Origin of the sequence: Burkholderia alba (genome assembly GCF_034721475.1) — a bacterium.
In the GTDB taxonomy this organism is placed as follows: Bacteria; Pseudomonadota; Gammaproteobacteria; order Burkholderiales; family Burkholderiaceae; genus Burkholderia; species Burkholderia alba.
This window is the reverse complement of record NZ_JAWJWL010000013.1, coordinates 114,462-172,132: the sequence shown is the minus strand read 5'-3', so window position 1 is coordinate 172,132 and position 57,671 is coordinate 114,462. Positions and strand designations below refer to the sequence as shown.

Annotated in this window: 49 protein-coding genes, 1 tRNA gene and 1 pseudogene (2 of these 51 cut by a window edge); 15 read left to right on the top strand and 36 right to left on the bottom strand. The window is 66.4% G+C overall.

The features are described from left to right. The 10 genes and pseudogenes from rplT to RZR99_RS16865 form a co-directional block, all read right to left on the bottom strand. Positions 1–322, bottom strand: the 5' portion of a protein-coding gene (rplT, locus tag RZR99_RS16910) for a 50S ribosomal protein L20 (RefSeq protein ID WP_004192938.1). 38 nt of this gene lie to the left of the window's left edge; 322 of the gene's 360 nt are visible here — the first part of the coding sequence; the start codon lies at positions 320–322; the stop codon falls past the left edge of the window. Between the two features lie 29 nt (positions 323–351). Next, complete coding sequence (rpmI, locus tag RZR99_RS16905) at positions 352–549, bottom strand: 50S ribosomal protein L35 (RefSeq protein ID WP_004191477.1); 198 nt, start codon at positions 547–549, stop codon at positions 352–354. Positions 550–743: 194 nt separating this feature from the next. After that, on the bottom strand, positions 744–1,268 hold the full coding sequence (gene infC, locus RZR99_RS16900; RefSeq protein WP_323120946.1) for a translation initiation factor IF-3: 525 nt from the start codon (positions 1,266–1,268) through the stop codon (positions 744–746). A 49-nt stretch (positions 1,269–1,317) separates the two neighbouring features. Continuing rightward, on the bottom strand, positions 1,318–3,225 hold the full coding sequence (gene thrS, locus RZR99_RS16895; protein WP_323120912.1) for a threonine--tRNA ligase: 1,908 nt from the start codon (positions 3,223–3,225) through the stop codon (positions 1,318–1,320). A gap of 251 nt (positions 3,226–3,476) precedes the next feature. Then, positions 3,477–3,553: transfer RNA gene (locus tag RZR99_RS16890), tRNA-Val, on the bottom strand. A gap of 100 nt (positions 3,554–3,653) precedes the next feature. Next, a complete protein-coding gene (locus tag RZR99_RS16885; protein WP_407655463.1) occupies positions 3,654–5,900 on the bottom strand; it encodes a RelA/SpoT family protein in 2,247 nt (748 codons plus the stop codon). Positions 5,901–5,939: 39 nt separating this feature from the next. Continuing rightward, entirely contained in the window at positions 5,940–6,293 is a 354-nt protein-coding gene (locus RZR99_RS16880; protein ID WP_323120911.1) for a RidA family protein, read from the bottom strand. A gap of 75 nt (positions 6,294–6,368) precedes the next feature. Next, positions 6,369–7,277: pseudogene (locus RZR99_RS16875) on the bottom strand (alpha/beta fold hydrolase); the annotation flags it as partial. A 598-nt stretch (positions 7,278–7,875) separates the two neighbouring features. Continuing rightward, positions 7,876–8,517, bottom strand: coding sequence for a CoA transferase subunit B (locus RZR99_RS16870; RefSeq protein WP_323120910.1), 642 nt, complete (start codon positions 8,515–8,517; stop codon positions 7,876–7,878). A 1-nt stretch (position 8,518) separates the two neighbouring features. Next, positions 8,519–9,223: a CoA transferase subunit A gene (locus RZR99_RS16865; RefSeq protein ID WP_323120909.1), complete on the bottom strand. Its 705-nt coding sequence runs from the start codon at positions 9,221–9,223 to the stop codon at positions 8,519–8,521. Positions 9,224–9,468: 245 nt separating this feature from the next. On the opposite strand from RZR99_RS16865, the gene RZR99_RS16860 reads away from it, so the two are divergent. Beyond that, positions 9,469–10,014, top strand: a complete 546-nt coding sequence (locus tag RZR99_RS16860; protein WP_323120908.1) for a LuxR C-terminal-related transcriptional regulator — start codon at positions 9,469–9,471, stop codon at positions 10,012–10,014. A gap of 108 nt (positions 10,015–10,122) precedes the next feature. Here the strand turns inward: RZR99_RS16860 and RZR99_RS16855 are convergent, their stop codons facing one another. Together RZR99_RS16855 and RZR99_RS16850 are read right to left on the bottom strand one after the other, a co-directional pair. Then, positions 10,123–10,554: an acyl-CoA thioesterase gene (locus RZR99_RS16855; RefSeq protein ID WP_323120907.1), complete on the bottom strand. Its 432-nt coding sequence runs from the start codon at positions 10,552–10,554 to the stop codon at positions 10,123–10,125. A 29-nt stretch (positions 10,555–10,583) separates the two neighbouring features. Further along, positions 10,584–11,360 (bottom strand): SDR family oxidoreductase, encoded by a 777-nt coding sequence (locus RZR99_RS16850; RefSeq protein WP_323120906.1) that lies wholly within the window; start codon positions 11,358–11,360, stop codon positions 10,584–10,586. Positions 11,361–11,467: 107 nt separating this feature from the next. Between RZR99_RS16850 and RZR99_RS16845 the strand changes: the two genes are divergently transcribed. Further along, positions 11,468–13,213 carry an electron transfer flavoprotein-ubiquinone oxidoreductase gene (locus tag RZR99_RS16845; RefSeq protein WP_407655462.1) on the top strand — a complete coding sequence of 582 codons (1,746 nt, stop codon included), beginning with the start codon at positions 11,468–11,470 and terminating at the stop codon, positions 13,211–13,213. 256 nt (positions 13,214–13,469) lie between these two features. Here RZR99_RS16845 and RZR99_RS16840 read toward each other — a convergent pair whose 3' ends face one another. The 4 genes from RZR99_RS16840 to RZR99_RS16825 form a co-directional block, all read right to left on the bottom strand. Beyond that, positions 13,470–14,927: a glycosyltransferase family 9 protein gene (locus tag RZR99_RS16840; RefSeq protein ID WP_323120904.1), complete on the bottom strand. Its 1,458-nt coding sequence runs from the start codon at positions 14,925–14,927 to the stop codon at positions 13,470–13,472. Between the two features lie 27 nt (positions 14,928–14,954). Next, complete coding sequence (gene aroC, locus RZR99_RS16835) at positions 14,955–16,055, bottom strand: chorismate synthase (protein WP_323120903.1); 1,101 nt, start codon at positions 16,053–16,055, stop codon at positions 14,955–14,957. 192 nt (positions 16,056–16,247) lie between these two features. Then, a complete protein-coding gene (locus tag RZR99_RS16830) occupies positions 16,248–18,182 on the bottom strand; it encodes an MFS transporter (RefSeq protein ID WP_323120902.1) in 1,935 nt (644 codons plus the stop codon). A 162-nt stretch (positions 18,183–18,344) separates the two neighbouring features. Next, a complete protein-coding gene (locus RZR99_RS16825; protein WP_323120901.1) occupies positions 18,345–18,809 on the bottom strand; it encodes a CBS domain-containing protein in 465 nt (154 codons plus the stop codon). Between the two features lie 154 nt (positions 18,810–18,963). Here RZR99_RS16825 and RZR99_RS16820 point away from each other — a divergent pair, with 154 nt between their 5' ends. Then, positions 18,964–19,284, top strand: coding sequence for an Mpo1-like protein (locus RZR99_RS16820; RefSeq protein WP_323120900.1), 321 nt, complete (start codon positions 18,964–18,966; stop codon positions 19,282–19,284). 18 nt (positions 19,285–19,302) lie between these two features. Here RZR99_RS16820 and RZR99_RS16815 read toward each other — a convergent pair whose 3' ends face one another. Beyond that, complete coding sequence (locus RZR99_RS16815; RefSeq protein WP_323120899.1) at positions 19,303–20,613, bottom strand: YihY family inner membrane protein; 1,311 nt, start codon at positions 20,611–20,613, stop codon at positions 19,303–19,305. Between the two features lie 87 nt (positions 20,614–20,700). Between RZR99_RS16815 and wrbA the strand changes: the two genes are divergently transcribed. From wrbA to RZR99_RS16795, 4 genes are read left to right on the top strand one after another with little or no spacing between them, the layout of a single operon-like run. Beyond that, positions 20,701–21,297: an NAD(P)H:quinone oxidoreductase gene (gene wrbA / locus RZR99_RS16810; protein WP_323120898.1), complete on the top strand. Its 597-nt coding sequence runs from the start codon at positions 20,701–20,703 to the stop codon at positions 21,295–21,297. Beyond that, positions 21,294–21,689: a DUF2069 domain-containing protein gene (locus RZR99_RS16805; protein WP_323120897.1), complete on the top strand. Its 396-nt coding sequence runs from the start codon at positions 21,294–21,296 to the stop codon at positions 21,687–21,689. The genes wrbA and RZR99_RS16805 overlap by 4 nt, the downstream gene beginning before the upstream one ends. Before the next feature lie 22 nt (positions 21,690–21,711). After that, entirely contained in the window at positions 21,712–23,130 is a 1,419-nt protein-coding gene (locus RZR99_RS16800) for an FAD-binding oxidoreductase (protein ID WP_323120896.1), read from the top strand. A gap of 31 nt (positions 23,131–23,161) precedes the next feature. Continuing rightward, a complete protein-coding gene (locus RZR99_RS16795) occupies positions 23,162–23,995 on the top strand; it encodes a metallophosphoesterase (protein ID WP_323120895.1) in 834 nt (277 codons plus the stop codon). Positions 23,996–24,010: 15 nt separating this feature from the next. Here the strand turns inward: RZR99_RS16795 and RZR99_RS16790 are convergent, their stop codons facing one another. Together RZR99_RS16790 and RZR99_RS16785 are read right to left on the bottom strand one after the other, a co-directional pair. After that, complete coding sequence (locus RZR99_RS16790) at positions 24,011–24,163, bottom strand: hypothetical protein (RefSeq protein WP_323120894.1); 153 nt, start codon at positions 24,161–24,163, stop codon at positions 24,011–24,013. Positions 24,164–24,292: 129 nt separating this feature from the next. Then, positions 24,293–25,234 (bottom strand): LysR family transcriptional regulator, encoded by a 942-nt coding sequence (locus RZR99_RS16785; RefSeq protein ID WP_323120893.1) that lies wholly within the window; start codon positions 25,232–25,234, stop codon positions 24,293–24,295. A gap of 158 nt (positions 25,235–25,392) precedes the next feature. On the opposite strand from RZR99_RS16785, the gene RZR99_RS16780 reads away from it, so the two are divergent. The 4 genes from RZR99_RS16780 to RZR99_RS16765 are packed head-to-tail and all read left to right on the top strand — an operon-like array spanning position 25,393 to position 30,225. Next, positions 25,393–26,907: an efflux transporter outer membrane subunit gene (locus tag RZR99_RS16780; RefSeq protein WP_407655461.1), complete on the top strand. Its 1,515-nt coding sequence runs from the start codon at positions 25,393–25,395 to the stop codon at positions 26,905–26,907. 12 nt (positions 26,908–26,919) lie between these two features. Then, entirely contained in the window at positions 26,920–29,127 is a 2,208-nt protein-coding gene (locus RZR99_RS16775) for an FUSC family protein (RefSeq protein ID WP_407655460.1), read from the top strand. Beyond that, on the top strand, positions 29,124–29,327 hold the full coding sequence (locus tag RZR99_RS16770; protein WP_323120892.1) for a DUF1656 domain-containing protein: 204 nt from the start codon (positions 29,124–29,126) through the stop codon (positions 29,325–29,327). Before RZR99_RS16775 ends, RZR99_RS16770 begins: the two co-directional genes overlap by 4 nt. Positions 29,328–29,340: 13 nt before the next feature. Beyond that, positions 29,341–30,225 (top strand): HlyD family secretion protein, encoded by an 885-nt coding sequence (locus RZR99_RS16765; protein WP_323120891.1) that lies wholly within the window; start codon positions 29,341–29,343, stop codon positions 30,223–30,225. Between the two features lie 28 nt (positions 30,226–30,253). Here the strand turns inward: RZR99_RS16765 and RZR99_RS16760 are convergent, their stop codons facing one another. Continuing rightward, positions 30,254–31,276: an EpsG family protein gene (locus RZR99_RS16760; RefSeq protein WP_323120890.1), complete on the bottom strand. Its 1,023-nt coding sequence runs from the start codon at positions 31,274–31,276 to the stop codon at positions 30,254–30,256. 433 nt (positions 31,277–31,709) lie between these two features. Continuing rightward, positions 31,710–33,419 carry a methyl-accepting chemotaxis protein gene (locus tag RZR99_RS16755; RefSeq protein ID WP_323120889.1) on the bottom strand — a complete coding sequence of 570 codons (1,710 nt, stop codon included), beginning with the start codon at positions 33,417–33,419 and terminating at the stop codon, positions 31,710–31,712. 438 nt (positions 33,420–33,857) lie between these two features. On the opposite strand from RZR99_RS16755, the gene RZR99_RS16750 reads away from it, so the two are divergent. Next, positions 33,858–35,105, top strand: coding sequence for an MFS transporter (locus RZR99_RS16750; protein WP_323120888.1), 1,248 nt, complete (start codon positions 33,858–33,860; stop codon positions 35,103–35,105). A gap of 64 nt (positions 35,106–35,169) precedes the next feature. Here the strand turns inward: RZR99_RS16750 and RZR99_RS16745 are convergent, their stop codons facing one another. Beyond that, positions 35,170–35,958: a 5'-methylthioadenosine/adenosylhomocysteine nucleosidase gene (locus RZR99_RS16745; protein WP_323120887.1), complete on the bottom strand. Its 789-nt coding sequence runs from the start codon at positions 35,956–35,958 to the stop codon at positions 35,170–35,172. After that, positions 35,955–38,315 (bottom strand): UvrD-helicase domain-containing protein, encoded by a 2,361-nt coding sequence (locus RZR99_RS16740; RefSeq protein WP_323120886.1) that lies wholly within the window; start codon positions 38,313–38,315, stop codon positions 35,955–35,957. The genes RZR99_RS16745 and RZR99_RS16740 overlap by 4 nt, the downstream gene beginning before the upstream one ends. 180 nt (positions 38,316–38,495) lie before the next feature. Here RZR99_RS16740 and RZR99_RS16735 point away from each other — a divergent pair, with 180 nt between their 5' ends. Continuing rightward, positions 38,496–41,363, top strand: a complete 2,868-nt coding sequence (locus tag RZR99_RS16735) for a valine--tRNA ligase (protein ID WP_323120885.1) — start codon at positions 38,496–38,498, stop codon at positions 41,361–41,363. Positions 41,364–41,453: 90 nt separating this feature from the next. After that, positions 41,454–42,335: a UTP--glucose-1-phosphate uridylyltransferase GalU gene (galU, locus tag RZR99_RS16730; protein ID WP_323120884.1), complete on the top strand. Its 882-nt coding sequence runs from the start codon at positions 41,454–41,456 to the stop codon at positions 42,333–42,335. A 37-nt stretch (positions 42,336–42,372) separates the two neighbouring features. Here the strand turns inward: galU and RZR99_RS16725 are convergent, their stop codons facing one another. From RZR99_RS16725 to RZR99_RS16665, 13 genes are all read right to left on the bottom strand, one after another. Continuing rightward, positions 42,373–42,990: a DUF4136 domain-containing protein gene (locus RZR99_RS16725; protein WP_323120883.1), complete on the bottom strand. Its 618-nt coding sequence runs from the start codon at positions 42,988–42,990 to the stop codon at positions 42,373–42,375. 52 nt (positions 42,991–43,042) lie between these two features. After that, positions 43,043–45,451 (bottom strand): CHASE2 domain-containing protein, encoded by a 2,409-nt coding sequence (locus RZR99_RS16720; protein WP_323120882.1) that lies wholly within the window; start codon positions 45,449–45,451, stop codon positions 43,043–43,045. A gap of 10 nt (positions 45,452–45,461) precedes the next feature. After that, positions 45,462–46,808: a FecR domain-containing protein gene (locus RZR99_RS16715; RefSeq protein WP_323120881.1), complete on the bottom strand. Its 1,347-nt coding sequence runs from the start codon at positions 46,806–46,808 to the stop codon at positions 45,462–45,464. 14 nt (positions 46,809–46,822) lie between these two features. Continuing rightward, complete coding sequence (locus RZR99_RS16710; protein WP_323120880.1) at positions 46,823–47,527, bottom strand: response regulator transcription factor; 705 nt, start codon at positions 47,525–47,527, stop codon at positions 46,823–46,825. Positions 47,528–47,839: 312 nt separating this feature from the next. After that, positions 47,840–48,220 (bottom strand): hypothetical protein, encoded by a 381-nt coding sequence (locus tag RZR99_RS16705; RefSeq protein WP_323120879.1) that lies wholly within the window; start codon positions 48,218–48,220, stop codon positions 47,840–47,842. A gap of 248 nt (positions 48,221–48,468) precedes the next feature. Then, on the bottom strand, positions 48,469–49,473 hold the full coding sequence (locus RZR99_RS16700) for a fimbrial protein (protein ID WP_323120878.1): 1,005 nt from the start codon (positions 49,471–49,473) through the stop codon (positions 48,469–48,471). 13 nt (positions 49,474–49,486) lie between these two features. Continuing rightward, entirely contained in the window at positions 49,487–52,081 is a 2,595-nt protein-coding gene (locus RZR99_RS16695; RefSeq protein WP_323120877.1) for a fimbria/pilus outer membrane usher protein, read from the bottom strand. A gap of 205 nt (positions 52,082–52,286) precedes the next feature. Next, on the bottom strand, positions 52,287–53,045 hold the full coding sequence (locus RZR99_RS16690; RefSeq protein WP_323120876.1) for a fimbrial biogenesis chaperone: 759 nt from the start codon (positions 53,043–53,045) through the stop codon (positions 52,287–52,289). Between the two features lie 108 nt (positions 53,046–53,153). Beyond that, on the bottom strand, positions 53,154–53,696 hold the full coding sequence (locus RZR99_RS16685) for a fimbrial protein (RefSeq protein WP_323120875.1): 543 nt from the start codon (positions 53,694–53,696) through the stop codon (positions 53,154–53,156). Positions 53,697–54,004: 308 nt separating this feature from the next. Further along, positions 54,005–54,232, bottom strand: coding sequence for a sulfurtransferase TusA family protein (locus RZR99_RS16680; RefSeq protein ID WP_323120874.1), 228 nt, complete (start codon positions 54,230–54,232; stop codon positions 54,005–54,007). Positions 54,233–54,374: 142 nt separating this feature from the next. Continuing rightward, positions 54,375–55,412 (bottom strand): Gfo/Idh/MocA family oxidoreductase, encoded by a 1,038-nt coding sequence (locus RZR99_RS16675; protein WP_323120873.1) that lies wholly within the window; start codon positions 55,410–55,412, stop codon positions 54,375–54,377. A 14-nt stretch (positions 55,413–55,426) separates the two neighbouring features. Further along, on the bottom strand, positions 55,427–56,446 hold the full coding sequence (gene iolG, locus RZR99_RS16670) for an inositol 2-dehydrogenase (protein WP_323120872.1): 1,020 nt from the start codon (positions 56,444–56,446) through the stop codon (positions 55,427–55,429). Continuing rightward, on the bottom strand, positions 56,439–57,320 hold the full coding sequence (locus RZR99_RS16665; RefSeq protein WP_323120871.1) for a MurR/RpiR family transcriptional regulator: 882 nt from the start codon (positions 57,318–57,320) through the stop codon (positions 56,439–56,441). The genes iolG and RZR99_RS16665 overlap by 8 nt, the downstream gene beginning before the upstream one ends. Positions 57,321–57,564: 244 nt before the next feature. Here RZR99_RS16665 and RZR99_RS16660 point away from each other — a divergent pair, with 244 nt between their 5' ends. Further along, positions 57,565–57,671, top strand: partial view of a sugar ABC transporter substrate-binding protein gene (locus RZR99_RS16660; RefSeq protein ID WP_323120870.1) — the 5' end (the start) only. The gene runs 943 nt beyond the window's last position; the window shows 107 of its 1,050 coding nt (coding positions 1–107); it begins with the start codon at positions 57,565–57,567; the stop codon falls past the right edge of the window.

Below are 57,671 nucleotides of genomic sequence, written 5' to 3'. Positions count from 1 at the left end.
CAGCAAAAGCAGCCTTGTCGAACACCGCCATATCAGCCAGCACCTTACGGTCGAGTTCGATCGACGCCTTCTTCAGGCCGTTGATGAACACGCTGTAGGTCATGTCGTGCTGACGCACGGCCGCATTGATACGCGTGATCCACAGTGCGCGGAACACACGCTTCTTGTTGCGGCGATCGCGGTACGCGTACTGACCAGCGCGCATCACCGCCTGCTTGGCGATGCGGTAGACGTTATTGCGGCGGCCGCGATAACCCTTGGCCAGGTTGATGATCTTCTTGTGACGGGCCCGTGCGGTTACCCCACGTTTGACTCGAGGCATGTTTCTCTCCTATGAGTATCGGTTGAGGGTTAAGCGAACGGGAGCATCGCGCGGACGGAGTTCAGATCGGAATCATGAACTGCCGTGGCGCCGCGCAGGTGACGCTTGTTCTTGGTGGTTTTCTTGGTCAGGATGTGACGCTTGAAGGCTTGACCGCGCTTGACGGTACCGCCCGGACGCACCACGAAGCGCTTTGCAGCACTCTTCTTGGTCTTCATCTTAGGCATGACGAACAACTCCAGTTTATTAGATGGACGTGGGTGTGCGGTTGGCTTGCGCCCTGAACCCGCCCTTCGAAACCCAAATCCACTTGTGTACAGCGCACCGCTCGCGCAGCCGCTGTTGTTTCAGGCGCGCCGCCCTGACCGGGCCGCGCGCCGAACCGCTTCATCGAACCGGCACGCCATCGCGCGCCAGCCCGTTACTTCTTTTTCTTCGGCGAAAGCACCATGATCATCTGGCGCCCTTCCATCTTCGGCATCTGTTCGACCTGGCCGACTTCGTCGAGATCGGTGCGCAGACGCTCAAGCATCCGCATGCCGATTTCCTGGTGAGCCATTTCGCGGCCGCGGAAACGCAACGTGATCTTCGTCTTATCGCCTTCTTCAAGGAAGCGCACCAGGTTGCGGAGCTTGACGTTGTAATCGCCGTCATCGGTACCCGGGCGGAACTTCACTTCCTTCACCTGGATGACCTTTTGCTTCAGCTTCGCTTCGTGCTGCTTCTTGGCTTCCTGGTACTTGAACTTGCCGTAATCCATCAGACGGCAAACCGGCGGCACCGCTTGCGGCGCGATTTCCACCAGGTCAACATCCAGCTCTTCCGATTTACGGAAAGCATCAGCGAGTTTTACGATACCGAGCGCTTCATTCTCGATCCCGACCAGACGCACTTCCGGTGCAGTGATTTCACCGTTGATGCGATGCGACGACTTATCAGTAGCGATGTTACGTTTCCTCTAAAAATTAAAAAAACGAGCCGCGCTGCCAGGGCGGTTACTTGAACGTCCGCAGATCCTCATGCAGACGCTCAACGAAGGCTTCGATCGGCATTACGCCCAGATCGACGCCGCCACGGGCACGCACGGCTACCGTTTGCGCATCACGCTCCTTATCGCCCACGACGAGCAGATATGGCACTTTTTCAAGCGTGTGCTCGCGTATTTTATAGCTAATTTTCTCGTTACGCAAATCCGCCGTCACTCTAACCCCTTGTTTTTGCAACGTTTGGGCTAGCGACTGCGCATATTCGGCCTGACTTTCGGCAATATTCAGCACCGCCGCCTGGATCGGCGCAAGCCAGACGGGCATTGCGCCGGCATGGTGCTCGATCAGAATTCCGAGGAAACGCTCCATTGATCCGACGATTGCCCGGTGCAGCATCACCGGCCGGCGACGGCTGTTGTCCTCCGCCACATATTCGGCGCCGAGACGCTCCGGAAGCACCATGTCGAGCTGCAACGTACCGCACTGCCACGAACGGCCAAGCGCATCCTTGATGTGGTACTCGATCTTCGGGCCGTAGAACGCGCCCTCTCCCGGCAATTCTTCCCACGTCAGGCCGCAGGCCGTCAGCGCGTCGCGCAGCCCCTGCTCGGCGCGATCCCAGGTTTCGTCCGTGCCGGCTCGCTGGTCGGGGCGCAGCGACAGCTTGATGTCGATGTGATCGAAGCCGAAATCCTTGTAGACGCTCATCGCGAGCGTATTGAACGCGATCGATTCGGCGATGAACTGGTCTTCGGTACAGAAAATGTGTGCATCGTCCTGCACGAAACCGCGTACGCGCATCAGCCCATGCAGCGCGCCCGACGATTCGTTGCGGTGGCACGAACCGAATTCCGCGTAGCGCAGCGGCAAGTCGCGGTACGAGCGCAAACCATGATTGAACACCTGCACATGACCCGGGCAGTTCATCGGCTTGATCGCGTAGTCGCGCTTTTCCGACTCCGTCGTGAACATGTTCTCGCGGTAGTTCTGCCAGTGGCCGGACGCCTCCCACAGCGAGCGATCCATGATCATCGGCGTCTTGATCTCGAGATAGCCGGCATCGCTCACGCGGCGGCGCATGTACTGCTCCACCTGCTGCCACAACGCCCAACCCTTCGGATGCCAGAACACCATGCCGGGCGATTCGTCCTGCATGTGGAACAGATCGAGCTGCTTGCCGAGCTTGCGGTGGTCGCGCTTCTCCGCCTCCTCGAGCATGTGCAGATACGCGTCCTGGTCTTCCTTCTTCGTCCAGGCCGTGCCGTAAATCCGCTGCAACTGTTCGTTCTTCGAATCGCCGCGCCAGTAGGCGCCCGCGACCTTCATCAGCTTGAAGACCTTCAACTTGCCGGTCGACGGCACGTGCGGGCCACGGCACAGATCGGTGAAACCGCCGTGCGAATACAGTTTGATATCGTCGCTCGACGGAATCGAATCGATGATTTCAGCCTTGTACTTCTCGCCGATGCTGCGGAAATAGTCGGCGGCCTCTTCGCGTGACACCACGCGGCGCGTGACCGGCTCATCCTTTTTCGCAAGCTCCTGCATGCGCTTCTCGATCTTTTCGAGATCTTCCGGTGTAAACGGACGGTGATAAGAGAAGTCGTAATAGAAGCCGTTGTCGATCACGGGGCCGATCGTCACCTGCGCATCCGGATACAGCTCCTTGACCGCATAAGCCAGCAAGTGGGCAGCCGAGTGGCGGATGATGTCCAGACCGTCGGCATCCTTTTCCGTGACGATCGCGAGCGATGCGTCGCGATCGATCAATGCGGAGGTATCGACCAACTCGCCATCGAGCTTGCCGCCGAGCGCGGCCTTCGCAAGACCAGGACCGATCGAGGCCGCCACTTCGGCAACTGTCACCGGATGCTCGTATTGTCGAACTGAGCCGTCAGGCAAGCGTATCGAAACCATAGCAATCTCCGAGATGCCGTCGGTGAACGGCAGACAAACAACGCGCTAAAAAGACGGCAAAAAAAATGCGGCCCCGCTTTCGAGGGGCCGCATTTCGATACTTCACAAACTACAGGACGAAAAGGTTCCTCGACTAGCGTCGCTCCGAAATTGTTTCGGTCAACGTTCGCAGCGTCATAACCGTATCGCCTTTGCGTAGAAATTTTCTACTGCCGCTTCAGCCCGAAAAACCGAACTGGAGCCGATGTCGTTGGTAGGCTCGATTGGATTCGAACCAACGACCCCCACCATGTCAAGGTGGTGCTCTAACCAACTGAGCTACGAGCCTGTCGAGAGGTGAAATTATATGGAGCTCTTTAATTCTTGGCAAGTGCTTTGGTGCAAATTCTTCAAAAAACTTCGCATCCTCTTGCCGAGCCCCTGCTCCGTCAGGTCTTGCGCGTCGCCCGCACCACGCCCGCGACCTCGCCGAGCAACGCGCAGGCGCGCTGCACCTGCGAGGAGTTCGACACCTCCACGGTAAATTGCATGAATGCCGCATTGCGGCGGCTCTGGGTCTTCACCCCGACCACGTTCATCTTCTCGCGAGCGAACACTTCGGAAATATCGCGCAGCAACCCCTGACGATCGCTCGCCTCGATCATCAGATCGATCGGGTACACCGACACCCCCCGGCCGCCCATCACGTCGGCCGACCAGGTGGTCTGCAGCACGCGCTCGGGCGCGCGCTCGGCCATCCGCACGAACGTCGCGCAATCGCTGCGATGGATCGACATGCCCTTGCCGCGCGTGACGAACCCGCTGATCGGATCGGGCGGTGCGGGACGGCAACAGCGCGCGAGCTGCGTGAGCAACGCATCGACGCCGACCACCAGCACGCCCGTCGACGCACCGTGCGCGACGCTCGCGCCGCTGCTGCGCTTCTCGAACTGCTCGGGCGACTCCGTTTCGGGTTCGGGCGGCGGCACATCGGACAGCGCATGCTCGACGTTGCGCAGGCTGAACTCCTCCTTGCCCACCACGGAGAACAACTCGTCGGGCGCCTTGAAACCCAGTTTCGCCGCCAGATGATCGAGGTTCACCGAGGTCTTGCCCTCGCGCTGCAAGGTCTTCTCGACAAGCGCCCGCCCGCGCGCGATATTTTCCTGATGCTCGATGAGGTTGAACCACGCGCGCACCTTTTGTCGCGCGCGCGGGCTATGCAGGTAGCCGAGCTGCGGATTCAGCCAGTCGCGAGACGGACCGCCCTCCCTCACCGACACGATCTCGACCGTCTGTCCGTTTTGCAGCGGCGTATTGAGCGGCACCATCGCGCCGTCCACGCGCGCGCCGCGGCAGCGGTGCCCCAGTTCGCTGTGCAGGTAGTACGCGAAATCGACGGGAGTCGCGCCCTGCGGCAGCGCGATCACGCGCGCCTGCGGAGTCAGCACGTAAATATGGTCGTCGTCGAGCGAGGTCTCGCGCAATTGCGCCCAGGCCTCCCGTCCCCCCATCGCGTCGGGCGAACCGCCTTCCTCGACCTCGCCTTTCCACGCGAGCAACTGGCGCAGCCACGCGATCTTCTCGTCGTACTTGTCGCTCGCGGCGAACTGGCCGCCGTAGCCGCGCGTGCCCGCCTCCTTGTAGCGCCAGTGCGCGGCGACGCCGTATTCCGCGAAGCGGTGCATTTCCTGAGTGCGGATCTGCACCTCGAACGCACGGCCGTCGTCGCCGATCACGACCGTGTGCAGCGACTTGTAGCCGTTCGGCTTCGGCCGCGAAATGTAGTCGTCGAATTCTCTCGGGACCGGCTGCCACAGGTGATGCACGATGCCCAGCACCGTATAGCAATCCTTGATGTCGGGCACGATCACGCGAAACGCGCGCACGTCGTACAGCTCGGAAAAATCGAGTTCCTTGCCGCGCATCTTGCGCCAGATGCTGTAGATGTGTTTCGGCCGGCCGCTGACCTCGGCGTGGATGCTCGCCGCGGCAAGCTCCTGCTGCAATCGTTCGATCGCCTGCATGACATACGCTTCGCGCTCGATGCGCTTTTCGTCGAGCAGCTTCGCGATACGCTTGTAGGTTTCCGGATTCTCGAAGCGAAACGCCAGATCCTCCAGTTCCCACTTCAGTTGCCAGATGCCGAGACGGTTCGCGAGCGGCGCGTAGATGTCGAGCGTCTCGCGGGCGACGTCGGCCGACGGCGCGATCTTCGCCGCCGCGTAATAGCGCAGCGACTGCAGCCGCGACGCGAGCCGGATCAGCACGACCCGGATATCCTGCGCGAATGCGAGCAGCATCTTGCGCAGCGCCTCGATCTGCGCGCGCCTTGCGGCCTGCGCATCGCGGCCCGTTTCCGACATCGCGTTCTGCGCGGCCCGCATGCTGGCCGTGCCGAGCCTCAGGAGCTTGCGCACATCGGCGACGAGCCGCGCGACTTCGTCGCCGAAGCGGGCGGCGATCACGCCCTCCGGATCGTCCAGGTGCGGCGTCAACGCGAACAGCGCGGCGGCCTGCACCGCCGGCGGATCGACGTTGAGCGTGCGCATGATCGAGGCCGTGCCCGCCGCGTGATCGGCGAGCCGTTCGCCCGACGACAGCCGCACCTCGCCCGCGTGCTCGCGTACGAACGCGAGCACGTCGTCGAAAGACGGTGTTGCGGCCCCCGCCGCAGGCGCGTGATCGGACATCATCGCGCCGAATTACGTGAAGCTGTCATGACAACCCGCTGCTCAGCTCCGTTGCGCCGCCACGACGACCACTTCGACCAGGCATTCCGGGTTCGCGAGCTTCGCTTCGACCGTGGCGCGCGGCGGCGTCGCGCCCTGTGCGACCCATGCGTCCCACTCGACGTTCATGCCCTGGAAATGCACCATGTCGGCGATGAAAATCTGCACCGACAGCAGATGCGACTTGTCGCTGTTCGCTTCCGCGAGCAAGCGGTCGATGTGGCCCAGCACTTCACGCGTCTGGCCCGAGATGTCCTGCTTCGTGTCTTCTGCGATCTGGCCGGCCAGATACACGGTGCCGTTGTGGATCGCGATTTCGGAAAGACGGGGACCGACGTGGTGACGAGTAACTGCCATGGAAATTCCCGGATAAGAAAATGGATCGGAGCACGACGCGACAGTTGCCGAAGCCCTGCCGCGCCGAACTGCATATTATGACGCGTGCGACGGCGCTCCGATGAAAAAACGGCGGGCGATCGCGATCTCGCCGGCGCTCAGGAAGGCCGGCGCATGACCCGCGCCGGCAATCTCGACGCTCGTGACCGCCTTGCCGCGCGCGATCATTTCGCCGACCGTCTCCCGCGACAACAAATCCGATTCCGCGCCGCGCACAACGAGCAGCGGTCCCGCGAACGCCTCCAGCGAACGCCATAGAATCGCTTCGCCAAGTGCATTCATTTCCGGCGTGACAGCCTTCACCGGCTCGGCAATGCGCGGATCGTAGCGGACGGCCCACGACCCGTCGTCGTCCCGGCGCAACAGCGGCCGGTTGATTTCGCGCCATTCGTCGGGTGTCAGCGGACCGAACGACAGCGCGAGCGACGCCAGATGGTCGACCCCCTCCTGTTCGGTCGCGAAGCGCATGTTGACCCCCAGATAGTCGCCGATTCGCGCCAGCGCCGCCGGCTCGATGTGCGGACCGATATCGTTGACGATCATCTTGCCGATCGGCGAGCCCGGCAACCCGCCGAGCGCCAATCCGATCAGGCCGCCCATCGACGTGCCGAACCAGTCGACGGTCTCCACATCGAGCCGTGCAACGAGCGTCACCATGTCGGCTACGTACTGAGCCACGCCGTAGCGCTGCGGATCCGCAAGCCAGTCCGACTGCCCGCGCCCCGCCACATCCGGACATACCACCCGGTAGACGTCCGACAGCGCAGCCGCCAGCCGGTCGAAATCCCGGCCCGAGCGGGTCAGCCCATGCACGCAGACGAGCACGCGCGGATTCTCCGGATCGCCCCATTCCGTATACGCGACGCGATGCAGGCCAGTCGGGCTCGCACACTGGACGCGGCGCGCGCAGGGCGATTCGGAAACTGATGCGGTCGACGACATCGGGATACCCTCGAAAAAGAGAAGCAGGATTCAGACGCGGACCCATCGATGACGGTCCGCGGGTGCGGCCTGGACGATCGATTGTAGTCCGCTTCGTGAAAAGAAGACGAATGCGGCCGTCGTTCCATTTCGCACCGCGGAGCGCACGATTCGCCCACCGCGACATGCGCAGCCGGGCCACCCCTCTCTATCGACGGCAAGAGTCAATTCATCGATTGGCGCGGGTCCATTACATCACTCATCGTGTCTGCCGCCAAAGGGCAAGGGGGTAAAACGCGTGATCATTTCCCCACGACGGACCCACGCCGTTCGCCGACGCTCGCCCATCGGCGATCGCGCAGCGCCGCCGCCGCGCCTGCCGCAATATCGGCGGCCGGGGCGGGCCGCGCGCTGCCGCCGACTCCGCCGCGGGCGATACACGCCGCGCCAGGCCCGGACGCACCGTCCTCCGTCGATCCAGCGCAGTCGGCGACATCGCCCGCCGCTAGGAATGCCTCTCCCTCCGACGCAGAATGAAAAACGCCCCGCATTCTCCCGAATGCGGGGCGTTCTGCCGCCCTTCCGTTGCCGGTCGCGCAACGCGCAACCGGGGACCGGCCTGTTACGAGACCGCGCTGACGTCGAGCGGCGCGCCTGTCTTGGCCTTGATTTCGTCGACCGTCACGCCGTCGGCCAATTCGATCAGCTTCAGTCCGGCCGGCGTCACCTCGATCACGCCGAGATCCGTGATGATCAGATCGACCACGCCGACGCCCGTCAGCGGCAGGTTGCAGGCCTCCAGGATCTTGTGCTGATCGCCTTTCGCGACATGCTCCATCAGCACCACGACGCGTTTTACGCCCGCCACCAGATCCATCGCACCGCCCATCCCCTTGATCATCTTGCCGGGGATCATCCAGTTCGCGAGGTCGCCGCTCTTGCTGACCTGCATCGCGCCGAGAATCGCCAGGTTGATGTGGCCGCCGCGGATCATCGCGAACGAGTCCGCCGACGAGAAGATCGACGAACCGGGCAAAGTGGTCACGGTCTGCTTGCCCGCGTTGATCAGGTCGGCATCCACTTCCTCCTCGGTCGGCGACGGGCCGATGCCGAGCAGCCCGTTCTCCGATTGCAGCCAGACCTCGACGTCGGCGGGCACATGGTTGGCCACCAGGGTCGGCAGCCCGATACCCAGGTTGACGTAGAAGCCGTCCTGCAATTCCCGCGCCGCGCGCGCGGCCATTTGGTCACGATTCCAAGCCATGTCACTCTCCTTTCGCGCGGACGATGCGTTGTTCGATACGTTTTTCCGGCGTCGCATTCAGCACCAGCCGCTGCACGAAGATACCGGGCGTATGGATGTGGTCCGGGTCGAACGCGCCGTTCTCGACGATCTCCTCGACCTCCGCGACCGTGATCTTGCCCGCCATCGCGCACATCGGATTGAAGTTGCGCGCGGTGCGCCGATAGATCAGGTTGCCGGACTTGTCCGCCTTCCACGCCTTGACGAGCGCGACGTCGGCCGTCAGCGACGGCTCCAGCACGTACTGGCGATCGCCGAACTGGCGGGTTTCCTTGCCTTCCGCGATCACCGTGCCGTAGCCCGTGTTGGTGAAGAACGCCGGAATACCCGCGCCGCCCGCGCGCAGCTTTTCGGCCAGCGTCCCCTGGGGCGTGAATTCGAGCTCGAGCTCGCCCGCCAGATACTGACGCTCGAACTCCTTGTTCTCGCCGACGTACGACGAGATCATCTTCTTGATCTGCCGCGTTTCCAGCAAGAGCCCGAGGCCGAATCCGTCGACGCCCGCGTTGTTGCTGATGCAGGTGATGCCCTTCACCGCCGAATCGCGCAACGCCGCGATCAGCGCTTCGGGGATTCCGCACAGGCCGAAACCGCCGACCGCGAAGGTCTGTCCGTCACGGACGATGCCCTCGAGCGCGGCGGCCGCGCTTGGATAGACTTTGTTCATCTGTATGTCCCTTCCTCTATGGAAACCAGCCAAACCGGTTCGCGCGGTGCGTGCCGGGCGAACCCGCCGCACCATTCTAAGCACCCGCGGCAAAAGCTGCCGCGACGACGCATTCTGTCTCGCGACCCACGCCGCGACTGCCTGAAAGGGTACGATGCAGGCGGGATCCGGCACAATACGCAAAAGTACATAAGCGTTTGCCGCCATCGGCGTCGGGCGCTTTTTCCTGCCTGCCCGCCCAAGCCATGCCCGCTCTCGACTACCAGACCGCCTTCCACCTCGCGCCGATCGGCCTCGTGCTGTCGCGCGACCGGATCATCGAAGACTGCAACGACGAACTGGCCGCCATCTTCCGCTGCGCGCGCACCGATCTGATCGGCCAGTCGTTCCAGGCGCTGTATCCGTCGCCCGATGAATTCGAACGGATCGGCGAGCGGATCTCGCCCGTGATGATCGCGCAAGGCAGCTACGCGGACGACCGCATCATGAAGCGTACCGGCGGCGAGCTGTTCTGGTGCCACGTGACGGGCCGCGCGCTCGATCGCACCGCGCCGCTCGCGGCGGGCGTCTGGACCTTCGAGGATCTGAGCGCGACCCGCCGGGTCGCGGTGGCGCTGACGCCGCGCGAGCGCGAAATCGCCGCCCAACTGGCAACCGGCAAGACCAGCAAGCAGATCGGGAGAGTGCTCGACATCAGCTCGCGGACCGTCGACATCTATCGCGCGCGACTGATACGCAAGTACGGGACGGGCAATACGGCCGAGCTGCTGCAGCGCCTGCTCGGACATTGAGCGGCATGGACGCCGCGGCGTGAAGGAAAAAGCGGCGGGACAGGGGTGCCCGCCGCATAGGATCGGGAACCGAATCGCGGCGTTCGCGGACCGGCGCCCGGGGATCCGTCAGGAAGTCTGACGCTGCAACGCGGCTTCGATCGTGTTGCGCAGCAACTCCGGCAGCGGCACCGATTTGCCCAGCGCGTAATCCACCCACACGCAGCGGGCGTTGCCGCGCGCGTACACATGCTGCGGATCGTCGGCGCGGGTCAGCTCGAAACCGGTGTCGAAGCTGCTGCGGCCGGGCTTCGCCGCCGACATCTTCGCGATGACGTCGCCGGGGTAGTGCAACTGCTTCAGGAACTCCATCGACGCGTTGACGAGGACAGGCCCCTGCCCTTCGCCGTTGCCGCCGGCAATGCCGACCTGCTCGAACCACGAGATCCGCACCTGCTCCATATAGCGGAAGTACACGGTGTTGTTCACGTGGCCGAATGCGTCCATGTCGCCCCAGCGGATCGGCATCGACATTTCAAAAACAGGGGTGTAATCGTTCATCGGATTCTTCTTGCGAAAATCAGGCTGCTTCAGGCAATCCCGAAGCCATCGTCGGCTGAAATGATCGAGCCGTTGATGAACTGCGACTCGTCGGCCGCGAGCAGCAACAGCAGGCCGTCGAGATCCTGCGGTTTGCCGACGCGCCGGCGCGGCAGTATCGACTGCAGCTTCTGGCCCTGCTCGGTTTCCCACAGGTAATGATTGATCTCGGTATCGATATAGCCGGGGCAGATCGCGTTGACGTTGATCCCGTGGCGGCCCCATTCAAGCGCCATCACGCGGGTCATATGCACGACGGCGGCCTTGCTCATCGCGTAAAGGCCGATCTGCGACAATGCCCGCAGCCCCGCTACCGACGCGATGTTGATGATCCGGTACGAGGGCTTGCCGTTGCCCTTGCCGCGCATCATCATCCGTTTCGCCACTTCCTGCGCGACGAAAAACGCGCCGCGGGTGTTGGTGTCGAACACGGAGTCGAAATCGGCGGGCGTCACGTCGACCAGCTTCTGCATCGTCGACACGCCCGAGTTGTTGACCAGGATGTCGATCGTGCCCGCTTCGGTTTCCGCATGGGCGACGGCCGCCCGGATGCTCTGGGAATCGGTGACATCGAGCGACACCACGTGCGCCGCGCCGCCCGCGGCCTCGATTTCCGCACGCAATTCCTTCAGCCGCTCGACGCGCCGGCTCGCCAGCACCACCTTCGCCCCCGCCTGCGACAGCACCTGCGCAAAGCGCTGGCCCAGCCCGCTGGACGCGCCGGTAATCATCGCCACTTTGCCTTCCAGATTGATCGAACGACCCATTACGGTTCCTTCCTTCAATGACGTGACGCCGTGCCGCACGCATCGCGGACGCACGCGCGCACCTTATCACAAAAATAGAACGATCGTGCTAATCTAACCGCATTCTGTTGCGGCGAGCGTTTTGTTTCGCCGACAATACGCTCCCGAATAAAAGCATTCTAACGGTTAGAGGAACGTCCATGACCCCCGCAAGCCTCATCGAGCAATACGGTCCGCGCGAATCGATGGAATATGACGTCGTGATCGTGGGCGGCGGCCCCGCCGGCCTGTCCGCAGCCATTCGGCTCAAACAGCTCGCCGCCGAAAAAAGCGTGGAAATCGGCGTGTGCGTGCTCGAAAAAGGTTCGGAGATCGGCGCGCATATCCTGTCGGGCGCGGTGATGGACCCGCGGGCGATCACCGAACTGTTCCCCGACTGGAAGGAAAAAGGCGCGCCGCTCACGGTCGACGTGACCGAAGATCGCTTCCTGTTTCTATCCGAGAAAGGCGCGACGCAGGTACCGAACTGGGCGCTGCCGGACAATTTCAAGAACCACGGCAACTACGTGATCAGCCTCGGCAACGTCACGCGCTGGCTCGGCCAGCAGGCCGAAGCGCTCGGCGTCGAGATCTTCCCGGGCTTTCCGGCGGCCGAGGTCCTCTACAACGACGACGGCTCGGTCAAGGGCGTCGCGACCGGCAACATGGGGATCGGCAAGGACGGCGAGCCGACCGAGAACTTCCAGCTCGGCATGGAACTGCACGCGAAGTACACGCTGTTCTGCGAAGGTGCGCGCGGCAACCTCGGCCGCCAGCTGATGGACAAGTTCAAGCTGAACGCGAACTGCGATCCGCAGGCATACGGCATCGGCATCAAGGAACTGTGGGAAATCGATCCCGCCAAGCACAAGCCCGGCCTGGTGATGCACACCGCCGGCTGGCCACTCGCGTCCGATACCTACGGCGGTTCGTTTCTGTATCACATGGACAACAACCAGGTCGTCGTCGGTTTCGTGGTCGGCCTCGGCTATACGAATCCCTATCTGTCGCCGTTCGAGGAATTCCAGCGCTACAAAACCCACCCGGCGATCCGCGCGATCCTCGACGGCGGCAAGCGCGTGTCGTACGGCGCGCGGGCGATCACGGCGGGCGGTCTGCTGTCGCTGCCGAAAACGGTGTTTCCGGGCGGCGCGCTGGTCGGCGACGATGCGGGCTTCCTGAACGCGTCGCGAATCAAGGGCAGCCATGCGGCCATCAAGACCGGCATGCTGGCCGCCGACGCCGCGTTCGACGCCGTGCAGGCCGGCCGCCAGGCCGACGAGCTGACGGCCTACCCCGACGCGTTCAAGACCTCCTGGCTGTATGGCGAGCTGTATCGTTCGCGCAATTTCAAGCAATGGATGAGCAAGGGGCTCTATCTCGGCACCCTGATGGTCGGGCTCGAACAGAAGGTGATGGGCGGCAACGTGCCGTGGACCCTGCACCACAAGCACGCCGACCACGAAATGCTGAAGCCGGCGTCGCAGTGCCAGCCGATCGAGTATCCGAAGCCGGACGGCAAGCTGACGTTCGACCGGCTGTCGTCGGTATTCATCTCGAATACCAACCACGAGGAGAACCAGCCGGCCCATCTGACGCTGAAAGATCCGACCGTGCCCGTCAACGTCAACCTGCACACCTATGCCGGCCCGGAAGCGCGCTTCTGCCCGGCCGCCGTGTACGAGTTCGTGAAGGCTGACGACGGTGCCGAGCGTCTCGTCATCAATGCGCAGAATTGCGTGCACTGCAAGACCTGCGACATCAAGGATCCGACGCAGAACATCGTGTGGGTCACGCCGGAAGGCGGCGGCGGGCCGAACTATCCGAACATGTGACGCGCGCGTCACGCTCATCCGGCCTGCCGGCGGGCGCCGCATCGGACGGCGCCCGTTTTTCACGGGCCGCGCGCGACGAGACTCACGAAGCGGCCCGCGCCTCCCGGCGCGCGCGCCCCGTTAAAAACGGGCGCCGTCCGCGGCGGCGCCCGCCGGCAGGCCGGATGAGCGTGACGCGCGCGTCACGCTCATCCGGCCTGCCGGCGGGCGCCGCAACGGACGGCGCCCGTTGTTCACCGGCCGCGCGCGACGAGACTCACGAAGCGGCCAGCGACTCCAGTCGCGCGCGCACCTTGGCAATCACCGGCGCCCACTCGCCAACCCGCGGCTGACGATAGAGCTCGATCGAGTCGTACCAGGGCGCCCGGCCCTCGCCGGCGCACCAGAACCAGGCGGACACGCGGTCGATCATCAGGCAGGTGGGCACGCCGAGCGCGCCGGCCAGATGGGCCGGACCGCTGTCGATCGTGACCACCAGATCGAGCTGCTGGGCGAGCGCCGCGACATCGTCGAAGTCCGCGGCGAACTGCGGCGTCGGGTCGTCGATCGCGATGCCTTGCGCGCGCCACGCGTCGACCACCGCGCCGCGCCCCGGCGACAGCGCGAAATAGGCGATACCCGGTACCGTCAGCAGTGCGCCGAACTCTCCGGGCGGAATCGAACGCCGCGCGTCGCGAAGGTGATTCGGATTGCCGTTCCAGACCAGTCCGACCTTGCGTCGGCCCTTCGCATGCGCTTCGATCCAGTCTCGCCAGCCCGCAACCGCGGCCGGGTCGGCACGAAGATAAGCGCGCCCCCAACCGCCGGGGCCGTCGACGCCGAGCCGCATCGGCACGCTCATCAATCCGCAGTGAAAATCCGGCGGGGTGACGAGCCCCGTCTCGAGCGTCACGCCGTCGGGCAACGCCCGCTCGATCAGGCCGCGCAGCGGGCCGTCATACCCGACGATCAGCCTGCCGCCCTCGGCCGCTGCACGGCCGGCGAGCCCAGGCAGGAAGCGGACTGCCCACAGACAATCGCCGTGCCCTTGCTCGCCGAGCACGAGAAGCGTCTTGCCAGTCAGGGATTCGCCGCGCCAGTCCGCGCTGACGGCGGCCAACGCCGCGCGGGCGGGAGACGCATTGGCCGGCAGGTCGAGGCGCGCCTCGTAGTGAGGCCAGCCACGCGCATAGTCGCCCTCGCGCAATGCCAGTTCGGCCAGATCGAAGCGGGCATACGGATTCGCTTCGCCAAGCGCCAGCACCCCGCCCAGCAACGCTTTCGCTTCGCCGAACCGCGCCTGCTCCTTCACGCAGAGCGCAAGCTTGTGCAGCAGTACCGGGTTGTCCGGCACGATGGCGATCGCCTCGCGCAGCACGCGCTCGGCCGCGTCGGACGCGCCGCGCGCATCCAGCGCCGCCGCGCGCCACATCAGTGCGTTCGCGTCACGCGGCTCGTCCGCCAGCAGACGCGACGACGCGTCGTCGACAAGCGGCCACGCGCGCAGATTGAACGCGGTCTGCGCAATCGCGGACAGCAGATGCGGGGAATCCAGGGAAGGGTCGAGCCGATACGCGGCAATCAGCGCATCCAGCGCCGGGCGTAAATCGTCGGGTGAGGCCGTGGCCAGCATCGCGCGTCCGAACGCGAGCCAATCGGCGGCCGTGGCGTCCGGCCGGGCCGTCCGCTCGCGCAGGACGTCGAGGGGATTACCGGATGCGGGTGGGGATTTCATCCGCGCCGGTCGCCGGCCAGGCCGCGATCAGGGGGCGCTCGCAGCGATCTTCGGGGTCGTGGTCGACACGTCGCCGCATTGCGCACGGTGCCGCAACGCATGATCGATCAGGACCAGCGCGAGCACCGACTCCGCGATCGGCGTCGCACGAATCCCGACGCACGGATCATGGCGCCCGAAGGTCTCGACGACAGCCGGCTCGCCCGCCTTCGTGATCGAGCGGCGCGGCGTGCGAATGCTCGAGGTCGGCTTGATCGCGATCGACACGGTGAGATCCTGCCCCGTCGAAATCCCGCCCAGCACGCCGCCGGCATGATTGCCGACGAACCCGTCGGGCGTCAGTTCGTCGCCGTGCACCGAACCGCGCTGCGCGATGCTTGCGAAGCCCGCGCCGATCTCGACGCCCTTCACCGCATTGATGCCCATCATCGCGTGCGCGATATCGGCGTCGAGGCGGTCGAACAGCGGCTCGCCCCAGCCCGCCGGCACGCCGGACGCGACGACGTTGATCCGCGCGCCGATCGAGTCGCCGTCCTTGCGCAGCGCGTCCATGTAATCCTCGAGCGTCGGCACGATGTCGGCGTTCGGCGCGAAGAACGGATTCTCACGCACATGCGACCAGTCGACGAACGGCACGTCGATTTCACCGAGCGCGCTCATGTAGCCGCGCACTTCCACGCCGAAGCGCTCGCGCAGCCACTTCTTCGCCACCGCGCCCGCGCCGACGAGCGGTGCCGTCAGGCGCGCCGACGAACGGCCGCCGCCGCGATAGTCTCGAATACCGTACTTTTGCCAGTAGGTGTAATCGGCGTGGCCGGGGCGGAAAGTCTCGGCGATGTTGCCGTAGTCCTTGCTGCGCTGGTCGGTATTGCGGATCAGCAGCGCGATCGGCGCGCCGGTGGTCGTGCCTTCGAACACGCCGGACAGGATTTCGACCTGATCGGCTTCCTGGCGCTGCGTAACGTGGCGGGACGTGCCGGGCTTGCGACGATCGAGTTCGAGCTGGATGTCGGCTTCCGTCAGCGTCATTCCCGGCGGACAGCCGTCGATCACGCAGCCGATCGCGGGACCGTGCGATTCGCCGAAGGTCGTGACAGTGAAAAGCGTACCGAGGGTATTGCCGGACATGGGCGCCGTCCAAAGAGAAAGTCGGGAAAACGATATTATGCCAGCGGCCTCGCGCGGCGCGGGAACGGGCTGGGCGAGAGCCGGGCACGTGGATGCGGCTCGGACGGGCTGTGTACCCGCCCCGACCGGCCGCCGCGAGACGTCGCCGCCCCTCGCCGCGACAATCCGCAGGATATCGACCGGTCGCGCCGGCTACTTGCGCGCGCCGCGCAATTCGGCGACCGCCGCCTGCAGCACTTCCGGCGTGGCCGCCGCAGACGGCATCGGCTCGCCGACCGCGAGGGTCAGCCGGCTCATCACGCCCTTCCGGGCCGGCCTCGGCCAGCGCGCATCCTGATGCCGCGAGAACACGCTCCCCCACAGCCCCCGCAGCGCCATCGGCACGACGGGGACGTTCGCGCGATCCAGGATCTCGGACACGCCGTGGTGGAACGGATTGAGATCGCCCGTCTTCGTCAGCTTGCCCTCCGGGAAGATGCACACCAGTTCGCCGTCGTTGAGCGCCGCTTCGCACGCGTCATACGCGCGCTCGAGCATCGCGGCATCCTCGTGGCGCGGCGCGATCGGGATCGCCTTCGCGTGTCGGAACACCCAACTGGCGAAGGGTTTCGCGAAGATGCGGTGGTCCATCACGAAGCGGATCGGCCGCGGACTCGCCGCCGCGATCACCAGCGCGTCGACATAGCTGACGTGATTGCAGACCAGCACCGCGCCGCCCTCCTCGGGAATGCGCTCGGCATGGACGAGACGGATCCGGTAGAAGGTATGCACGAGCGCCCACGCGACGAAGCGCAGCAGGAATTCGGGCACCAGCAGATAGATATACGACGCGACCGCGACGTTGAGCAGCGCCGTCACGAGGAAGATGCCCGGGATGCCGACGCCCGCCTTCGTGAGCAGCATCGCCATCCCCGCGGACACGATCATGAACAGCGCGTTGAGGATGTTGTTCGCGGCGATGATCCGCGCGCGATGCGTCGGCGCGCTGCGGCTCTGGATCAGCGCATACAACGGCACGCTGTAGAAGCCGCCGAACATCGCGAGCAGGAACAGGTCGGCAAGAATCCGCCAGTGCGCCGCGTGGCTCAGGAATTCGCCGATATTCAGCAGATGGGTCTGCGCCGGCAGCGCATGGCTCGCGAAATACAGCTCGATCGCGAACACGCTGATGCCGATCGACCCGAGCGGGACGAGCCCGATCTCGACCCGCCGGCGCGACAACCTTTCGCACAGTAGCGAGCCGAGCCCGATGCCGAACGAGAACGTCGCGAGCAGCACCGTGACGACGTCCGGATTCGCGGACAGCACGTCCTTCGCGAAACTGAAAAACGACGTCAGGAAGGTCGCACCGACGAACCAGAGCCACGAGATGCCCAGCAGGCTCAGGAACACGGTACGGTTCTCGCCGGCAAGCCGCAGGTTGCGCCAGGTCTCGGAGAACGGGTTCCAGTTGATGACGAGATCCGGCTGCGGAGCGGGCGTCGCCGGCACCTTCGACGAGACCAGCCGCCCGATCAGCGCGATCCCGACGCAGCACACCGCCAGCAGCACCTCGCCGCGCCCGGCGATGCCGGCCGCCGCGCCGCCGATGAGCGTGCCGATCAGGATCGCGACGAAGGTGCCCATCTCGACGAGACCGTTGCCGCCCACCAGTTCGCGGTCGTCGAGATGCTGCGGCAGATACGAGTACTTGACCGGCCCGAACAGCGTGGAATGCATCCCCATCATGAACGTGCACAGATAGAGCAGCGGCGCGCTGTGCGTCACGAAGCCCGCCGCGCCGATCAGCATCAGGGCGATTTCGAAAGTCTTGACGAAACGCGTCAGGCGCGCCTTGTCGTATTTGTCGGCGATCTGCCCCGACGTTGCCGAGAAAAGCACGAACGGCAGGATGAAGATCGCGGAAATCAGGAACGCGGCGGTTTTCGCATCGACGCCGCTGAAGCGGGCCGTCTGATAGGTGACCAGCGACGTGAAGCCGATCTTGAAGACGTTGTCGTTCAGCGCGCCGAAGAACTGCGTGAGGAAGAACGGCGCGAAGCGGCGCTCGCGCAGCAAATCGAATTGCGACGTGTGCGGACGGCGCGCGCCGCGCTCCCCGGTGGAAACGGAAGTTTGATCGCTCATGCGCAAGAACGCCCGCGCCCCGCTGCGACGCGATCGCGCACGTTACTCAGTGAAACAACGGAGTGGTGGAACCCGCCGGCTTCGCGGCGGGGCATCGGCGAGCGCACGCGCAGGCATGCGCTCGAAGACCCGCTGCCTGCACGGCACGCGGGCACGTCGGACTCAGGTCGCCAGCGGCTTGTGCGCCTCGCCTTCGGGCTCCGGCCAGTCGCGGATATACGCTTTCAGCATGCGGTTCTCGAAGCTCTGCGCCTCGACCACCGTCTTGGCGACGTCATAGAACGAAATCACGCCCATCAGCACCCGCTGGTCGAGCACCGGCATGTAGCGCGCGTGCCGTTCGAGCATCATCCGGCGTACTTCGTTGACGTCGGTTTCCGGCGTGCAGGTGAGCGGCTCGTCCATGACCTTGCGAACCTGCGCCTCGCCGATGCTGCCGCCGTTTTCCTTCAGACGCAGGATGATTTCGCGGAAGGTGAGCATGCCGACGAGATCGCCGTACTCCATCACCACCAGCGAACCGATATCGTGCTCCGCCATCGCATCGACTGCTTCGCGCAGCGGTGTATCGGGCGTCACGGTAAAAAGCGTATTGCCCTTGACTTTGAGAATGTCGCTGACGCGCATCGTTGTCCCCTAGTGCATTCATGCATAACTGGCTTTCGATCCTAGCGGAAAGCCTGTTAAAAGGAAAGCGCACGCGCCGCGCCGGTTGCGGCCGCGCGCGGGACGCCGCACAATGGAATCATGAGCGCCCGGCACGCCGCTCGAGGAGACCGTCATGGCACACCCCGTCCCCACGGATCATTTCGCGAGTTTCACGCAGTTCTACCCGTTCTACCTGGATGAACACCGCAACATCGTGTCCCGGCGGCTGCATTTCATCGGCTCCCTCGGCGTGATCGGCTGCGTCGCGATGGCGATCGCGACGGGCGACTGGCTGTGGCTGCCGGCCGCCGTCGTCTGCGGCTACGGCTTCGCCTGGGTCGGACACTTCTTTTTCGAAAAGAACCGCCCCGCCACGTTCCGCCACCCGATCTACAGCCTGATGGGCGACTGGGTGATGTTCAAGGACATCTGCGTCGGCAAGATCTCGATCTAGCCGACCCGGCCGCGCCCGTCAGGCCGGCCTCGGCGGCAGCGCGGCGTCGGCCGGCGCCGCCGCGGCCGCGCCTCGGTTCGCGGCGGTGCGGCGTGCGAGCAGCGCCGCGAGCGGCACTTCCAGCTTCTCGCTCGCCAGCGCATCCAGCAGTGACGCACGATCGATCTGCGTTTTGCTGCGCTGCAACTGGTAGACCAATTCCCCCCGGTCGACGACCATCACGTCGAACAGGTCGGCCACCGTCAGTTCGTCCGGATTCGCCAGCATCACGAAGCGCGGCGCGGCATCCCGCTCGTTTTGCAGCCGCGCGACCCATTCCCGTTCCTCCATCGTCGCGAGCAGGCGCTGCGCCGTCTCCATGTCGCAGCGCACCATCAACGCGAGCCGGGCCGCGGTATGGCCGGCCCGGCCCGCCTCACGGGCCTCGGACAGGCGCGACAGCAGTTCCAGCGAATCGAGCAGATCGCTGCCCGGATACTGGATCCGGTGGAACTGGCCGATCCGGATCGCCGGCAGCGCCGACGCGATCATCGCGCCGGCCAGCGCGATGAACCAGCTCAAGTACATCCACAGCAGAAACATCGGCACCGCGGCGAAGGCACCGTACACGGCGGTATAGGTCGGGATGCGCCGCACGTAATAGCCGAAGCCGCGCTTCGCCAGCTCGAACGCGATCGCCGCGCAAATGCCGCCCACCACCGCGTCGCGCCACGCGACCGTGCAGTTCGGCAGATACACGTACAGCAGCGTGAACGCGAGCACGGTCAGCGGCAGCGACGCGGCCGTCAGCAGCCATTCGAAGATCGGCGGCGTGGTCGACGACCCCGCAAACGCCAGCGACTGCGTGAACAGATACGAGGAAATCGACAGGCTCACCCCGAACAGCAGCGGCCCGAGCGTGATCAACGCCCAATATGCGAGCACCCGCTGCGCGAACGGGCGCGGCTTGCGCACCCGCCAGATCACGTTGAACGCCGACTCGACCGTCATCATCGTCATCACCGCCGTGACGACGAGCACGATGATCCCCGCCGTCGTCAGCCCCTTGGCCTTCGATGCGAACTGGTTCAGGTACTTGAAGATCTGGTTGTTGAACTGCACGGGCATCAGGTGATCGGCGAGGAAGCCCTGCAGCGAGTTCTGGAACGACGAGAAGATCGGGAACGCGGTAAACAGCGCGAACGCGACCGTGACGAGCGGCACGAGCGCCAGCATCGTCGTAAACGTGAGACTGCCCGCGACCTGCGGAATGCGGTCTTCCGCGCTGCGCTTCGCGGCGAAACGCGCCAGGCGCTTGATGGTGTCGAGGTCGACGCTCAACTTCGGCAACGGCTTTCTCCTTCTGCTTGCACGACATGCGCCGCCACGCTCGGCAACGGCTTCAGCCCCTATAATAGCCGCTCACTCAAGAGGCCTATGAAAGACATCCTGGTGCTTTATTACAGCCGTCACGGCGCCACGCGCGAACTCGCGCTCGCGATCGCGGCGGGCATCGACGGCGTACCCGGCATGCAGGCACGCATCCGCACCGTGCCGCCCGTGTCCACCGTCTGCGAAGCGACGCAGCCCGAGATCCCCGCCGACGGCCCGCCGTACGCGGAGTTGCGCGATCTCGAGGAATGCGCGGGCGTCGCGCTCGGCTCGCCCACCCGGTTCGGCAACATGGCCGCATCGCTCAAGTATTTCCTCGACGGCACCACGCCGCAATGGCTGTCCGGCGCGCTCGCCGGCAAGCCGGCCTGCGTGTTCACGTCAACGGGCAGCCTGCACGGCGGGCAGGAATCGACGCTGCTGTCGATGATGCTGCCCCTTCTTCACCACGGCATGCTGATCGTCGGCATTCCGTATACCGAAAGCACGCTGACCACCACCCGCACGGGCGGCACCCCCTACGGCGCGTCGCACTTCTCCCGCGCCGACCAGGAAGGCATTTCGGCCGACGAAAAGACGCTTGCCGCCGCGCTCGGCGAGCGCCTCGCGCGCACCGCGCTGAAACTGGGCACCGTCTCGTGAGCGCCGCGCCCTCGCCCCTTCCGCCGAATGCCCGTCCCGGCTTCGCGCTCGCCGCGGCCGCGCTGCTCGCCGCGCTGATCGCGCTGTCGGTCGCGTGGGAGGTCTGGCTCGCGCCGCTGCGCCCGGGCGGCTCCGCGCTGATGCTGAAGGCGGTGCCGCTCGCGCTCGCGCTGCCCGGCGTATGGCGGCGCAGCGTCTATACGCTGCAGTGGGCATCGATGCTGATTCTGGTTTATCTTGCCGAAGGCATCGTACGCGGCATGACGGACCGCGGTTTGTCGGCGACGCTCGGCTGGCTGGAAACCGCGCTCGCCGCCGCCTTCTTCGCCGCCGCGCTCGCCTACGTCGCCCCTTTCAAGCGCGCGGCAAAGCGCAGCCGCCCCCGTTCCTGACCTTCTCGCCCCGCAGAACGCCATGACCTCCTCCGCCTTTCTGGACGCCTGCCGCCAGGCAATCGGTACCGACCACGTGCTGACCGATCCGCACGACACCGCCCCCTTCCTCACCGACTGGCGCCGCCGCTACCAGGGCTCCGCATGCGCGGTGCTGCGCCCCGCCGGCGCCGACGAGGTCGCGGCGCTAGTCAAGGCCGCTGTCGCGCACCGCGTGGCGCTCGTGCCCCAGGGCGGCAACACGGGGCTCGCGGGCGGCGCGACGCCCGACGGAAGCGGCGCGCAGGCGGTGCTGAGCCTGGCCCGCCTGAACCGCGTGCGAGCCCTCGATCCGCACAACAACACGATCACCGTCGAAGCCGGCGTGATCCTCGCCGAAGTGCAGGCGCGGGCGCGCGAAGCGGACCGCCTGTTTGCACTGAGCCTCGCGGCGGAAGGCAGCTGCACGATCGGCGGCAATCTTGCGACCAACGCGGGCGGCACCGCCGTGCTGCGTTACGGCAATGCGCGCGAGCTGTGCCTCGGGCTCGAGGTGGTCACGCCGCAAGGCGAGATCTGGAGCGGATTGCGCGGACTGCGCAAGGACAACACCGGCTACGACCTGCGCGACCTGTTCATCGGCGCGGAAGGGACGCTCGGCATCATCACCGCGGCCGTGATGAAGCTGCATCCGCGCCCCGCCGCCCAGGTGACGGCCCTCGCCGCGCTCGATTCGCCGCACGCGGCGCTCGATTTCCTGGCGCTCGCGCAGCGCGCGGCCGGCCCGCTGCTGACCGGATTCGAGCTGATGTCGGATTTCTGCATGAAGCTGGTCGGCAAGCACTACCCGCAGCTGCGCTATCCGTTCCAGCACACGCATCCGCAAACGGTATTGCTCGAACTGTCCGACAACGAAAGCGACACGCATGCGCGCGCGCTGTTCGAGAAGATGATGGAAGACGCGTTCGAAGCGGGCCTCGTGGTCGACGCGGTGGTCGCCGAAAACCTGGCGCAGTCGCGTGCGTTCTGGGATCTGCGCGAACATATCCCGCTCGCGCAGGCGGACGAAGGACTGAACATCAAGCACGACATCGCGGTGCCGATCTCGTCGGTCGCGCGCTTCATCGAGGAAACCGACGCCGCGATCCAGCAGACGGCACCCGGCGCGCGGATGGTAACGTTCGGCCACCTCGGCGACGGCAATCTCCACTACAACGTGCAGATGCCCGAAGGCGGCGATCCGAAAGCGTTTCTCGCCGAGTACCAGCAGCCGATCAACCGGGTCGTCTACGAAAACGTGCACCGGCACCACGGCACGATCAGCGCCGAGCATGGCATCGGCCAGTTGAAGATCGACGACGCGCAACGCTACAAATCGGCCGTCGAAATCGGCCTGATGCGCACGTTGAAAGCCGCGCTCGATCCGCTGAACCTGATGAACCCCGGCAAGGTGCTGCGCTAGCCGCGCGGCGATGCCGGAAGGAGCGCCGCCCATGAAAATCCGCGTCCTGTCCGACCTGCACCTCGAGGGCAACGAACCCGAGGCGATTCCGTACGCGCCGGCCGACCTCGTCGTGCTCGCGGGCGACATCCACAATCATGCGGAAGGCTTGCGCTGGGCGGCGGAAACCTTCGATCCGGCGGTGCCCGTCGTTTACGTGCCGGGCAATCACGAATACTACGACGGCGAATTCGGCGCGCTCGAGACCGCGATGCGCGATACCGCCCGCGGACTCGATCACGTGCATTACCTGAACCAGGCGGTCTACGCCGACCCGGCCGGCCGCTTCCGCGTACTCGGCACGACGCTCTGGACCGATTTCGCGCTGTTCGGCCGCGACGAGCCGACCCGCACGCAGGCGATCGATGCCGCCCGGCGGGTGATGCTCGATTTCAGGGGATTGATTCAGGTCGACTGGCCGCAGCCAGCGGCAGCGTGCAACGGCACACCGCTGCCCGGGCCGCGCGATTTCACGCCGGAAGATTCGCTCGCGCTGCATGCGGCGGCGCGAGCGTGGCTGGAAGCGGAGCTGGCGAAACCGTTCGCCGGCCGGACGATCGTCGTCACGCACCACGCGCCACACCGGGCGAGCCTGGCGGCGCGCTACGCCGACGATCTCGTATCGGCGGGCTTCGTCAACGACCTGGGCACGCTCGTGGGCACGCCCGTCGCGCTATGGGTTCACGGTCATACCCATACGTCGTTCGACTACACGGCCCGCAACGGCACGCGGGTGGTTTGCAACCCGCGCGGCTATCTGCATCGGCGCACGGGCGAGCGCGAAAATCCGGCCTTCGCGTGGGACAAGGTCGTCACGCTGGATTGACGCTAAACGATTCGCTCAGTGCGAGCGGCGGCCGTCGTCCTGCACGCGGCGCACGCGCACCGGTGCCGGCTGCAGTCGCGCCTTCATCGCGCGCAACACGTCGCGGAACGCGACGATGCCGACCACGCCCAGCAGCGCGCCCAAGCCCATCAGCAGATGCGTATTCATCGACATTCTCCCTGATCCAGCAGATTGCATGAATGAGACAGTAGCAAACTCCGCGCGACACGAAGGTAAAAAAGTGTTGCTGCAGATTCAAATCTCGTCAGATTCGGCCTGATCGAGGCCCAACCCGGCTCAGGTCGTGCGGACGAACTGCTGAAGCGCGGCCTCGTCGGCGTCGATCGTCGCCGGCAGTTCGTCGCGCAGGAAGTCGACCCAGGTGCGAATCTTGGCGTCCAGGTACTGGCGCGACGGATACAGCGCGTAGATGTTCATCTCGTGCGACCGGTACTCGGGCATCACCCAGACGAAATCGCCGTGGCGCAGCCCGGCGATCGCCGAATACAGCGGCAGCACGCCGATCCCCATGCCCTCGCGAATGCCGACGGCCAGCGCTTCCGCAACATTGACGCGAAACGGCGGCTCCGCGAGCGTGATGCGTTCCTCGCCGTTGGGGCCGGCCAGCGTCCATTCGTCCCAGTGAAAGCCGGGCGCGACCATCCCGAGGCAGACGTGATGGGCCAGATCCTCGGGCCGCCGCGGCACGCCGTACTTTTCCAGATAGGCGGGCGACGCGCACGCGACGCTGAAGGTCGCGCCGAGCCGCTGCGACACCAGCCCGGAATCGGGCAATTCGCGGCCGACCACCAGCGCCACGTCGTATCCTTCATCGAGCAGGTCCGGCGTGCGCTGCGCGAGCGTGAGTTCGACCTGCACGTCCGGGTAGCGCTGCTGGTAGCGCGATACCGCCGGCACCGTGTAATGCTGGCCGAGACTCGTCATGCTGTGGACCTTCAGCTTGCCCGACGGGCGCGCATGCGCATCGCCGGCCTCGGCTTCGGCCTGGTCCACATACGCGAGAATCTGCTCGCAGCGCTGCAGGTAGCGCTCGCCCGCCTCGGTCAGCGCGATGCGGCGCGTGGTGCGGTTCAACAGGCGGGTGCGCAGGTGCGCCTCCAGGTCGGAGACCGCGCGCGACGCATAGGCGGTCGTCGAATTGAGCTGCTGCGCGGCGGCCGTAAAGCTGCCGGCATCGACCACGCGGACGAATACACGCATGTTTTGTAGCGTATCCATGCTATTTCCCTATTGAATCCGGACCGATTGTTGCATAGATCCCCATAAATATTATCTCAGGATCTGTAAAAATGCCTTGCACCCTTACGGGTTTATCAAGCAATTCCCCAAAAAATATAATCACGTCCGAGTCATCTTTATCCGAAAGGGAGAAAATCGTGCAGTCTCCGGTAACAAGAGGGACATTTGCACTCGCGGTTCTTGCAATCTCATTAACAATGGCCGGATGCGCGAGCATGGGCAACGTTGCGCCGCAAGCAAAGCAAATCGATCCGGGCACGCTCGACGCGGGCGCGGCGATCCAGGCCGCCAACCGCGACGCGGGCTGGCCCGCGGCCGACTGGTGGCGCGCCTACCACGATCCTCAGCTGGATGCGTGGATCGCCGCGGCCCAAGCCGGCAACCCGTCGCTCGCCGCCGCGCAGGCGCGCGTTCGCGAAGCGCAGGCGCTCGCGCGGGTCGCGCATGCGGACGAACTGCCGCAGATCAGCGGCAGCCTTTCGCTGATGCGCCAGCACTGGCCCGACAACGTCTATTACGGCCCCGGCCCGCTCGCGAACGCGGACACCTGGAACAACACCGGCACGCTGAGCCTGACCTATCACCTCGACCTGTGGGGCCGGGACAAGAACAACGCCGAACGCGCGCTCGACAGCGCGCGCGCCTCCGCCGCCGACGCACGCGCCGCGCGCCTCGAACTCGAGACGAACGTCGTCCGCGCCTATATCGATCTGTCGAAGAATTTCGCGCTGCTCGACATCGCGCATCAGACCTACGACCGCCAGCACGAACTCGCCAGCCTGGCGCGCAAGCGCCTGCAGGCCGGTATCGGCACCCAGCTCGAAGTGAGCCAGGCCGAGGCGACACTCCCCGATTACGAACGCCAGATCGACGTCTACGAGGAAGCAGTCCAGCTCGGCCGCCATCAGCTCGCGGCGCTCGCGGGCAAGGGGCCCGGCGCCGGCGCGGCAATCACCCGTCCGTCGCTCGCGCTCGACGCGCCGGCGGGCCTGCCCTCCGCGCTGCCCGCCGACCTGATCGGCCGCCGCCCGGACGTGGTGGCCGCGCGCTGGCTGGTGAACGCGCAGGCGCGCGGAATCGACGTCGCGAAAGCCGCGTTCTATCCGAACGTCGACCTGCTCGCGTCGATGGGCGGGTTCGGCGTCACCGCGCCGTTCGCGGACTTCCTGCGGGCCATGAACGGCGGCTGGTCGGCAGGCCCCGCGCTGACGTTGCCGATCTTCGAGGGCGGCCGGCTCAGGGCACAGCTCGGCGCGGCGGCGGCGGGCTACGACGAGGCGGTCGAACGCTACAACCAGACGATCCTCGGCGCGCTGAAGGACATCGCCGACAACGTCGTGCGGATGCACTCGCTCGACACCCAGCAAAAGGACGCCGCCCGCTCCGTCGCGCTGACCCGCCGCTCGTACGAGCTGTCGCATGAAGGTTTCCGGCGCGGGCTGACCGATTACGTCAATGTGCTGATCGCGCAGAGCCAGCTGCTGCGCGCGCAGGAAAGCCAGACGCGGATCGAGGCCGAGCGGCTGGCCGCGCACGCGGCGCTGATGGCCGCGCTCGGCGGCGGGCTCGAAACGCCGGGCGACGCGCCGCCCGACACCGCGCGGACCGCACCGGCAGCGCACGCGCCCGCGTCTTCCGCAGCGGCCAGATAACGGAGCCCGATCATGTCCGCTTCCTCGCCCGCCCCGTCATCCGCGCCGCCGCGGCCGTCGCCGTTCGCCGCGCTGCGGGCGACGCTGAACGACTGGGCGCACACCGACGGCGCCGCCTGGCTGTATCTCGCCAAGGCGCTCGCCGCCGCGTTCCTCGCGCTCGGCGTATCGATGGTGCTCGACCTGCCCGCGCCGAAGACCGCGATGACGACCGTCTTCATCGTGATGCAGCCGCAAAGCGGCGCGGTGTTCGCGAAAAGCTTCTACCGGTTGATCGGCACGTTCGTCGGACTCGTCGCGACGCTGACCCTGATCGGCCTGTTTCCGCAGCAGCCGGTGCTGTTCCTGCTATCGGTCGCGCTGTGGGTCGCACTGTGCACGGCGGGCGCCGCGCGCAACCGCAACTTCCGCAGCTACGGCTTCCTGCTCGCCGGCTACACCGCCGCGCTGATCGGCCTGCCCGCGTCGCAGCACCCCGACGGCGCATTCATGACCGCGATGACGCGAGTCTCCGAAATCACGGTCGGCATCCTGTCGGCGGGAATCGTCAGCGCGCTGATCTTCCCGCAGTACACCGGCGAACAGATGCGCACGACGGTCCGCAAGCGCTTCGGCGCGTTCGTCGACTACGTCGCGGCGGCCCTGTCGGGCCAGCTCGACCGCGCGCACATCGAGAGCGTGCATACCCGCTTCGTCGCCGACGTGGTGGGCTTCGAGGCCGCGCGCAGCATGGCCGTGTTCGAAAATCCGGATACCCGGATGAAAAGCGGCCGGCTGTCGCGCCTCAACAGCGAATTCATGACCGCGTCGAGCCGCTTTCACGCGCTGCATCAGTTGATGAACCGGCTGCACGCGACCAGTGCTCAGGCGGTGGCGGCGATCGAACCTTACTTCCGCGAAATCGCCCCGCTGCTGACCCGCGCCGGCGAACCGGTGCGCTCGTCCGCCGACGCCGCGCAGGCAGCCGACCAGTTGCTCGCGTATCGCGACGCGCTGCCGCGCCGGATCCGCGCAACCCGTGCCGAACACGAGGCGCAGCCCGACTTCCCGATGCTCGACTTCGATACCGCGTCCGAGCTGCTGTACCGCTTCATCGCCGACCTGCAGGCCTACGCGGCCACCTATGCGTCGCTCGCGAGCAGCACGCACGAACGCGAACGCTGGATCGAGCGCTACGAGCCGCGCACCAACATGACGGCCGCCGTCATCGCGGGCGTGCGCACGGCGGTCGTGATGCTGATTCTCGGCTGGTTCTGGATCGAGACGGCATGGCCGAGCGGCGTCACCCTCGTGCTGAACGCCGCGGCGGTGTGCGCACTCGCGTCGTCGATGCCGCAACCGACCAAGATGGCGGCCCAGATGGGTCTCGGCACGACGCTCGCGGTCTTCACCGGCCTAATCCTGATGTTCGGCGTGTATCCGCACATCGACGGCTTCGTGCTGCTCTGCGCCGCGCTCGTGCCGTTCCTCGCGATCGGCATCTTCATGTCGATCAAGCCGAAACTCGCCGGCTACGGGGTGGGCTACCTGATCTTTTTCTGCACGCTCGCCGGCCCGGAGAACGTCACCCACTACGACCCGACCGGCTTCATGAACGACGCGCTCGCGCTGGTGCTGTCGATGCTGGTCTCGGCCGTCGCGTTCGCGGTGCTGTTCCCGCCGACCGCGCCCTGGCTGAAGAAGCGGCTGTTCGCCGACCTGCGTCACCAGGCGGTGGCGGCCTGTCACGCCCGCCTCGCGGGCCTGCGCACGCGTTTCGAGAGCGGCGCGCGCGACCTGATGTTCCAGGCGCACACGCTGTCCGCCGATCAGCCCGATACGCAGCGCGACGCGCTGCGCTGGATGTTCGCCGTGCTCGAAACCGGCAATGCGGTGATCGACCTGCGCAACGAGATCGCGATGCTGCCGCACGACGCCCGCTACGCGGCGACGATGCCGTGGCGCCGCGCGATCGACGCGGCACGCGACGCCGTCGCGGCGCTGTTCACGAAGCCGAACGCCGCGCACTTCGACCGCGCGCTCGCGGCAACCGTCGATGCGATCGCCGCGACCCAGCAGGCGCTCGTCACCTTCGCGCCGCCGCGCGACGAGCGCCACCAGTTGCAACGGCTGCTGAGTCACCTGCATTTCATCCGCTCGGCGCTGCTCGATCCGGAGTCGCCGTTCGATGCGCTGAACACCCGCCGTCCCCCGCCCGCTCAAGAAGGAACACCATCATGATGCCGCGCGAAATCGCCGTTCTCGATGCCTACATCCCCACCGTCGTGCTGATGTTCGTCATCGGCGCGATCGTGACCTGGGCGGTCGACCGCCTGCTCGCCTACACCGGACTCTACCGTCTCGTCTGGCACCCTTCGCTGTTCCGTGCCAGCCTGCTGGTCTGCATCTGCGGCGGATTGAGCCTCGCCGTTTACCGTTGATATGAATCGAACCATGATCTTGCGAAAACTCTTCGGCTTCGTCGCGACAGCCGCCATCCTGATCGTCGCGATCCTGATCGGGCGCGCCCTGTGGGTGCACTACATGGACGAACCCTGGACCCGCGACGGCCGCGTGCGCGCGGAAATCGTCAACGTCGCGCCGGACGTATCGGGCGCCGTCGTGTCGCTGCCGGTGCGCGACAACCAGTTCGTCAAGAAAGGCGACGTGATCATGCAGATCGATCCGTCGCATTACCAGATCGCGGTCGAGCAGGCGCAGGCCGCCGTCGCCGCGCGGCGCGCCGAGTTGCAGATGCGCCGCGCCGACGCCCAGCGCCGCGCCGATCTCGACGCGCTCGTCGTCTCGAAGGAAAACCGCGAGAACTCGGTGCAAACCGCCTCGAGCGCGGACGCGCAATACCAGCAGGCGCTCGCCGCGCTCGACGCCGCGAAGCTGAATCTCTCCCGCACCACGGTGGTCGCGCCGGTCGACGGCCACATCACCAACCTGAACGTGTTCCAGGGCGACTATGCGACGGCCGGCACGCCCAAGCTGGCGATCGTCGACAGCCATTCGTTCTGGGTATACGGCTATTTCGAGGAAACCAAGCTGCCGCACGTGAAAGTGGGCGCGAAAGCGGAGATGCGGCTGATGAGCGGCGGCGTGCTCAAGGGCCATGTCGAAAGCATCTCGCGCGGGATCTACGACCGCGACAATCCGCAGAGCAAGGATCTGGTCGCCGACGTGAATCCGACCTTCAACTGGGTACGCCTCGCGCAGCGCGTGCCGGTGCGCATCAAGATCGACGAAGTACCGGACGACGTGGTGCTGTCCGCCGGCACGACCTGCACGGTGATCATCGAACCGGACAAGAAGCAGCCGAAGCAGAAATCCTGACGCCATCGGTCCGCCCGGCGCGCGTCGTTCAGTCCCACGCGAACTGATACGGCAGGAACGGCGACGGTCCCACGCCGTACTCCTGCAGCATGTTTCTCGCACGCACCGCGAAACCGAGCGCGCCGATCAACGTCAACGCCAGGTAGAAATGCGGCCCGCGCCGCGCCGGCACCACGGCAACGACGCTCATCTGGCAGCACAGCGCGAACAGGATCAGCCACTGGAATCTCAGGCCCGCATAGCTGATCCTCGCGAACAGGAAACTCGCCGCTTCGAACAGCAAAAGCAGGCCCAGCGTTCGGGTAAGCCCGCCGGACGCAATCGCGCCCGCCAGCACGACAAGCGCGGCCAGCACGAGCGGCGCGCTCCCCGACGTGGCCCCGGGCGGCGCGTAATGCGTATAGAACGCCAGCTTGATTGCCAGTTTGTCGTAGTGGCATGCCGCGAGCAGCGCCGCGAGCCCGGCGCCGGCCGCCAGATAGCGCAGCGACCGAAGTTTGCGCACCTGCAGCAGCGCGATCAGCAGCAGCGACGAAATGTGAATACCCGCCGCCGCGCCGGCGCACACGCCGAATACCCCGCGCCGACCGCGGTCCCGGCAATCGGACGCGATCTTGGCCAGACAGAAGGCGAGCCCGTAGCGCAGCCCGTTCATCGACATATCGTAGAAGAACAGCGGAAAGATCAGCAGCGCGAACACCAGCGCATCCTCTTCCCGGCCGGAGAACGCCGCGATGCAGCCGAACACGACGAGCAGCGAAACCAGCGCAACGACGGTCTGGGGCTGCGAGCAGGCCAGCGCCGCGAGCTTCAGCAGCCAGAGGAAGCCCGGTTCGAGGGTTGCGGGAAGATGGGTCGGATCGTCGATCCGCGCGGCCCGCGCCATCTTGAGATAGGCGGCGGTGTCGGTGCCGACGCTGCCGCGCAGCGCCACCAGCAAAGCGGTCGGCGCGAGGCTCAAGCTCAACCACAGCCAGGGCTTCACCCGATAACGCACGCCCAGCATCGCCCCCGCCAGCGCGCACGCATAGCCGCTCAAATAAAAGATCATTATTGTGTCCGTCCACGGCGCGCCCGAGACCGGCCTGACCGGGACGCCAACGGCAAGACGAGGCCGCGCGCTCGACGCGACATCCATCCGTTTCCCACAAGACCCGCGCTTAGGCTGAATAGATTTCGAGCCGCATTCTAGGCGATCTCGGCGCGCGACTGGACAGCATTTTGTATGGATTGTGTGGAGAAGAACGTGCCGGAAGCGCACCCGCTCGCGCATGAAAATCGCGAGCGCGGCGCGGCCGGACCGGATGCACCCGCTTGCNCGATCTCGGCGCGCGACTGGACAGCATTTTGTATGGATTGTGTGGAGAAGAACGTGCCGGAAGCGCACCCGCTCGCGCATGAAAATCGCGAGCGCGGCGCGGCCGGACCGGATGCACCCGCTTGCCGCGTCGCCGGCAGCCGCGGCAAGCCGGCCCGGTCCCGAGTCAGGCGCCGGCCGCTGCCGTCGCGTCGAGCGGGCGAGCGGCGGGCAGACGGAAATGCCCGACCATCGCCTTCAATGCCTGCGCCTGATCGTCGAGCGAGCGCGCCGCAGCGGCGGCCTGCTCGACCAGCGCGGCGTTCTGCTGGGTCCCCGAATCCATCTGCGTGACCGCGCGCCCGATTTCGTCGATGCCCGCGCTCTGCTCGCTCGACGCCGCGGAAATTTCGCCCATGATGTCGGTCACGCGCTTCACCGCGCGCACCACGTCGTCCATCGTGCGGCCCGCATCCTGCGCGAGCAGCGCCCCGTTCGCGACACGCTCGACGGACGCGCCGATCAGCGTCTTGATCTCCTTGGCCGCCGTCGCCGAGCGCTGCGCGAGCGAGCGCACTTCGCTCGCCACCACCGAGAAGCCGCGCCCCTCCTCGCCCGCCCGCGCCGCTTCGACGGCCGCGTTCAGCGCGAGGATGTTGGTCTGGAATGCAATGCCCTCGATCACGCCGATGATGTCGCGGATGCTTTTCGCGCTCGCGTCGATCTGGTTCATCGTCGCGACCACCCGGCTCACCACGTCGCCGCCCTGCTCCGCGACGGACGACGCGTTCGCGGCGAGCGCACTCGCCTGCTTCGCGTTCTCCGCGTTCTGGTGCACGGTCGACGTCAGCTGCTCCATGCTCGCGGCGGTCTTTTCGAGCGCGACCGCCTGCTGCTCGGTACGTTGCGACAGGTCCAGATTGCCCATCGAGATCTGCCCGGATGCCGCCGCGATCGCCTCGGCGCTCGCGGCAATGTCGCGCACCGTGCCGGCCAGCCCGTCCTGCATGTCGCGCAGCGCGTGCAGCATGCTGCCCTGGTCGCGCCGGGGCAGCCGGATCGCGTTCGCCAGATCGCCGCGCGCGATGCTCACCGCGATTTTCTTCGCATACACGGGCTCGCCGCCCAGCTGCGTGCCGAGCCGCCGCACCACCCATTCGGCAATCACGAACGCCAGCAGGATCAGCCCGACCGTCATCGCCGCGATCATCGCGAACGACGCGCGAAACAGCGTCGCCGACTTGTCGAGGGTCGCCTTCGATGCCTCGCCGCGCGCCTTGACGAGCCCGCCGACCAGCGTTTCGAGCTTGCCGGTCTCGACGATCAGCGACACGTCCTGAGTGCCGACCTGCCAGCTCATCTGCGACAGATCGAGCGGCTGTTCGCGAACGAGTTTGACGAAATCGCGCAAACGGCCGCTCCACGCCCCGACCGATCCGGCGAACGCCTTCAGCTGCGCGGCGTCGGCCGCGTCGGCCGGATCGGCGTATTTCTGCAGGGTGACGAGTTCGGCGGCGATCGCGGCCAGCCCCTTGTCGATGTCCGCGCCGAGATCGTCGCGCTCCTTCGCGGTGGTCGCGGTCAGCAGCATCTTCTGCGCCCGGCTCGCGCGCAGCACGTAGCCGCGCACCTCCTCCGCCGCCCGGCTCGCGACGTGCCCCTGCTCGTACACCGACTTGATCGACTCGTTCAACCGGCTGATCTGGACCAGCGAGAAGAGTCCGATCGCGAGCGTGCCGACCAGCAGCGCCGCGAAAGCGGTACGCAGCGTCGTCTTCACGGACCACGGCTTGCGCGCCGGTTTCGACTTCACCGGCGCGGCCGGGCCCGGACTCTTCGCGTCGCCGTCGGGCAGGAAGCCCGGCCCCGGCTGCGCACGCAGCGATACGCCTTTCATCGATATGTCCCCGTTCTGGTGCTACGGCCGAAAAGGTCGGTTTCGGCATCACCGTCGACACGGCCAATTGCGCTTGCGCCGCCGTCGGGCGTAGGCTTGCAGGATCAGCCCGCCCCCGCGCCGCGCATCGTTGGCTTTTGTGGTTATCTCGCCGGATCTACGGCAGCGGGCGATATTTCTTGAGTGCGGTAAAACCCGCTGCGCGTGGCGCGCGGCCCGAGCCGCCCGCCTCAGCCGCAACGTGATATCCGGCCCCAAAGCCGCCAGAAAGATTCCACCGACGAATGAAACGCCGGACTTCGGTGTCTCATTCTCGACAAAAGTTGGCAGGACAATCGACAGGAGCCACATTACACTCCTTCGACGCATTGACGAGAAACGCGCGCCCGGTTATCGGCAAAGCGCGTCGTCGCCTCCTTTCCTCGACTTTCAACGCCTATGCAAACCAGTCTCGACAACCGTTCGACCGTCGCTGCCGGCCCCGCCCCGGCACCCGCGCCGGCCGTCGCGCGCACCGTCTATCCGGTACTCGGCGCGATCAGCTTCTCGCACCTGCTCAACGACATGATCCAGTCGCTGATCCTGGCCATCTATCCGATGCTGAAAGCGAATTTCTCGCTGTCGTTCGCGGAGATCGGGCTCATCACGCTGACCTACCAGATCACCGCGTCGCTGCTGCAGCCGCTCGTCGGCCACTACACCGACAAACACCCGCAACCGTACTCGCTGCCGATCGGGATGGGCTTCACGCTGAGCGGCCTGCTGCTGATGTCGGTCGCGCCGAATTTCCCGATCCTGCTGATCGCGGCCGCGCTGGTCGGCTGCGGCTCGTCGGTGTTCCATCCGGAATCGTCGCGGGTGGCACGGATGGCGTCCGGCGGCAAGCACGGGCTGGCCCAGTCGCTGTTCCAGGTGGGCGGCAACGCCGGCGCGTCGCTCGGGCCGCTGCTGGCCGCGCTGATCGTGATCCCGCACGGCCAGCGCAGCATCGCGTGGTTCTCGGCGGCCGCGCTGGTCGCGATCGTCGTGCTCGCGCAGATCGGCCGCTGGTACAAGCGCCATCCGGCGACGAAGAAGAAGGCGGCGCACGCCGCGCACGCGACGCTGTCGCGCCGCCAGGTGGCGTTCGCGATGGGCGTGCTCGTGATGCTGGTGTTCTCGAAGTACTTCTACCTCGCGAGCATCAACAGCTATTTCACGTTCTATCTGATCGACAAGTTCCATCTGCCGGTGCAGGCGGCGCAGATTCACCTGTTCGTGTTCCTCGCCGCCGTCGCGGCGGGCACCGTGATCGGCGGCCCGATCGGCGATCGGATCGGCCGCAAGTACGTGATCTGGGTATCGATCCTCGGCGTCGCACCGTTCACGCTGCTGCTGCCCTACGCGAACCTGTTCTGGACCGGCGTGCTGACCGTCATCATCGGCATCGTGCTCGCGTCGGCGTTCTCCGCGATCCTCGTCTATGCGCAGGAACTGATCCCCGGCAAGGTCGGCATGGTCGCCGGGCTGTTCTTCGGCTTCGCGTTCGGGATGGGCGGCGTCGGCGCGGCGGTGCTCGGCCAGTTGGCCGACGCGACCAGCATCGCGTTCGTCTACAAGGTGTGCTCGTTCCTGCCGCTGCTCGGCATCCTGACCGTGCTCCTGCCCGACGTCGAAGGACGCAAGCGCGCGAAGCAGCCGGCCTGAAACGCGACAGGCCGCCTGTCGAGGCGCCCTGCCGATGTCCTGCCGATCCGCGGCGGCCCGAGGTTCAGGCCGCCGCTTTTGCGTGGAGCGCCAGGAAACGCCGCAGAATGCCCGCCGAATAGGTACCCGCGATGTCCGTCAGGAAGTGGCTGAACGACTGGCTCGCGTGATCGTCGGCGGTGTCGGAAATGGCGCGCACGACCGCGCACGGCACGCCGTATTCATGGCACACCTGCGCGAGCGCCGCGCCTTCCATTTCGACCGCGAGCGCGTCGGGAAGCGCATCGCGCAGCGCGATCACTTCACGCTCGCTCGACACGAACCGGTCGCCGCTGATGATGAGCCCGGTGCGAACCTGCGCGCCCCGCAGCCGGAAGCGGCGCTTCAGCGCGTCGCCCTCGTCCGCGACGAACTGCTCGCTCGCGGCCCGCAGTTGCGCGGCGAGCCCGGCATCGGCGGCGAAGCGCGTGACGCCGAGCAGCGGCACTTCGAAGCGCGGAAACAGCGGCGAGGCATCGAGATCGTGCTGCAGCAGCGTATCGGCCACGACGATGTCGCCGACGCCGACGTCGCGCCCCACTCCGCCCGCGACCCCGGTGAACACGACGGCGCGCACGTTGAAGCGCAGCAGCAACGCGCTGACGGTGGCCGACGCCGCGACCTTGCCGATCCGGGCGAGCGTCGCCACGCAGGCCACGCCGCTCGCGGTGCCGACGTGGTAGTCGCGCCGGCCGAGCGTGAGGGTCTCGACCGGCCCCTCGGCCCGCATCGCGGCGACCAGATCGCCCAGCTCCTCCGGCAGCGCGGCCAGAATGCCGAGCGCCTGCCCGGTCACAACGGCGGGCGCGCTCATTCGACCGCCTGCAGTTTGGCGACGGCGAGCGCCAGCCATTTCTCGCCGTGCCGCTTGAACTTGACCTGCGCCTTCGCGTCCGGGCCGCTGCCTTCGAGCGCCGTGACCGTGCCCTCGCCGAACTTGGTATGGAACACCGGCTGGCCGATCCGGAATCCGCCTTCCGCCGCGCGCTGCTGGTTCGCGAACGCGGGCAACGGTGCCGACACGGCCGCATCGACCACGCTGTCGCGTCCGCCGCCCGGCCGCGCGAACCAGTCGCGCCCCCAGCCCGCGTTGTCCGAGCGGCCGCCCCAGCGGGCGGTCGCTTCGGCCTTCGGCGTCAGCCACTTGAGCACGTGCTGCGGCAGTTCGTCGAAGAAGCGCGAGCGGATGTTGTAGCGGGTCTGGCCGTGCAGCAGCCGGCTTTGCGCGAACGACAGGTAGAGCCGCTCCTTCGCGCGGGTGATCGCGACGTACATCAGCCGGCGCTCCTCCTCGAGACCGTCGGCCTCGAGCGCGCTGTTCTCGTGCGGGAACAGGCCTTCCTCGAGACCGGTGATGAAGACCGCCGTGAATTCCAGGCCCTTCGCCGCATGCACCGTCATCAGCTGGATGGCGTCCTGGCCGGCCTGCGCCTGGTTGTCGCCGGCCTCGAGCGACGCGTGCGACAAGAATCCGGCAAGCGGCGTCATCGCGTCCGGGTTCTGCGCCGGTTCGCCGAGCGCCGCCGGATCCAGCACCGCATCGGCGGGATCGTCCTGCGCGGCGGCAATTTCCGGCGCGGCGATCGCGCCGGCGCGCAGCGGGATCGCGCGCGCCGGCGTATCCATGCCGTAGCCTTCCTCGCTGACGAACGCCGTGGCGGCGTTCACCAGCTCCTGCAAGTTCTCGAGGCGATCCTGCCCTTCGCGCTCGCCCTGGTAGAAATCGGCGAGCCCGCTCGCGCGCACCACGTATTCGACCGTCTCGGGCAGGCTCATCTGCAGCGTCTCGGCGCGCATCTTCGCGATCAGGTTCGCGAACGCCCCGAGGCTCGAGCCCGCCTTGCCCGTCACGTACGGAATCGCGGCCGCCATCGCGCAGTTGTAGAGCCGCGCCGCGTCGGCGAGCTGTTCGATCGAGCGCGCGCCGATCCCGCGGGTCGGGAAGTTCACGACGCGGACGAACGCGGTGTCGTCGCTCGGATTGTCGATCAGGCGCAGGTACGCGAGCGCATGCTTCACTTCCTGACGCTCGAAGAAGCGCAGTCCGCCGTACACGCGGTACGGAATACCCGCGGTCATCAGCGTATGCTCGATCGCGCGCGACTGCGCGTTGCTGCGATACAGGATCGCGACTTCGCTGCGCGCCGCTCCCGTATTGATCAGCGAACGGATCTCCTCGACGATCCAGCCCGCCTCCTGCGAATCGGTGGCCGCCTCGTAGACCCGCACCGGCTCGCCATGCCCGGCGTCCGTGCGCAGGTTCTTGCCGAGCCGGTGCGCGTTGTTCGAGATCAGCTGATTCGCCGCGTCGAGGATGTTGCCGTGCGACCGGTAGTTCTGCTCGAGCTTGATCAGGTTGCGCACCCGGAACTCGTCCTCGAAATCGCGCATGTTGCCGACGTTCGCGCCGCGGAACGCATAGATCGACTGATCGTCGTCGCCGACCGCGAAGATCGCGTTCTGGCCGCCCGCGAGCAGCTTGAGCCATGCGTACTGCAGTTTGTTGGTGTCCTGGAACTCGTCGACCAGGATGTGCCTGAAGCGCGCCTGGTAATGCGCGCGCAGCGGCGGATTGTGCGCGAGCAGTTCGTAGCAGCGCAGCAGCAGTTCGGGGAAATCGACGACGCCCTCGCGCTGGCATTGCTGGTCGTACGCCTGATACAGCTCGACGAACTTGCGGTTGAAGCTGTCGGTCGCATCGACCTTGTCCGGCCGCAGGCCCTGCTCCTTCGCGTTGTTGATGAAGTACTGGACGTTCTTCGGCGGATATTTCTCGTCGTCGATGTTCGCCGCCTTCATGAGCCGCTTGATCGCCGACAACTGATCGGCGGTATCGAGGATCTGGAAGGTCTGCGGCAGCCCCGCGTCGCGGTAGTGCGCGCGCAGCATCCGGTTGCACAGGCCGTGGAAGGTGCCGATCCACATGCCGCGCGTATCGATCGGCATCAGCGCGGACAGCCGCGCCATCATCTCGCGCGCGGCCTTGTTCGTGAAGGTGACGGCGAGCACCGTCATCGGCGACGCGTAGCCGTGCTGAATCAGCCACGCGATCCGCGTGATGAGCACCCGGGTCTTGCCGCTGCCCGCCCCGGCGAGAATCAGCGCCGGTTCGTTCGGCAGCGTGACGGCCGCATGTTGTTCGGGGTTGAGATTCGCGAGCAGATCGGGCATGGAGAGGAAGCGAATGAGCGGGTAAAAGGCAGGCCCGCCATTATAAGGCGCCCGCGCGCCGGGCCGGGCGCGACGTGCGCGGACCGCCCGATCGGGGCGCCGCGGTGTCCCGCCGATGCGCATCCATTTATAATTCAGGGTTTCCGCATCATTCACGCATCTTTCGGCAGATTTCCAACCATGAGCGACAGCACGCTTGCGAAGAGTTTCGAGCCCCACACTATTGAAGCCCAATGGGGGCCGGAGTGGGAAAAACGCGGCTATGCCGCCCCGGCGTTCGACCCGAACCGCCCGGATTTCGCCATCCAACTGCCGCCGCCCAACGTCACGGGCACGCTGCACATGGGCCACGCGTTCAACCAGACGATCATGGACGGGCTCGCGCGCTACCACCGGATGCTCGGCGACAACACCCTGTGGGTGCCGGGCACCGACCACGCGGGCATCGCGACGCAGATCGTCGTCGAGCGCCAGCTCGACGCGCAGGGCGTGTCGCGCCACGATCTCGGCCGCGAGAAGTTCGTCGAGCGCGTGTGGGACTGGAAGGAGCAGTCCGGCTCCACGATCACCCGGCAGGTGCGCCGCCTCGGCGCGTCGACCGACTGGTCGCGGGAATACTTCACGATGAACGACAAGATGTCGGGCGTCGTGCGCGAGGTGTTCGTGCGCCTGTACGAACAGGGCCTGATCTACCGCGGCAAGCGCCTCGTCAACTGGGATCCGGTGCTGATGACGGCCGTGTCCGACCTCGAAGTCGCAAGCGAGGAGGAAAACGGCCATCTGTGGCACATCCGCTACCCGCTCGCCGACGGCTCGGACCACCTGACGGTCGCGACCACGCGCCCCGAGACCATGCTCGGCGACGTCGCCGTGATGGTCCACCCGGAGGACGAACGCTACGCGCACCTGATCGGCCGGCACGTGAAGCTGCCGCTCGTCGATCGCGAGATCCCGATCATCGCCGACGACTACGTCGACCGTGAATTCGGCACCGGCGTCGTGAAGGTCACGCCCGCGCACGATTTCAACGACTATCAGATCGGCCTGCGCCACAAGCTGCCGCAGATCGAGATTCTCACGCTCGAAGCGAAGATCAACGACAACGCGCCGGAAAAATATCGCGGCCTCGACCGCTTCGACGCGCGCAAGCAGATGGTCGCCGACCTCGACGCGCTCGGCCTGCTCGACTCGGTCAAGCCGCACAAGCTGATGGTGCCGCGCGGCGACCGCACGGGCGTCGTGCTCGAGCCGATGCTCACCGACCAGTGGTTCGTCGCGATGACGAAGCCCGCGCCCGAAGGCACGTTCCACCCGGGCAAGTCGATCACCGAGGTGTCGCTCGACGTCGTGCGCAGCGGCCAGATCAAGCTCGTCCCCGAGAACTGGACGACCACCTACAACCAGTGGCTGGAAAACATTCAAGACTGGTGCATCTCGCGCCAGCTGTGGTGGGGCCACCAGATTCCCGCCTGGTACGGCGAGAACGGCGAGGTGTTTGTCGCACGCAGCGAGGAAGACGCACGCGCGCAGGCCGACGCGCAGGGCTACACGGGCGCGCTCAAGCGCGACGACGACGTGCTCGACACGTGGTTCTCGTCCGCGCTGGTGCCGTTCTCGTCGCTCGGCTGGCCGAACGACACCGTCGAACTGAAGCACTTCCTGCCGTCGTCGGTGCTCGTGACGGGCTTCGACATCATCTTCTTCTGGGTCGCCCGGATGGTGATGATGACCACCCACTTCACCGGGCAGGTGCCGTTCCATACCGTCTACGTGCACGGCCTCGTGCGCGACGCGGAAGGCCAGAAGATGTCGAAGAGCAAGGGCAACACGCTCGACCCGATCGACATCGTCGACGGCATCGGTCTCGACGCGCTGGTCGCGAAGCGCACCACCGGCCTGATGAACCCGAAGCAGGCGGCGACCATCGAGAAGAAGACCCGCAAGGAATTCCCGGACGGCATCGCCGCATTCGGCACCGATGCGCTGCGCTTCACGATGGCGTCGATGGCGACGCTCGGCCGCAACGTCAATTTCGACCTCGCGCGCTGCGAAGGCTATCGCAACTTCTGCAACAAGCTGTGGAACGCCACCCGCTTCGTGCTGATGAACTGCGAGGGCCACGACTGCGGCCTCGGCAAGCCCGAAGTGTGCGGCGCGGGCGACTGCGGCCCCGGCGGCTATCTCGACTTCTCGGCGGCCGACCGCTGGATCGTATCGCTGCTGCAGCGGGTCGAAGCCGACATCGCGAAGGGCTTCGCCGATTACCGCTTCGACAACGTCGCGAACGGCATCTACAAGTTCGTCTGGGACGAGTACTGCGACTGGTATCTCGAACTCGCGAAGGTGCAGATCCAGAACGGCACGCCGGAACAGCAACGCGCGACCCGCCGCACGCTGCTGCGCGTACTCGAGACGGTGTTGCGTCTCGCGCATCCGGTGATTCCGTTCATCACCGAGGCGCTGTGGCAGAAGGTGGCGCCGCTTGCCGGCCGCTACCCGCAAGGCTCAGCGCAAGGCGAGGCATCGCTGATGGTGCAGTCCTACCCGCTCGCCGATCCGAAGAAATTCGACGAGCAGTCCGAACAGTGGGCCGCCGAACTGAAAGCGGTGGTCGATGCATGTCGTAATCTGCGTGGTGAGATGAATCTGTCTCCCGCCACCAAAGCACCGCTCCTGGTGACCGGCGACGTGTCGCAGCTGCATTCGTTCGCCCCCTACGTGCAAGCGCTCGCACGCCTGTCCGACGTGCAGATCCTCGCCGACGAAGCCACGCTCGACCAGCAGGCGCACGGTGCGCCGATCGCGATCGTGGGCCGGAACAAGCTCGTGCTGAAAGTGGAAATCGACGTCGCCGCGGAACGCGAGCGGCTGTCGAAGGAAATCGCGCGGCTCGAGGGCGAGGTCGTCAAGTGCAACGCGAAGCTCGGCAACGAGGCGTTCGTCGCCAGGGCGCCTGCCGCGGTGGTCGAGCAAGAACAGAAGCGGCTGGCCGAATTTCAGCGTACCTTGACGAAATTGAGCGAGCAGTTGGCACGCCTGCCGGCGTAACAAACCGTAAGGCTTCTTGTATTGCCTATAATGCCGGAATAATCATTTGATCGGGATTCATCGATCGATTCGAGGAGCAAAGGTTTAATCATGTTGAAAGTCACCAAGGCAGTTTTCCCGGTCGCGGGCCTCGGCACACGGTTCCTGCCCGCCACCAAGGCAAGCCCGAAGGAGATGCTGCCCGTCGTCGACAAACCGCTGATCCAGTATGCCGTGGAGGAAGCCATCGCCGCGGGCATCACCGAGATGATCTTCGTGACCGGGCGCAGCAAGCGCGCGATCGAGGATCACTTCGACAAGTCGTATGAGATCGAAGCCGAGTTGGAGGCGCGCGGCAAGGACAAGCTGCTCGAGCTGGTGCGTAGCATCAAGCCGAGCCACGTCGACTGCTTCTACGTGCGCCAGCCGGAAGCGCTGGGCCTCGGCCACGCGGTGCTGTGCGCGGAGAAACTGGTCGCCGACAATCCGTTCGCGGTGATTCTCGCGGACGACCTGTTGTACGGTCATCCCCCCGTGATGAAGCAGATGGTCGACGTGTTCGACCACTATCACAGCTCGGTGATCGGCGTCGAAGAGATCCCGCCGGCGGAGACGAAGTCCTACGGCATCGTCGACGGCAAGGAGTGGGAGGAATCGATCATCAAGATGTCGGCGATCGTCGAGAAGCCCGCGCCCGAAGTTGCGCCGTCGAACCTCGGCGTGGTCGGCCGCTACATCCTGAAGCCGCGGATCTTCGATCACCTGCGCGCGATCAAGCCGGGGGCAGGCGGCGAACTGCAGCTCACCGACGCGATCGAGGCGTTGCTCACCGACGAGCAGGTGCTGGCGTACAAGTACCAGGGCACCCGCTTCGATTGCGGCAGCAAGCTCGGCTACCTGAAGGCCACGGTGGAATTCGCGCTGCGCCACCCGGAAGTGAAGAAGGAGTTCGACGAGTACCTGCGTACCCGCACGAACCTGCCGCAAGGCTGAGCATTCCGCCAGCCCCGCGGCCCGGCCCGAGCGGCGTTCAGCGCGCGTCGGCCGGCACCACCGAGACGACGCCCGGCATTCCGCCCGCGTCGTCTTTTTTCGTCTTGACGAACCAGCCGTTCGCGCCGCTGAACGGCACCTGAGCCAACGCGCTGCGCACCAGCGTCGGCGCCGCATGCAGCGCGTCCGCATGACGGTCCTTGACGGCCGCCGATACGCGGTAGGCGTCCGCCCCCGTCTTCTGATCGACGAACCGAAGCGTCAGCACGTGCCGGTACACCGTCCCGGCGAACGGCAGCGCAAACGGCGCCGGGCCGTCGACCATCACGCACGGCGCCCGCTCGCCGCCGCATTGGTCGGTCGCGAGCGCGACCGTGGCCGGCTGCGTCGCGTACGCGATCGCGAGCCGGTAGCGGGCCTTCCCGGCCGGCCGCTCGTCGAGGCCGCGCTGCTTCAGCGCGTCGCGCACGAGCGCCTCCACCTGCCGGTAATCGGCATTCCCGGCCTGAGCGTCCGTGCGGGCAAACCCATAGGTGCGCGTACCGCTCGCCGCAAATCCGGCCGGCCCGGCCGACGCACTGACGCCCGTCGTCACCGACGCACATCCGGACAACAGCGCGGCAGCCAGCGCCACCCCCGTCCACGAGATCTTCATAGCTTCTCCAATTCTTGCCTGTCCGCCCCGCCTCTGGCCGCCTCGGCCCACGTCACGCCGACGGTTCCTCCAGCAGCGGCAGCGTGATCGCGATCGCCGTGCCGACGCCGAGCGCGCTGTCGACGGAAACGCCTCCGCCATGCCGCGTCACGACGGTCTTGACGAACGCCATGCCCAGCCCCGAGCCCGCCACCTCCGGCCGCTCGTTCGTGTGAAAGCGCTTGAAGCGCTCGAACAGATGCCGCTGATCCTCGGGCGAAATGCCGTAACCCTGATCGCGAATCGTACAGAGCATCCGTCTCGATCTACGTTCGGTCGACAGCGTACACGCGATCACCGTGTCCGTCGGACTGTATTTCACCGCGTTGTTCAGGATATTCACGAGCGCGCGGGTCATCAGGGACCGGTCGGCGCTGACCCAGCACAGATCGTCGCCGAACAACGTATCGATACGGATATGCTTCGCCTGCGCCTGCGGCCACACTTCGTCGCTCGCGTCGATCAGCAGGTCCGCGAAACTCGCCGGTTCCAGCTGATAGGTCTGCGACTCGGCCCGCGCCAGCTGGACGAATTCATCCGCCAGCATCAGCGCGCGCTGCGCATAGCGTTCGATCCGGGCCAGCAGGCCACGCGTATGCTCGGATTCCACGCGCTGCCGCTCGATCTCCACCAGCGCCAGAATCGACGACTGCGGCGAGCGCATGTCGTGCGACAGCAGATGCAGCGCTTCTTCCCGCTGACGTTCGGCCGCGTGCAGCTCCGTGACATCCACGAGGCCGGCGATCCACCCCGTCACCTTGCCCTGGGCATTGGTGCATGGCGCGTAGCGTAACAGATGATCGAGCCCGTCACTGTCGCGAACTTCGATACCGCGCTCCATCAAGTCGTTTTCGAAGTCCCGGGTCGGGTCGAGCGCGGCCGGCCAGTAAGCCCGCATTTCGGCTTCCCGCTCCGCCTTGCCGTCGACCGTTTTCATGAACGTCAGCTCGCCCAGCGCGACCCGCAGCGGGCGGCCCTCCGGCGCCGGGACGTTCAGCCGCGCGCAATACTTCTTCGCCGCGTGGTTCGCGATCAGCACCGTGCCCGCGATGTCGGTCACCAGCACGGGTTCCGGCATGCTGTCGAGGCTGTCCCACACGAAACGCTTCATGTCCTGCACACGCTGCGCCGCCTGCGCCATCAGGCTCATCTGGCGCTCCAGCACGTCGCCGCCGAACTCGCCCCGCTCGCTCGGCGCCTCGGGCAGCAGGTGCGGCTCGTCGGCGAGCCGCTGCAGTTCGCGGCGCAGATACGACATCGTCATCTCGAGCCGCCGCCAGTTCCAGATCGGATACACCGCGATCAGCCCGAAGATCGCCGGCGCGGGCGACAGCCACAGCCGGGCCTCGTACAGCAGCGCCGCGCTCGACGCGACCGCCAGCACGGCGAGACTGAGCGTCAGCAGCAGCGAGCGCCAGGGCGAGAGCATCAGGAACCCCGCCAGCAGCACGACGAGCGGCAGCAGCGACGCGATGAACAGCAGCGAGCCCGACACCGGCGAGATCGCACGACCCGTCATCAGCATGTCGAGGATGCCCGCGTGAATATAGACGCCCGGCAGCGGGCCGAATTCGCCCGAGATCGGCGTCGCGAAGCGGTCGTACAGGCCCGACGCGGTCACGCCGACGATCACGATCTTGCCGCGCAGCTCGTCGGGATTCGCGCGCCCGGCAAGCACGTCGGCGAACGAGATCGTCGGATAGGTCTGCGTGTAGCGGCTGAACGGAATGTAGTAACGGGCCTCGCCGTTGTCGTCCTGCGCGAGATCGTGCGCGCGCGGCGTGAGCGGCACCGCGTTCGCGAGCTTGAACTGGCCGTTTTCGAGCGCGTGGAACACGGGCACCATCAGCTGCGGCCAGCGGTGCCGGCCGTCGCTTTCGTACAGCGCGACGCTGCGCACGATGCCGTCCGGATCCACTTCGAGATTGATGTGGCCGACGCCGGCCGCATGTCCGGCGAGCGCGGGCACGGGCGGCACGACGGTCCGGGTACCGTCGCGCTCCTCGGGACTCAGCAGGATCGGCAGGTAGGTCGGCAGTTGGTCGAGCGATTTCGCGAACTGCCGGTCGTCCGCCGACGGCTCGGTGAACAGCACGTCGTAGACCACCGCCGCCGGCTGCGCCTTCGCGAGCGCGTCGAGAAGCTGCGCGTGCACGCTGCGCGCCCAGGGCCAGCGTCCGAGTTCGGCGAGGCTCTGATTGTCGATCTCGACGACCACGAGGTTCGATTCGATCGGGAGATTGCGCAGCGTCAGCAGCCGGTCGTAGATGATCCGGTCGACGCTCGACGTGGTGTGGCCGGCGACGCCCGCCAGGATGACCGCGATCCCCAGACAGCCGATCGCGATCCATTCGATGAGAAAGCGGCGGCCTAGCAGCCGCCGCCGTTGCGTGCGCGGATCAATGCGCGGGTCAAGTTTCATCCGGCGCCCATCAGCGCGCGAGCGTGAATGCGTTGACCGAGCTGGCCTTTTCGTAGAACCGGCCGCCGTCGAACTGCTCCGCGATCACCGTCCAGTAATAGTCTCCCGGCGGCAGATTGGCCACCACGATGCGTCCGCTGTTCAGATCGACCTGATCGACGATCGGATTGGCGAGATCCTTCGACGTCGACAGCACGAAGCGGAAGCGCGTCACGCCCGCCGCCGCGCGGTTCGTCGTCCAGCGGAACGCGTAGCCGCCCGCGCCCGGCCCGGCCGATGCGTCGAGACCGAACTGGCGGCGCTCGAACGCATAGGTGCGCGGCCGGCCTTCGAGGCCGTTCGCATCGACGGCCGCGATCCGCACGAAATACGTGCCGTCCGGAACATCCGCGAATTCGGCGCGCGGCGACGCCGTGCGCACCTCCTTGAACAGGTCGAGCAGCCCGGCATCGCGGGCGATCTGTACATGGTAGGCGCGCGCGCCGTCGAGCGGCGCCAGCCCGAACACCACCGTCGGCGCATCCTGCACCTTGGCGGGCTCGGCGAGCCGCGGCGCGTCGAGCAGCTCGATCGGGCTGCCGATCTGACCGTTCGCCTTCGTCACGTTACCGAAATTCTCGTGGACCAGCGTCGCATCGAGCGTCGACTCCCGGCTCGGCGCGACGCCGACGGTGCCGTCCAGCACTTCGACCATCGTCGACGCCTGGCCGTCCGTGTCGTAATTCACTCGAAAGCGAGTACCGCGCACCCCCGCCACCACCGACGGCGAGCGGATCTGGAAACGGTCGTCCTTTTTCTTCAGGTGCGTGACGTCGCTGTCGACCGACCCGCGCTGCAGGTCGATCACGCGCTCGAGTGTGCCGGTCAGCACCGTGCGCCGCAGCGTTGCGAGATCGATCTGGCTGTCGGGCGGCAGGCTCAGGTGCGTGCCGTCGGCCAGTTCGAGCGTGACGAAACCGTTGGAACCGGTCCGCAGCCGGTCGCCTTCCGTCAGCGTCGTATCGACCGCCACGGGCACGAAGCCGACCGCGCCGCTGGCGGCGCTTTCCACCGGCCCGTGCGCGGCGACCACGCGCGCCGACAGCCGCTCCTTGCGCAGCCTCGCGGCGGGCAGGTTCAGCACGATGCCGGGCTGCAGCTGCTTCGGCACCGGCACGTCGTTCAACTGCGCGACCAGGGTCCAGTCGTCCGGCCCCTGCAGGTAGCGATCCGCGACGTCGTACAGGGTGTCGCCCTGGCGGGTCGTGTACTGCACGGTCTTGACGGCCTGCCGGGCCTTGGGCGGCTGCGCCTGCGCGTACTGCATCGCGACGGCCGCGACCACGGCGATGCATGCCGCCAGCACGCGCGTTTTCATGATCCCGCTCGATCTCACTCGGTCTCCCCTTGCGTCACCCGTTCCAGCCGGTACCCGTACCCGTAGATCGGCGCGAGGCGGTAACCGTTCTCGGGACGCAGGCCCAGCTTCGTGCGCAGCATCGAGATGTGGGTGTCCATCGTGCGCGACGGGATATCGGTCGCCTGCTTCCAGACGAGATCGAGAATGTGGGCGCGCGACAGCGGCCGGTCGAGATGCTGGAACAGCAGCAGCGCCAGCTCGAATTCCTTCTGCGTCAGGCTGACCGGCTTGTCGCCGACATAGGCCTGCTTCAGATTCACGTCGAACTTGAACGTATCGAACTCGCGCACCGTCGCTTCCGCGTTGACCGGATACGCGCGGCGCAGCAGCGAACCGATGCGGGCGCGCAGGATCGGCCCGGACACCGGCTTCACGACGTAATCGTCCGCGCCGGCGTTCAGGATCTGCGTGATGCCCGCCTCGTCGTCGCGGCTCGTCATGAAGATGATCGGCAGACGATGCTCGACCTGGTTCGCCCGAACCCACTTCAGCACCTCCTCGCCGGACATGTCGGGCACGTTCCAGTCGAGCACCAGCAGATCGAATGTCTCGCGCTGCAGGCGCTTCTTCAGCGCCTTGCCTTCTTTAAATGCGTAGCATGTATGTCCCGCGGACGTCAGCGTTTGACTGACAAAATCCGTCTGGGCCTGATCGTCATCCAATACAGCAATTCTCATAGCACCCCGCAAAGGGAAATCGACTCGTCATTGTGGGTCCTTCGCACCCGCCGTCGCGCCTGCTTCGAGTGCGCTTACGCCAAGTTGCCCAACCCCTAACCCATTATTATCGGCTGCACTGTACAAGACTGCTCGCCCGCGCGGTCTAAAACCTGCATTTTATTTGGATTGCCGCATATCTCAAAAACTAGGCGAAGCCGGGCACCCTCTGCATCATAGTAGTATGAAAATCGCCCCGAATTTGTGCGGCTTGCCGCGCTGTGCCGCTCTCGCGGCCTGTCGCGCCGACCGGATCCCGGGGCGCGGCGCGGGTCAGTCCAGGCTGATCGGATCGCGATCGGCCGGTTGCGGCTGCCGCTGCAGCGCGCTGCGCAGCTGCATCCGAACATGTTCCCATGCGGCCCGCGCGTAGTCGGGCTGGTCGGCGGCCCATGCGTGCGCGAGATCGAACACGCGCTCGACGGTGACGGCACAGCGCGTCAGGTCGGGCTGGGCACTGCCCATCGCCTCGCGCAGCCATTCCGTCAGCCACGGCATCTCGGTCGCGCTCGAATCCGCATAGGCCTCGAGCGCGGCGCGCGCATGGCGGTCGTGCTCGGGGTCCAGCTCGACCCGATGCACCGACTGAACGCGTTCCCGCGCCTTCCCGCCCGCATCGAACGGTATTCGAATCGTCCCCGATCTGAAGAGCATGACATCTCCCAGTTTGCAGCAACGACACGCGCTGGGCATGTCCCCCGTCTCGTGACTTCGGCGTGCGCCATGCGAATCATGGTCGCAGCAATCGATCGTCAGGTGAGCCAGTATAAGCAGCGCGGATCGTCGTGTGGTTTAAGAATTGTTAGATATAGCGGGCTTTTTTAGCGAAATTCGCGGTGTTTTTTGCTTGTTTCGCCTTTTTGGAGAAATTTTCCACAAGTCGAAAGCCGCCGCCTTTTCATTTACTGATAACTCATCGTGAACGTCGCGATGCCCTTGACGATCCCCGGCAGCACCGTATCGGTCGCGATGTACTGCGCGGTGAGCGGCACGCTCGTCACGCTCGAGGACGGCCCCACCCGCCACTGATTCAGGTTGCCCGCGACCGCCGAGTCCGGCCCGTAGGCCACCGGCGAACCGTTGTACAGCACCCGAAGCTTCACGCCTCGCGCGGTCGAGCCGGATGCGAGGGTCAGCAGGTTCGAGGTGTTGCCGGGGTCGGTCGCATCGGTGAGCGTCACATTGACGTCGGCGCCCGCGCGGCAGCTGAGGCCGATCCGCAAGCCCGTGTCGCCCTTCGTCGACCCCACGCCGCTGAAATCGCCCGCCTTCACGTTCGGCAGCGTGACCGCGATCGACGGCGTCGTCACCGTGCAGGTCGTCGGCACGATCACGCTGCCCGCCGCGATGGTCTGCGTGCGGGTCACCGTCGGAAAACAGCTGCCCGACAGCGCGATCGTCATGCTCGGCAGCGACGTGAGGCGACCGCTGCCGACCTGGCCGGTCACGACGAGCGCGGCCGACGTGTACCACGCGGTCGCCGCGTACGACGACGGCGGATAGTAGGTACTCGAGCCGGGCGCCTGCTCCCAGCTGCCGTTCCAGCCGGCCGTGGTAAAGAAGCGCACGCCGATGCCCGGCACGTTGGTCTGGTAGGTGTCGGTCATCCCCGGCACCAACGATCCGTTGATCGTGACGGTCTTGCGGATCGGGCAGTACACGCCGCTCACCCGCATCCCGTAGTTGATGCCGACCGGCTGATTCTGCTGGATCACGCTGCCGACCGTCACGTCGCGCGGCGGCGTATACGACGCATTGAACGTGATCGGCTGGAACGAGCCGTAGTTGGTCGGCACGGTCAGCGTGCCGGCCCGAACCGGCCCGATCAGCGCCATCGCGCCCGCCATCGCCAGCCCGACGCGCACCGCACGGCGCACGTGCGCCTGTCCTGACATTCCGCTCATCATGTTTTCGTTTCCTTTACAGGCGGTCGCGAGCGACCGGCAGTTGCGCCGCCGGCGTCGCGAGCGGCGCCCGGTAGTCGCCGCCCGGCGCGGCATCCGGTACGGCCGCGGCGATCCCGGCGGCACGGCACACGGTTTCGATCTGCACATACGACAGCGCCTTGTCGTGCTTCGGCGGCAGACGGTAATCGAACAGGCAACGCTCGTTCGCGCCGTCGCCCCACTTCACCTGCAAGGCGCCCGCGTCGCCGACCCCGCGCACGAAGATCCGCCCGCCCTGACCCACCGCGCCGACGTCGACGCCCCGGTCGTTCACGACGGTCGCGCCGAACGGCAGCGGCGCGCCGTCCGGCTGCCGCGCAGAGATCACCGCCGAGCGGCCCGACACGGTCGCGAAGCGGATCATCACCACCGAATTCGCGCGCGGCGCGATCTGCGCGCTGGTCGCCTTCAGCTCCACGTCGAGCGGCAACCCCTTCGGATCGAGCTCGACCGTGTTCAGGCTGTACGGCGTCAGATACGGGATCACCGCATAGCCGCGCGCATCGACATGCACGCCCGGCGCATTGGTGATCCGCGCCCCCTTCGCGTCCTTCGCCTCGACGATCCCGATCGTCTCGCCGAGATCGTTCGCGAGCGTGACGCCGCCCGGGTGCGCGACAACCGCGCCCGACAGCCCCGCCGAGTACTGCGAGAAGCCCGAGCCGCCGCTCGCGCTGCCCGACACCGTGGCGTACGTGCCGCGGTACTGCGCGTTGCCGCCGCCCGTCGTCGTGCCCGGCGAGCGGTTGACGTTCACGCCGTAGCTGAGCGCGTTGTCGTCGAACGCGGAGCCGTTCAGCATCATCTGCTCGGACGTGCCGCCGACGCTGTTGTTAGTGACGCCGAACGCGAGCGTCGGCGCGTGCGCGCCGCGGCCGAGCGGCAGCGACACGCTCGCGAAGATCTGGTTGTTCATCTGCCCGCTCAGGCCGTCGCGCTGACGCGACGCCGACAGGGTGTAGGTCAGCGTGTTGCCGAACGCGTTCAGCACGTTGTTGTAGCCGACCTGGAACTGCGTGGTCGTGCCGCCCCGGTTCCAGTAGTCGAGCGACGAGCCGACCACATAGACGTTGCCCCACCGGCCGCCGAAGCGCTGGTTGAGCGTGAGCTGCACCTGATTGCGCTGCCGGTCGACCGTGCGCACGTCCTGCCCTTCCGCGACCCGGCTGCGCGCGAGCAGCGCGTCGCGCATCTGCCAGAACCCGCTCGACGAATAGCGATAGGCGGCGACCGCCAGGTTGGTCTGGGTCGACGGCACGAACTTGCTGTAGCTGATCCGCACGCTATGGCCGGACGTGCCGGCCGCGCCGCGGATGTCGGCCTTCGCCTGCGTGACGTCGACCGCGACCGCGCCGAGCGGCGTGTTGAACGCCGCGCCGATCAGCCCCGCGAGATAGCCCTCGGCTGCGATCGCGCCCGCGTAGCCCGTCACGACATTGTTGACTCCGCGCTGCACGACGCCCTGCACCAGCTTGTCCTTGCGCGAGAGCTGCGCGTCGCGCGCCTCGCCCGCCGCGACCGAGAAACGCGTGATGCCCGGACGCAGCAGCTGCGCGACCGACGCGTACGGCACCGCGAAACTGTGCTCGCTGCCATCGGCTTCGGTCACCGTCACCAGCAGGTTCCCGCCGTAGCCCGTCGAGTAGAGATCCTTGATCTCGAACGGCCCCGGCGCGACGGTGGTCTCGTACAGTTTGTTGCCGTTCTGCGAGACGGTCACGCGCGCGTTCGACTGCGCGATGCCGCGAATCAGCGGCGCGTAGCCGCGCATCGAATCGGGCAGCATCCGGTCGTCGGAGACAAGCTGCACGCCGCGAATGCCGATGCTGTCGAACACCGCGCCGTCGGTGAACGCGTCGCCGATCGTCAACTGGCTGCGCAGCGACGGGATGTCGTGCTGCAGATAGGTCGCGATGTTCTGGTAGCTGCGCGGCCCCGTCGACTGCCAGGTCAGCGCCGAGCGCTGGCGGACATGCCAGCTGCCGAGATTGACGCCCGAATCGACGCCGAGATAGGTCGTCGTGTTCGACGCCGCGCCGCCGGTATGGAAGGTGTTGAAGTTGTACGCCAGCGTCGCGGAAGGCACGCCCTTGTCCCAGAATTCGGGACTGACATAGCCTTGCGGCGTGCGCCGCAGCAGCGCCTGCGGCACGCTCAGGTCGAGGCGCAGGTCCGATAGCTCGAACGACCAGGACGCACCGGGCGCGACCTCGCCGAGATTCGCGCAGGCGCCCGCGGCCAGCCGCGCGAGCGCGGCGCGGCTCGACTCGCCGAGCACGTTGTCATCGAGATTGAGTTTTTCGGCGAGCGACTGGCCGAAGCACGGCACGGCCGCGCCGTTCGGCCCTTCGAAGCGCACCGCGTTGCGGCCGATCCAGTCGCCGTTCAGGTACAGGTCGACCAGGTATTCGCCCGGCATGACCGGGTTGCCGCGCGCGAAGCGCGACACGTCGACGCGCTGGCCCTTCGGGCGCATCAGGAACTGGTCGTTGAACTTGACGTCGGCGACCGACAGCGCGTCGCTCGCGTCGCCCGCCAGCACGGTGACGGGCCAATGGGACGCCAGCATCCCCAGAATCACGGCGTGGCTGCGCCGGAGCGCGGGCCGTCGCACGGCGCGCGATCGCGTGTGCGGGTCTCTCGTTCGCATGGTTTAGCTAGATACGTCTCGGCGACGTGTTGCCGATCGCCGCCCCCCGTGGAGGCGACACCCCGTTCTTGTGAAGGCCCGCGTCGTCGCGCGGTGCCTGGCGTGTGCGGCTTGGCGCCGGATGCTACGGCTTCGGCTGCGCGCGGAACGCGCCGGCGACACCCGCGCCGTAGTCGTTGATCGTCGTGTACTCGACCTCGGCCGGCACCTCGGCGCTCACCGCGCCGATCTGGCCGACGTCGAATTCGACGGTCGCGCCGGGATCGACCATCGCGCCCTTGTCGTTGCAGTAGACCGCGCCGCCCGTGCGAGCGGCGATCCTGCTGAAGGTCACGTGGTACGGCGTCGGATTGGTCGCGGCCAGCGCGTAGCCGCCCGCGGCCCGCTTCGCGAAACGCCAGGTCACCTTCGCCGCCGCGTCGTTCGCATCGCCCGGCAGGCCGGCGGGACGGAAGAACAGCTTGATGCGCGAGCGGAACGCGAGCTGCAGGGAATTCGGCGTGCCAGGCGCCGTCTCGGCCAGCGGCGGCACCTCGAGCACATTGAGCCAGAACACCGATTCGCGATCCTCCGGCAGCGGATCCTGCGTGTGGATGATCCGCAGCGTCTGCCCTTTCTTCGGATCGAGCCGGAACAGCGGCGGCGTGAGCGTGAACGGCACCTTGGAATCGTCGGGCAGCGCGTTCGCGTTGCCGTCGTCGATCCAGGTCTGCACGAGCGCCGGCGCATCGCCGTCGTTGCTGAGCTTGAGCGTGACTTCGCGTTCCTTGGCCTGATAGATCACCCGCGTGCCGTTCAGCACCACGGATGCATGCGCCGCCGACGCGGCGGCAGAAATGACGCAGGCCGCGAACGCGGCGCGCCAATGCCGGTTGAATAACATTTCGATATCCGAATTATCGAGCGAACTGCGCCGCCCTGGTCCCCATCGCCGCCGGCGGGCATCGCGCCCGCCGGCTTACTGCAATGACTGCTGCTGCAAGCGTCCGTCTTACTGGTAGACGATCGAGTAGAGCGTCGTGGTCGTCACGCTGCCCGCCGTCGCCGCGCCGCCCGTCGCGACGTATTGCGCGTAGTAGTTGAGCGTTGCCGCGCCGCCCGACAGCGCGACCGGCTTCGAGTTCTGGCTCGCCTGCGCCGCACCCAGCTGGATGCTCGAATTGTCCGAGTTCAGCAGGCCGACCTGCACGTTGGCGGCACCGCCCGGCGCCGTGTTGACGAGGCGGCCCGTCGTCGTGTCGACGGTCGCGCCCGGCTCGAAGTAGGTGGACACGTTGCCCGAGTTCGGCGTGCACTTCGACAGCGCGATGTTGAACGGCGTGCGGCCGGCGGCGGCACCCGCCGTCGCCAGCGTCGATGCCGACACCGTCGGCAGCGTGACCGTGAAATCCTTGCCGCCGCCGTTGCCGCTGATCGTGCAGGTCTGGGACGTCACCTGACCGTTGATCGTGATCGTGCCGTCCGCCGCGAACGCCGCCGGCGCCGCTGCCAGAGTCACGGCCGCTGCCAGGATCCCCGTGCGCATATCCTTCATGAATGACCTCTACAAATGGTTTGGTGTGATGTTGAGAGCGATTGGTCTGACGCAACGAAACAAACGTGAAACACCCCGTCCGTCGCGACTCGGTCATTATCGAGATAAGACCGTAAGCTTTCTGTTATCTATTGTTAAATCACGCCAGAACAAGCGTTAAACAAAGTCAAACGTCATTCACGGAAAATAAAGACGCGGACACAATGGCGAGTTGCTGCGAGCCGTTTCGGACAGCCAACAAAAATGCCGCCCGGGCCTTGCCCGGAGCGGCATTCGGTAAAACGTGGAAGGAATCGGCGCGGGCCGGATCAGCGGCGGCGCATCAGAAATACGAAGATTTTGTCCTGTGCCGACGATTCGACGATTTCGTTGCCCGTCTGCTTCGCGAAAGCCGCGAAGTCCCGCTGAGACCCCGGATCGGTGGCGAGCACCTTGAGAATCTGGCCGCTTTCCATGTCGGCCAGCGCTTTTTTGGCGCGCAGGATCGGCAGCGGGCAATTGAGCCCGCGCGCGTCCACTTCCTTGTGAATTTGCATCGGCTTTCGACCTTCGAATGAGGCGCCGCGTCGCGGCGCCGGAGGAAGGCCGGATTTTACCGCAGCGCGCCCTTCCCCGTCGGAGCGCCGCGCGGCGCGGGCGGGAACGTGCCGACGCCGGCCTTCCCGCCCGCGATTTCCCTTACAGATCGATCGCGCGTCCGGTATGCAGCGCCTCGCGCAGCGCGTGACCGATGCGGGTCGCCTCCAGCGCGTCGGCGAGCGTCGCGCCGCCCGACGTCCCCCCCGTGCGCACGGCCGCGACGAATGCGCGCGCTTCGTGCAGGAACGCGTCCTCGAAGCGATCGAAGAAGGTCGGCGTGCAGGTGTTGCGGATCCCGCTCGCATCGTAGATCTCGACGCGGTTCGCGCGCGGATTGCGGCCGATCGCGAGCGCGCCCGCCGTGCCGATCACCTCCGAATGCGTATCGTTGCCGTGCGCCATCGTGCGCGACGCGTAGAACATCGCGAGACCGCCGCCGTCGAACTCGCAGATCGCGACGCCGTTGTCGACATCGCCGCTCGCGCGCAAGCCGTCGTGCAGCGCGATCGTGCCCGCCGCGAACACGCGTTTCGCGCGCGGCCCGCCGAGCAGCCAGCGCGCGACGTCGATGTCGTGCACCGTGCAGTCGAGGAAAATGCCGCCGGAGGTCGGCGCGAAGCGCACGAAGAAGCCGTCGGGATCGTTCTGGTCGCAGGTCTGCGAGCGCACCAGGAACGGCCGGCCGATCGAGCCCGCCGCGATGCGCTCGTACGCGTCGCGATAGCTCGGATCGAAACGGCGCATGAAGCCGATCATCGCCTGCAGCTGCGGGCGTGCCGCCGCTTCGGCGAGCACCCGCTCGCACTCGGCGAGATCGAGCGACAACGGCTTCTCGCAGAACACGTGCTTGCCCGCGCGCAGCGCAGCGACGATCTGCTCCGCGTGCAGCGCCGACGGCGTGACGAGCCACAGCGCGTCGACCTCGGGGTCGGCGACGAGCGCGTCGTAGTCCGCATGGATGCGCGGCACCTGCAGCACGTCGCGCGCCCACGCGCACTCGTCCGCGACCGGACTGCACGCCGCGACGAGCCGCGCGCCCGGCACGCGGCTCGCGAGATTTTCCGCATGGCGGCGGCCGAGCCGGCCGAGGCCCGCGATGCCGATCCTGACCGGTTCCAGCTGATTGTCAACAGTCATGTCCGTCCCCCTCGTCATGCGCCGGCTTCGTCGAGCCGGATCGCGCGGCCTTCGCGCCACGAGCGGGTGGCCGCCTCGGCCAGCGCCAGCGCCTTCACACCGTCCGAGACCGTCGTGCGCACCGGTTCGCCGCGCGTCACGGCCGCGAAGAAGTGTTCGATCTCGCGCGCGTAGGCGGCGCGATAGCGTTCGAGGAAGAATGCCTCGGGCAGATCGGTCGAGACGGCCTGCGCCGAGTAGCCGGTGACTTCGGTCGGCCGCACGTTGCCCGCCTGCAGCATGCCGTGGCTGCCGAGCACCTCGAAGCGCTGGTCGTAGCCGTACGCGGCGCGGCGCGCGGTGTTGATCTGGCACAGCCGGCCGCGTTTCGTGCGGATCGTGACCGCGGTCGAATCGATGTCGCCCGCGTCCGCGATCGCGGGATCGGACAGGCAGCTGCCCGTCGCGTGCAGCGACTCCGCCTCGTCGTCGAGGATCCAGCGGAAGATGTCGAAATCGTGGATCAGCATGTCCTTGAAGATGCCGCCCGAGTGCCGGATGTAGTCGACGGGCGGCGCGCCCGGATCGCGGCTCGTGACGACGAGCATCTCCGGCGTGCCGATCTCGCCCGCATCGAGCCGGGCCTTCAGCGCGGCGAAGGTCGGATCGAAGCGGCGCTGGAAGCCGATCATGCAGACGACGCCCGCGCGCGCCACCGCCGCCTCGCACTCCCGCGCCCGCGCGACCGTCAGGTCGACGGGTTTCTCGCAGAACACGTGCTTGCCCGCGCCCGCCGACCGGACGATCAGGTCCGCGTGGGTGTCGGTGCTCGAACACACGACCGACGCGCCGACCGACGCATCGCCCAGCGCGCCGTCGAGATCGGCGGCCTTCGCGCCGTGCTGCGCCGCGAGCGCCGCCGCGGCCTCCGGGTTCACGTCCACCACGTACTTGAGCCGCACGCCCGGCTGGCGGACCAGGTTGGCCGCGTGGATGCGGCCGATCCGGCCTGCGCCGAACACCGCGACGTCGAGCGTCGGAACTGCTTCAGTCATCGTATCCTCCAGTGTCCTTGACTTCTTCTACGTTCAACTCGAGCCGGTACGCGAGCGCGATGAACAGCGCCTGGCACAGGCAGATCGTGCTCGTGAGCGAACGGAACGCGAACGCGCTGCCCTCCTTCACGAGCAAATGGGCGCTGGCGTCGCGCACGAGCGGCGACAGCCGGCTATCGGTGATCACCAGCGTTTGCGCATGGTTGTGCCGCGCGGCGCGCAGGCAGTACTGGGTTTCCTTGCCGTACGGCGCGAAGCTGATCGCGATCACGACATCGCCCTTCCTCACGCTGCGGATCTGCTCGCGGTACATGCCGCCGAGCCCCGACACCAGGTGAACCCGCTTCGCGGTGTGCTGCAGCGCGTAGACGATGTAGCTCGCGACCGGAAACGAGCGACGCACGCCCATCACGTAGATGTTGTCGGCCCGCTCGAGCATCGTCACCGCAGCGTCGAACTGCGCGTCGTCGAGGCCGGTCGCCAGTTCCTCGAGCCCGGAGCGCGACGCGTCGATGAACTGGCGCGCCACCGTCCCGCCCGACATCGGCCCCGCCTTCTCGTCGATCAGGTTGCGGATGCGCTGCTGATAGCTCTGCACCGTCGGGTTCTGGCCGGTGTACGCATCCTTGAACACCGCCTGCAGATCGGAAAACCCCGAGAAGCCGAAGCGCTGCGCGAACCGCACGACGGCGGACGGATGCACGCCGCAGCGCTCCGCGATGTCGCTCGTGCGATCCATCATCACGCTGGCCCGGTGCTCGTCGATATAGGACGCGATGCGCTTCAGCTGCCGCGGCAGCGAATCGTAGTCGTCGGTGATCCGCTGCAGCAGATCGTCGATGTTCGGGACCGCGGGTTGAGACGTTTCTTGCATGGTGTCGAGGCTCCCCGCCCTGCTGCGGCGCCGCATGCGCGCCTGCCGGACAGCGTGGCCAACTGGTTTTTGACGTGCTCCGAGTATAGGCACTCGTCACATGAAATGGAATAGATTTTCCAAATCATTTGAAAATAAAATTTCCTTTGCAATACGCGAAAAGTTGGCCTACTCTTGCTCGTGAGCGCTGCGGGATGCAGGCTCGCCGTTCGACCCATAACGACAGACAGAGAAAGGTGGAGACATGAGACTTTGCAGAGGCAAGGCCGCCGTTCGGGCATTCGCGGCGGCGCTGGCCGTCGCGGCGGGCGTGGGCTTCGGCGCACCGGCCGCGCATGCCGGGGACGCCCG

Coding starts and splice junctions, on each gene's coding strand:
- rpmI (WP_004191477.1), bottom strand. CDS start 549: ATGCCTAAGATGAAGACCAAGAAGAGTGCTGCAAAGCGCTTCGTGGTG.
- thrS (WP_323120912.1), bottom strand. CDS start 3,225: ATGGTTTCGATACGCTTGCCTGACGGCTCAGTTCGACAATACGAGCAT.
- RZR99_RS16885 (WP_407655463.1), bottom strand. CDS start 5,900: ATGATGTCCGATCACGCGCCTGCGGCGGGGGCCGCAACACCGTCTTTC.
- RZR99_RS16880 (WP_323120911.1), bottom strand. CDS start 6,293: ATGGCAGTTACTCGTCACCACGTCGGTCCCCGTCTTTCCGAAATCGCG.
- RZR99_RS16870 (WP_323120910.1), bottom strand. CDS start 8,517: ATGGCTTGGAATCGTGACCAAATGGCCGCGCGCGCGGCGCGGGAATTG.
- RZR99_RS16865 (WP_323120909.1), bottom strand. CDS start 9,223: ATGAACAAAGTCTATCCAAGCGCGGCCGCCGCGCTCGAGGGCATCGTC.
- RZR99_RS16860 (WP_323120908.1), top strand. CDS start 9,469: ATGCCCGCTCTCGACTACCAGACCGCCTTCCACCTCGCGCCGATCGGC.
- RZR99_RS16855 (WP_323120907.1), bottom strand. CDS start 10,554: ATGAACGATTACACCCCTGTTTTTGAAATGTCGATGCCGATCCGCTGG.
- RZR99_RS16850 (WP_323120906.1), bottom strand. CDS start 11,360: ATGGGTCGTTCGATCAATCTGGAAGGCAAAGTGGCGATGATTACCGGC.
- RZR99_RS16840 (WP_323120904.1), bottom strand. CDS start 14,927: ATGAAATCCCCACCCGCATCCGGTAATCCCCTCGACGTCCTGCGCGAG.
- aroC (WP_323120903.1), bottom strand. CDS start 16,055: ATGTCCGGCAATACCCTCGGTACGCTTTTCACTGTCACGACCTTCGGC.
- RZR99_RS16830 (WP_323120902.1), bottom strand. CDS start 18,182: ATGAGCGATCAAACTTCCGTTTCCACCGGGGAGCGCGGCGCGCGCCGT.
- RZR99_RS16825 (WP_323120901.1), bottom strand. CDS start 18,809: ATGCGCGTCAGCGACATTCTCAAAGTCAAGGGCAATACGCTTTTTACC.
- RZR99_RS16820 (WP_323120900.1), top strand. CDS start 18,964: ATGGCACACCCCGTCCCCACGGATCATTTCGCGAGTTTCACGCAGTTC.
- wrbA (WP_323120898.1), top strand. CDS start 20,701: ATGAAAGACATCCTGGTGCTTTATTACAGCCGTCACGGCGCCACGCGC.
- RZR99_RS16800 (WP_323120896.1), top strand. CDS start 21,712: ATGACCTCCTCCGCCTTTCTGGACGCCTGCCGCCAGGCAATCGGTACC.
- RZR99_RS16795 (WP_323120895.1), top strand. CDS start 23,162: ATGAAAATCCGCGTCCTGTCCGACCTGCACCTCGAGGGCAACGAACCC.
- RZR99_RS16790 (WP_323120894.1), bottom strand. CDS start 24,163: ATGAATACGCATCTGCTGATGGGCTTGGGCGCGCTGCTGGGCGTGGTC.
- RZR99_RS16785 (WP_323120893.1), bottom strand. CDS start 25,234: ATGGATACGCTACAAAACATGCGTGTATTCGTCCGCGTGGTCGATGCC.
- RZR99_RS16775 (WP_407655460.1), top strand. CDS start 26,920: ATGTCCGCTTCCTCGCCCGCCCCGTCATCCGCGCCGCCGCGGCCGTCG.
- RZR99_RS16770 (WP_323120892.1), top strand. CDS start 29,124: ATGATGCCGCGCGAAATCGCCGTTCTCGATGCCTACATCCCCACCGTC.
- RZR99_RS16765 (WP_323120891.1), top strand. CDS start 29,341: ATGATCTTGCGAAAACTCTTCGGCTTCGTCGCGACAGCCGCCATCCTG.
- RZR99_RS16760 (WP_323120890.1), bottom strand. CDS start 31,276: ATGATCTTTTATTTGAGCGGCTATGCGTGCGCGCTGGCGGGGGCGATG.
- RZR99_RS16755 (WP_323120889.1), bottom strand. CDS start 33,419: ATGAAAGGCGTATCGCTGCGTGCGCAGCCGGGGCCGGGCTTCCTGCCC.
- RZR99_RS16750 (WP_323120888.1), top strand. CDS start 33,858: ATGCAAACCAGTCTCGACAACCGTTCGACCGTCGCTGCCGGCCCCGCC.
- RZR99_RS16745 (WP_323120887.1), bottom strand. CDS start 35,958: ATGAGCGCGCCCGCCGTTGTGACCGGGCAGGCGCTCGGCATTCTGGCC.
- RZR99_RS16740 (WP_323120886.1), bottom strand. CDS start 38,315: ATGCCCGATCTGCTCGCGAATCTCAACCCCGAACAACATGCGGCCGTC.
- RZR99_RS16735 (WP_323120885.1), top strand. CDS start 38,496: ATGAGCGACAGCACGCTTGCGAAGAGTTTCGAGCCCCACACTATTGAA.
- galU (WP_323120884.1), top strand. CDS start 41,454: ATGTTGAAAGTCACCAAGGCAGTTTTCCCGGTCGCGGGCCTCGGCACA.
- RZR99_RS16725 (WP_323120883.1), bottom strand. CDS start 42,990: ATGAAGATCTCGTGGACGGGGGTGGCGCTGGCTGCCGCGCTGTTGTCC.
- RZR99_RS16720 (WP_323120882.1), bottom strand. CDS start 45,451: ATGAAACTTGACCCGCGCATTGATCCGCGCACGCAACGGCGGCGGCTG.
- RZR99_RS16715 (WP_323120881.1), bottom strand. CDS start 46,808: ATGAAAACGCGCGTGCTGGCGGCATGCATCGCCGTGGTCGCGGCCGTC.
- RZR99_RS16710 (WP_323120880.1), bottom strand. CDS start 47,527: ATGAGAATTGCTGTATTGGATGACGATCAGGCCCAGACGGATTTTGTC.
- RZR99_RS16705 (WP_323120879.1), bottom strand. CDS start 48,220: ATGCTCTTCAGATCGGGGACGATTCGAATACCGTTCGATGCGGGCGGG.
- RZR99_RS16700 (WP_323120878.1), bottom strand. CDS start 49,473: ATGATGAGCGGAATGTCAGGACAGGCGCACGTGCGCCGTGCGGTGCGC.
- RZR99_RS16695 (WP_323120877.1), bottom strand. CDS start 52,081: ATGCTGGCGTCCCATTGGCCCGTCACCGTGCTGGCGGGCGACGCGAGC.
- RZR99_RS16690 (WP_323120876.1), bottom strand. CDS start 53,045: ATGTTATTCAACCGGCATTGGCGCGCCGCGTTCGCGGCCTGCGTCATT.
- RZR99_RS16685 (WP_323120875.1), bottom strand. CDS start 53,696: ATGAAGGATATGCGCACGGGGATCCTGGCAGCGGCCGTGACTCTGGCA.
- RZR99_RS16680 (WP_323120874.1), bottom strand. CDS start 54,232: ATGCAAATTCACAAGGAAGTGGACGCGCGCGGGCTCAATTGCCCGCTG.
- RZR99_RS16675 (WP_323120873.1), bottom strand. CDS start 55,412: ATGACTGTTGACAATCAGCTGGAACCGGTCAGGATCGGCATCGCGGGC.
- iolG (WP_323120872.1), bottom strand. CDS start 56,446: ATGACTGAAGCAGTTCCGACGCTCGACGTCGCGGTGTTCGGCGCAGGC.
- RZR99_RS16665 (WP_323120871.1), bottom strand. CDS start 57,320: ATGCAAGAAACGTCTCAACCCGCGGTCCCGAACATCGACGATCTGCTG.